This is a genomic window from Waltera sp., from assembly GCF_046969025.1.
Classification (GTDB): Bacteria; Bacillota; Clostridia; order Lachnospirales; family Lachnospiraceae; genus Acetatifactor; species Acetatifactor acetigignens.
On record NZ_JBKVQF010000004.1, the window covers coordinates 57,672 to 115,342 of the forward strand.

Consider the following 57,671-nt stretch of genomic DNA (forward strand, 5'->3'; position numbering starts at 1 on the left):
CAGAAGAGATACGTTCCCGGCGATTGCATTGGCGACGGCCTACCTGGTAGACATAATGAAAGTGTCTCCGGAGGAGTCGGTCGTAGTATGTCCCGTAGACCCTTACGTGGAAGAGGACTATTTTGAGGCCTTGAAGCAACTGTCGATTCAGGCAGATAAGGGAGAAGCTAATCTGGTATTGATGGGAATCGAACCCACGTATCCCAGTGAAAAATACGGATACATTATTCCGGTATCTTCGGATCAGACTTCAATGGTAGCTACTTTCAAAGAGAAACCGACAATGGAAGTGGCGAAGGAGTATATTGCACAGGGAGCTTTGTGGAATGGTGGAGTATTTGCATACAAATTGAAGTATGTCATGGAGATCGCCCACAAATTGATTGATTTTACGGATTATCACGACCTGTTTGCTAAATATGCGACATTACCAAAGATTTCTTTTGATTATGCGGTAGTTGAGAAAGAAGATAAGATTCAGGTACAGCGCTTCGCCGGACAATGGAAGGATCTCGGTACGTGGAATACTCTGACAGAAGCAATGAAGGATTCGGTTATCGGAAAGGGAGTATTGAATGATAACTGCTCCAACGTGCACATTGTGAATGAGATGGATGTTCCGGTGCTGGCCATGGGACTTCATGATGTAGTAATATCTGCATCCCCGGAGGGAATTTTAGTTTCAGATAAAGAACAGAGCTCATATATCAAACCGTTTGTAGATAAGTTCGAACAGCAGATCATGTTTGCTGAGAAGAGCTGGGGAAGCTTCCGGGTGTTGGACGTGGAAGCAGGATCCATGACAATTAAGGTGACGCTCAATGAGGGACACTCTATGAATTATCATAATCATAAGCACCGCAATGAAGTGTGGATAGTGATCTCCGGTGAGGGGAGAACAGTTATAGATGGCGTAGAGCAGTCCGTGAAAGTGGGTGATGTAGTGACAATGCCCGCAGGATGCTGCCATACAGTTATGGCACAGACCGAACTGAAACTGATCGAGGTACAGATCGGGAAAGATATCAGCGTACAGGATAAAGAAAAGGTTGAGAGATAAATGCAGGCCTCTACCGGGGTTCTGAGAGAAAAGAATGAAAAGAATAAATTACTATTTGGCAATGCTTATTTTTATAGTTGGATTTTTTCTAAATGACACTCTTATATGCCGGGCGGCTGCAGCAGTGCCGGAAGAAAGCAACTTTACGAACTTAATTGTGTTTGTCAGATTTGCAGGAGAAGATGAATTTATCGATAAGGAATATGAGGGGACGAGCGTCCGCAAAATTACCGACAATTCCTACAATACAGCATACTACAATGTAGCAGACTATTTTCAGACAGTATCCTCCGGCAAATTGAGAATGAACAGTGTGTATCTCTTCGATGGAGGAAATTCTTTAACGCTGTCCCACTCACGAGGGTATTATGCGGAGTATAGTGAGGCCAATCAGGAAGGATATCCGGATAAAAGTGAGAAATATAGTCGCATGTATGATCTGAAGGAAGATTGGTCGAATGCAGTTATGGCTGCCATAGACGCAGGTAATCCCATATCCGGTTATGATGGAACAACACAATATAGCTATGAAGATCTTGACAAAAATGGTGATGGAATCATTGATGCGATAACGATCATATATAAGAACACAACGCAGACGAATATTTCCGTACAGTGGGGTGATCCATTATGGGACTATCAGGACTATACCGGTTTAGTAACTATAAATACAGGTGCGAGGACGCTGAATAGTGGGGAATACGCACAGTTGACGAATGGCTATGAGAAGGCTCCCGGAGATTCCAATGGCTATCTGTATAAGGATGCCAATGGAAATGCTATTGTATCATTGGGAAAAGTGGTGCATGAGACAGCTCATATTTTTGGATTAGGGGATTTATATAATCCGAAAAGTCAGTCACCGGTATATTTTATGTCGGTTATGGGAAAACCGTTATCTCCGGTGCCACAGCTTATATCTGTGAAGGAACAGGAAGCTCTTGGCTGGTTAGGAGATGAAAATATCCCCACACTTCGAGCCGATGGAGAGTATACGCTGACGGCTTTGGGAAGCGGGGATAGCTCGGCAATTGTTGGTTATAAAATGGATATTCCGGAGAAGAACAAGACACTTTATCTGGAGTACAGAGATTTTACGGGAAATGGGAATCCATATGATTCACAGACCAAAAAACTGTATAAAGCGGATGACTCGCAAGTCGATGGTATAAATTTGCAATCAGGTCTGGTGTGCTATCTTGTAGATACTGGTACGAGATTCCCCAGCAACATGAATTATTCAGGACCAAAGTGGAATTATGAAGTGCTGGGAGGAACCTATGACACGAAATCGGATGCAGCAGTAACAGTCGATAAAGAAATATGGATTACGGGCCAGATAAGCATTTCCGTCACGGAAATTGAGAATCATGAATTAACATTTCGTATTACCGGAATATCGGGAGAACATGTACATACGGGAGGAGAAGCCACATGTTCTGCAAAAGCAATTTGCACTGTATGTCATCAGGAATATGGTGAATACAATCCGGGAAATCATAAGAATACTGAATTACGTGGTGTAAAAGAAGCGACTAGCACAGAGACCGGGTACACCGGGGATTTATATTGTAAGGACTGCGGAGAGAAATTGCAGACAGGAACTGTCATCCAGAAAATGACACCAAGTATAATCGACGGAAAAGATGCCAGAATTGATGTGACGGCGAATGAATCTGCAGTATTTCGCTCCAATGCAGCTCTTGTGGATTTTGTGCGTGTGGAATTGGATGGGAAAGAGTTAACCCAGGATACAGACTATACAGTGAAAGAAGGAAGCACGATCATCAGCCTGACGCCGCAATTCCTCAAAACATTAACGCCTGGAACACACACTATAGGAATAGTATCGGCCACCGGCACTGCAGAAACAGATTTTACTGTAATAAGCAAGACAACACCGACAGCGTCGCCCAGCCCTACGGCTACCCCGGCTGCGACAGCTACTCCGACGCTGCCCACTCCGGCTGTTGTTCCGACACCGACGCAACAGCCGGCGACAACATCATCTTCATTAGCGTCAACATCAACAAAGGAGCCGACTGGAACAACAGGTTCCTCTTCGCCGGAAAAACCGATGGAGGCAGTAGTGACTACTCCGGTTCTCACAGCTGCTCCGCAGCCAAAGACACCGGCCTTAGTCGTAATGTCGGATGCAGATGCATCACAAACTACATCTGAAACACCGGACCAGACAGTAGAACTTCAGCCGACAGAACTTCCGGAGAGTATGGCGAATGATCCGAAGGAACCCGGACAGACGGAAGAAAAGGAAGAAGCCGGAGAAGAAAATACAGGCTGGATCATCGTCGTGATTGTTCTGGGCGGTGGAGTGATTGCCGGAGCAATAGCATGGATGCTGTGGAAGAAATCTAGGTAGGGGCTGCCGACAATATAGTGTTGAACAGTATCCGGATTGGGACAATGAATGGGAGTGAATGAATATTCTTGTGCGGCTCTGCCGCACAAGAATATTTAAAGACTTTTATTCACACACGCAGCCAAGGTGTAGGATTTGACGCTTACATTCAAACGTATGAAAATATTGACATTCCTCATGCAGTAAATTTTTACTTTTTCAAGTTCTTCAAACAGTAATCTATTACAAATTGCTTTAGCATTACTGCTACCCCCATTTTTCTTTTTTAGTGAAAAATAAAACCTAAAAATAAAATAAATTTAGACAAGATGAGATATAGTGTATTCCCCTGTTCTTACCGATACATATATTACTACAAAAATACAGAAAGAGAAAACAAAATGAATAACAAAAGAATAATAAAGACAACTTCTGCAATAGCCCTGTTACTATCTCTGTCATTAACTGCCTGCGGAACGCAGGACACTCAGCTATTGACAGCAACAGAGGAATCTATGCAGGAGACTGCTACACAGGAAACAGAAGCAAATACTGAGACTGCGACAGACACTGAAAGTCCTTTGGCACAGCGGGATGCCCTGGAGTGGGAGCAGCGTCTGGACTACAGTTCTGAGAGACAGGCGCAGCTGGCAGAGATCACGGTGGATCTGACACAGGATACAGATGAAGTACAGAGTAAGGCGCAGGTACTGTTGGAAGCCATGGCTGGAGGTGACGCAGAGACAGCAGTAGACAGTATTCTGACGGAAGACTGGTATACAGTAATGCTGTCAGATCTTCTGATCGGGCAGAGAAACTATACAGGAGCAGCGGACAACGGTGAGTGGAGAATGACGATTCTGGCGGATGAACTGGGACAGCATTGCACAGCGATTGAGTATCCGCTGGCAGATGGCAGACAATTCTATGTGCAAGTAACGGATCCCGAAATTCGGTATTATGTATGCGCGGCAGAGCGGACAGGCTCTTTTGTCAGTGAAAGCATGAATCTGACGGATGGCACTTACGTAGGATACGAGGGAACTTTGTCTTCGAATAACCGTCCGGAGGGAGCATTTACGGTACATATGGGCACCGCAGACCTGAGTAGCGGAGCAGCAGATGCTTTCCGTAACCGTAGCGCTCAGGCAGTCAGCTACGACGGAGATTTTACTGCGGAAGGAAGGCCCGAGACAGCAACCCCGGAATATCTGAGTAAAGAAGGACAGATGGCATATGCTTCCAGACAGGAAGGGAAAAATATCTATTACCTGACTATGACTGCAGAAGATGGCAATGATGCATTTGCACCGGTCCGGATGGGAATCTCTAATATCTGGGAATAGGCACAGGGATATGTTTTTCAACAGGAGTTATTTATGACACATATGAAAAAAAGTTTATTGAGTATAGCATTATTTGTATGCGGCCTGCTGCTGTGGAAGCCTGTTCAGGCGGAGGCAGCAACACAGGTTGATAATCTGGTACTTATGGTGAATTTCAGCGAGGACGGTGCTAATACCTTCCAGACTAATTTTAGCAGATATCAGGAAATGTACACCGGTCCGGAATCAGAACCGAACCGGTCCTTGAGTCAATATATTTCAACCATATCGGATGGACAGGTGACGGTAAATACCTATTTCCCACAGGTGGTGAATAATGTATTCCTGCCGGTCACCATTCAAGGGTCGGCATCGGACTATCCGGATGCATCCGTTGGTGAGCAATTTGTCCAGCAGGTGATTACAGCGGCACAAAATATGAGTGAACTGTCTTTCCCGTCGAAGCTGGACAGCATGCGTGGTGACGGTTATATCGATAATCTGACGATTATTGTCCAGGTAGACGAGAACAATACCAGTGGTGCGTTTGGTTCCCGCAAAGCGGACTGGGGAGATAACCAGACACTGTTGCATGGCTGGCATGTGGGTGCTTATAATGTTCTTCCGACTAATATGCTTCGATTGGGAACTAATTATGATCAGGGATATGCCTTGGCTTCGCACGAATTTCTGCACACGCTGGGAGCACCGGATCTGTATCGTACTGCGGGAGAGGCTGGGGATCCGGTAGGTCGCTGGTGGGACCTGATGGCAGGACCCAACCTTACTGCAAGTTATCCATTGGCTTATACGCGCAGTGAGCTTAGGTGGATGGATATCGAAACGTTAAAAGAAAGTGGGACATATACCTTGTGGCCGGCGGAAGGAGTATCCGGTAACCGTGCGTATATTCTGAAGACATCCCGCAGCGATTCAGAGTTTTTTGTAGTGGAATACCGGAAAAAGCCGGAAAACAAGCAGGACTATGATTACTACATTCCGGAGAGCGGATTGATCGTCTATCGGGTGAACAATGCGGTTGATTATCATACAAATAAAGAAGGAAATAACTATATTTATGTGTTCCGTAAGGACACAACGGATCCGGCTAAGGCACAAGAGAATGCATTTAAGGCTACAGTGGGCGGACAGTATCGCAGTTCACTGGGAAGCAGTGATCTGAATGCTCATTATACATCGGATACTATTTTTTATTCTGATGGCAGCAACAGTGGAATTGTGATTGACAATGTTGTTACTAAGGAAGACGGCAGCGTATCCTTTGATGTAGAGTTTCCGGTACTTTCGGCCGACAGTTACTGGCTGCCGAAGGGGGAGAGCATCAATGGGCTCTCTTCTCCGGCTATTACCGGGGATACGACAGGAAACAGCCTGTATCTGGCTGGCATTGTGAATGAAAATGGAAAAAATCAGTTGAAAATATATTCTTTGGGGGCTTCCGACAGCAGCTGGAAAGTAATGCAGGCTGCAGCAGATGTTGGCAGGGGATCCCAGGTGGATATTCTGAGTGTGGCTGGCAAGGTCTATGTGGCTTATACGGATGCTTCGGGTTATCTGTGTGTGCTGCAGGTCTCTGCAGAAAATGTGCAGCCGATATACCGCTCTCAGACAGCGATCGATCCTCCGAGAATGGAATTGCTGTATGAGCAGGACATCCTGTGGATAAGCTATGCAGTAGGAAATACGTTAGAGCTGATAAATGTATGGCAGCCGGATGATGGTTCACTTCCGCCATTGACAGTGTCGGGGAACTACATCTCCGGAACTAAACATTTCTTTTATGACAATAAGTGGTATGCGGTTTATTGTGATTATTTTGCACAGGGAACAGATGGTAATGGTTGTATTGCAGTGTTGCAGGATGGATACTGGCAGAAGCTTTATACGATGGATCAACTCGGAAAAGCCAGCTATGTCGATGCATGTGTAGCAGGTGGCAAATTATATCTGGCAGCAGTGAACAATAGCAATGCGACGACAGCAATGCTTACATATGATGGACAGCAATGGGATGAAAACATACTGACGGATATTCAGAGCAGGGATGTTGTAAGACTTGTGGTAAAGGACCGGATACCATATGTCTTCTGGACGTCAGGAAATGAGAAGATACTGCAGGCAGCATATCTGAAGGATGACAGCTGGCAGAAGCTTGCGTCCACTATAGGGACAGATATCGATGGCTTTGACATCTTTTGCGGAGACAATACGTTGTATGCTGTCGGAGCTACAACCAATGGTATTGCTTCTGTGAAGACAATGAAGACGGTGGAAGGAATCCCGGATCCGCCTGTGACAGAGCCTGAAGTGGGAAATGGTAATGTTGTCCTGGCTCTTCCGGCAGGTTATGACAGTAGTGCTAAGATTTATATTGATGGAGTGGAGGCTTCCAGCACAGCGTGGCAGAATGACGAAGCCAGGCGGCTGGTGGCAATAAGCAGCATTGCCCAGTTGGGAACAACGGCGAAAACTGCAGCCGCGTATCAATATAATGCATCCGGTATCCCTACAGGCATGTATGTCTGGAGACTTTCCTATAACGGAAGCTATTATACTGCAACAGCAGTCCCGGAGTTCGAGAATCTGTTTTCCTATCATGGTTTTTCCGTGCGCTATACGGGAAATACCGGTTTGCGGTGTACCTTCGGTATTGATACGGCGAAAAAGTCACAATTGATCAGCGGCTCCGGCTTGGCAGGGTATCGTATCACGGAGATGGGAACGCTGATCATGCGACCGGATCTTCATGCACAATATCCGATGGTCTATGGAAGCAACAAATTGGGAGGCGGAAAAACATACGGTGTAATAAACGGCAAGTTCAGTGATAAAGTGATCCGGAGAGTGAATGGGAGAGACCAGTTCGCAAACGTTCTGACAAAACTTCCTCCGGAACGCTATAATACGTCGTACATCTTCCGGGCCTATGCGGTGATGGAAAAGGATGGCAGCAGTGTGGTGATCTATGGACCGGAGATGTCCCGTAGTATGTATACTGTCTGCAAACAGATCCTGAACCGCGGAGATTTTAAACCGGGAACATCCGGATATAAATTTTTGAAAAATATTGTAGACAGCGTGGAAAAGTAAAGATAGGAGCTATTCTGGATGAAAAGTAAAAATAAGAAAAACACAGTGTGGATAGTATTCACATGCATTTTTGCATTGACAACAGTAGTGTTGGCAATGGCATTGTATCGTTCCCACAGTACTCTGGAAGCTGTGCGGGTACAGCTTGCAGAGGGACAGACCAATACGATAACCGCAGAAACGAATCAGAGCCGGCAACAACTTGCAGGTGCACACAATATGCAGGCGGTTCGTGTTATGAACGGCATACTTCAGCAACAGGATGAAAACGAAAAGTGGGTGGATGTGGCACCTGTAGCGGATCTGCAGCAGGCAGATCCGGTATTGGCAGGAAGAAATAAGATGCAGGAACTGATCACACAGAATCGTGAGGCAGTACAGAATGGAACCGCTGGCGCAGAGCAGATTTCACCTTTGATGGCAAAGCAGGGTATATTGGCAGGGGCAACGCTGGCATCTGCGTCCCAGGTACAGAGTGCTGTCAATAAGACAGCTGCTCAGACAGCAAAACCGCAGACAACCGGCAATAATCCTCCGGCGGTAACGACTCCGGCAGCAACCCCTGCTCCAACGCAACAGCCGGTAATCAATGATAATTCAGACGACGATGATGACGATGATGATTCTTCCGATAGTGGAAGCTCGGATAGCGGAAGCTCCGATAGCGGAAGTTCGGGCGATGACTCCGGTGACTCCTCAGATAGCGGAGACGGTGAGGATATCGGATGGACAGATGAAGTGTTGTAGAAGAGTAATTACCTAATAATTTGGTTGCCGTCGTAAATATATTCCAACTCTATAAAGGTAGGATAAAGCAGGTATAATTAGTGAAAACTGATTATACCTGCTTTTTAGCAGTAAAATTGACTTTGATAAAACGAAGCATGTAGTTACGAATCAAAAGTTCAATTTTTAGGGCTATAGAATAAAAGTGATTGATGAAATCATTTTATTAGACTATTTACTGTGATGCATGGCTTGTCAAAGATTTAGAGATACTGATATAGTCACGGTTGATATAGGCTTGCACTGGATCAGAAATACTGATGAATATATAGAAAATTGAATTGTTCGTGTTAATGTTTTGGATTGCATAAGAGTCCCAATGTATTTAAAAAGATAAAAATCGTCTACTAACTCGATATATCGAAAGACATAGTTCTAAATATCGAAATCCTATTAAAAAGAAATGTGTGATATTATAAAAACATACTTACAATATATCAGTTGAATAAATAGTTAGCCAGAAAGGAGAAACATACGAATTGAGTTATATAAACGATATGCAAAATAATATTAGTAATGTAATAGTATTTGATGAAAAAATATCAACATATGTTTTTTATACAAAGGTGACAAAAACTTTTTATGATATGTATATGTCACAAAGAAATACAGCTCCAATATTAGATTTTCGAAAAACTAAATATATTACACCAGAAGCGATTCCTGTATTATTATCCTTTGGTGACTATTTAAGCCGTCTTTATAAAAGAAAAATTCAGATTGTATACACAAGAGGATCTGAATTACACAATTTTTTTATGGTTAGTAAATTTTATGAGATATCTCAAAAATTAGACATATTTGAGTGGGATGATGTTTCATATGAATGGTATTATAAAGAACTAAGAAAATTGCATAAGATTTCTTATACTAATATTATATATGCAGATGTAGAAAAAATTAAAGAACCTATGCAGAAAAGAGATTTTATTTCTGATTGTTTGCGAGATAGATCTAAGGTAATATACCAAAACGTTCTAAGTGATACAAATAAATTGCCGGAAAATATCATTGGAGCAACAATAGATGCTATTGTAGAAATTGAAACTAATGCAATAATGTACAGTCAATCGCATTCATTTACATATGTTGCATCAGATAGATATGGAACTAAGATTAGTATAGCAGATTCAGGAATAGGTTTTAAAGAATCTTTTTTAAGAAATAAAAGAGAATTAAAAATGGTTAAAAAATTTCAAGGTGTAGAAAAGAAATTCAATAACTATTTAGTAATTATGAGTGCGTTAAACTATTCATTTGAAAAACATATGGAAAGTAAGAGAGATGATTTATGGTCTTTAAGAACTGATATAATAAAGAATAATGGGACATTTAAAATTCAATATGAAAATACGCAAGTTATTTTTTCGTGCAATAGATGTAAAAATTGTACTCAAATTAATGGGAAAAAGGATATTTCAATCTGTGTGCAATGCTTGATGCGACAGTATAGCATAGACACATATTCTCCTATAAAAATATTTAATATAGGATTTCAAGGAGTAAGGGTAGAGGTTTCTATAAATAAGGAGGGATAATAATGCTATATTCATTACTTGCAGATGAAGATATATATTTTATAAATCTACATGCGGAGTGTGCATTACATACATATTCTAGTGAATTTTATCAGTATGATATAATGTTAGATGCGAGAAGGACCAAGGGAATATACTGCAAAAAGGTAAATGCTAATATATTTGAGAACATATATGAATATGATTATGAGGAAAAAGATATATGTATTGATTTTTCCGGTATTGAGGAAATATCAAAAAATAATTTGGTGGGATTTGTCAGTAAGATTAAGAAAAAAATATGTTCAAAAAATCAGATGGTATATTTCTTGAATTTAAGAAAAGAGATTTATGAAGAAACAGGTATGGAAAATTTTTTGCAAATAAACAATGACAATAATGGGAATATATTTGCAAAAATGGGAAATGCTAAGGGTACATATACATATTCACAGCTAATAATGAGAAAAGAAAAAGTTTTTAAAGAAAGACTTGAAAAAATGATACTTGAATCTACCGATGAATGTACAGAAACACAACATCAGCATACGTCAGTTCCAGTGTATTTGTCACATTATATCAACTTAAAAAAGATGGTTGAAGCAAAATCACGTTTATTGAGATTAGCTATATATTATTTAGCGCTTAGTATGATTGATGCGGGGATTATGTCAAATAACCCATTAGATAATAGCAATATTAGTTTTTTTTTCCATACTATAAATGGAGGGTATATTGCAACACAACTTGCAGAATTATTTCATATTGATTTGGTATACTTGGATCATTTGGGACCAATTGAGAGCGTTCATCGAAAACATTTCGAAAAAAGTATACGTGATAATAGAAACTATATTATCGTTTCAGATGTAATATGTTTGGGAGGAGAAGTTGGACGAGCAAGAACTATAATAGAATATTGTGGAGGAAAAATTTTAGGAGAGATTTGTCTTGTCGATATTAAAACGATTAAAAACAGAGACGTAGCTAATAGAATTTCTCTTTATACGGTATCTAATGAGTGCAATAAAATAGGTTATACGATAAAAACGGATTTATGTGATGTGTGTAGAGAAGGAGGAACGAAATGAGTAAAGCAGCAATAGTGTTTATTTCAGATATTCATTATTCTAAAGATAGAGAAAAATCACAGTTCCAAGAAAATGATGAGAATGAATATTATCAGAAGTGGGAAAACTATGTGTTAGGTATTGAAAAATTACAAGATACCAAGGTGAAGTATTTGGTTATCTCAGGAGATTTGGCAGAAAGTGCAAGGAGAAAGGAATATATAGTATTAGAAAAAATATTAAATAGATTTTGTGATAAATTTAGTATTTCAAAGAATAATGTATTACTTATCCCAGGAAATCATGATATTAATAGAAGCGAACTGGAATCGTATTGCGATAAGAATGATATAGATGAGTTAGAAGCGGAAAAGTATTATGAGGTAAAACTTGGAAACTATTTAGAGTTTTATGAAAGATTTAAAGAAAAAAAGAACGTTGACATAAGTAGATCTATTTTAGATACTATCTATATAGAAGAAGAAAACATTTTAATACTGGGGATAAATTCGTTGGCTAAAGAGAGCCATTTGAATCATGTAGGATATGTTGATTTGACTAAGCTGGATAAAGAAATACAAGAATACTTGGGGGACGATAAAAATATTTTTGTTGTAACACATCACAGTTTTACAGACACAAGAGAAAGAGAACTGGCATCTATAAAAAATGTAGATACACTTAGAGATGCACTTGGATTAAAACGAATAAATACGTTTATATATGGGCATCATCATACATCGGAAAGTAAAAAAGATGTGGTTGGTGAGCAAGAGTATGAATTAAGATATATTGAAATAGGAAGTATAGGAAAGATTCTGGAAAATGTAAATGGAGAGTCTTATAATAATAGATTTACAGTGGCTATATGTGAACAAGGGAAGCTTTGTATTCATGATTACAATTATACCGCAGGTGAATGGGAAGAAAGAAATAACCAGAAATACTTAAATGAATTATCTATCGTTCCGAAAGGGAAGACTGAAGAGGTGGATTCAAAGGATTTGCCTAGAGCAAAAGAAGAAAATAGCGATCACGAAAAGATTGATGGCCAGGGAAAATTTCCTGCCGAAAAGGAAATATATTTATGCAATAGAAGTGAATTCCTTTTTGAATATTTAAAGAAAGAGGGAAATTATAAAGAAGGTCATTTTCACTGGAAAAATAAAAACAAGACATTAGGATGGATAAATATAGCATCTTTTTTAGGAAACATCGATATTTTGGAAAAAGCAAAGGAATGTATAATTGAGATTTTTGAGAAAGAAATGGGTGATGTGCAGGTAGTTGTTGGGTATGGAATGGAAGGGAACATTATTGGAAGCAGCTTAGTAGATTACTGGATTGAAAATGATAAAGATTATTATTTTTATCCATCTGTACATAAAGATAATGAGCATATCGATTTAGAAAAGTCGTTATGGAACGAGTATAATGAATATAAAAATGTTTTAATTATATGTGATATGATGCCTTCAATGGAATATTTGGCTGAAATATTAAAGTCAAATACTAAATTAGAAGCATGTTCAAAAATATATGTATTAGCATTATTTACAAATTTTAACTTGTTGAAACAGGAGCAAGAAAATAAAACAAATAAAATAATTAGGAGATACTCATTAGCTAAGTTAAATGTGCCTATATGTGAAAAGGATGAAGAGAACTGCTTAATCTGTAAACAAAATTTGGGAAAAATATATTCATTATAGGAGAATTAAAGTATGAAAATAATTGAACCAGCATTTGAAATCATAGATGAAATAAATGGTGAAGAGTTGTTAAAAAAGATAGAAAAAGCAGGAAGGGTTTGCTATAAAAGTGAGGGAAAAATAACAAAAGATTCTGCTGGAAAATTTATACAAAATATAATTAAAAGTGGCCATGAATCAGTCATTGAACATGAAAAAGTAACGGTTAAAATTATATGTGATCGAGGGGTAAGCCATGAAATAGTCAGACACCGTATTGCAAGTTACAGTCAGGAAAGCACACGGTATTGCAATTATGCAAATGAAAGATTTGGTAAGGAATTAACGTTAATTAAACCATTTTTTTGGGAAGAAGATAGTGATGAATATCGATGTTGGTTAGAAACTATGCAAAAGATAGAAGAGTCTTACAATTATTTAATAGAAAAAGGAGTAAAACCTCAAGAGGCTCGAAGTTTGTTGCCTAATAGTTTAAAGACAGAAATTATTGTTACGATGAATTTAAGGGAATGGAGACATTTCTTTAAGTTAAGGACAACACTGAGAGCGCATCCACAAATGAGAGAAATTGCCTGCGCTTTATTGGACGAATTAAAAAAACAAATCCCCATTGTTTTTGATGATATTACGTACGAAAAATGACATTTTTGATACTGAAACAATTTAGTGAGTAATATCAAAAGTCATAAACATTAAAGCCCAACGTTTGGGGAAAATTCTATAAATATTTAGAAGCCCTATAATAATGAGTGACGGAAGGCTTGTGAATAAGCTTTCCGTCGTGCTTTATATATAATAGCAAAATAATTGTATATCAAGAATGCAGAGCTGTTTACTTGTTATTAGGAAATGAAGTTTACATTAGCAAGTATATTTAAAAGACGTCTTATGGATTTCTATGTTTGATTCATTTGCTGTTTCCCCCATTTTTGTTATTATTAACATTTTGATAAATCGAAGTATATACTATTAGAACGAACAGTAAAAAGAACAGTATAATAAAACTTAAGGGTAAACATTATGAAATACACATAATTCTTCATTTATGGAGGAATAAAGCTTTCTATGAAAAAATTATGGAAAATTATTAAAGAAAACATCACAGTTGTGTTGGCAATGACAACAGCATTTTTAAGTGTAGTTTATGCCGGAATACGGCTTATGATTTATGTATATTGGATGGGATATTTTAAAGAATTAAATATTGATGCTAATGTTATGAATATAAATTATGAAGGAAATCTTTTCCAGGTAATATTTTTAGCAGGCCTTCTTCTGCTATTATTTTATGTATTTGCAATGATGGATGAAGGCTTTAAAAAGTATAGTGAAGCGATAAAGAAAGAACAACAGTCTAAAATCAAAAGAATATTTGCGTGGAGCAAGATGCTGTGGAAGTGTTTCTGGAGAAGTCTTTTTTTATTGTCTATAGCAAACTTACCACTTACATGGGTCATAGGTGTTATGGCCCATATGGATATGATGATACCACAAATGTGTGTGCTGACCATTATGCTCTATATATTCGAAATGATTATGTACTTTATTTTTAAATTACAGAAAAAAGAGGAAAATTCAGGGCTTAAAAGTTGGGAGGATAAGGTGGGGGTTGTGATTTTGTGTGGATGTGTAATCTGTAGTTTTATACTGGCGGGGCTTTACTATAGTGGAAGCCAACAGACTAGAAATCAGCGAGAATTTCGTATGGTAAGCGGGGAGACATATGCGATTACCTATAGTGATCGGGAACACTATGTACTACATAGAAGCGAAATAAACGGAGATGAAATTTTGATTCACAGGAATGAACAAAAGATAATTGGCGTGGAAGACTGTGAGTATAGTGTAGTAAATGTCAAAAAAGTAGAAGTGGTACAATAAGAAAAGAAGATATAGACATAATTATAATATCCGGTTGAGGAAACCCTGGCTCCATGATATAATAATGCCGTTAATCAAAATAATCTTAAATATAAAAAATTATAAACGAAAGAAAGGTTAAAAGATCATGGAAGAACGGGAAATCGATTTACTGGATATGATAGCCGATATTTTATCTCACTGGAGAGGCTTGCTGGTTGCGCTTATAATAGGTGCAGTTCTGATGGGAGGATTCAGTTATGTGAAATCTTATCGGAATATTCAGAGTACACCGACAGTAGAGGAAGAACCGGAACTGGATGAATTGGCAGTAGAAGAGCAGTTGACACAGTTAGAGGATAGTTTGAGTGACAGTGAAAAGGCTGCGGTTTTAACTACGGTGGATGATGAGAGGGAATATTTATATAAGGATAAGTATTTTCAGGAATCTGTTTACATGCAGTTGGATCCATTGGATATTGTGCAGACAGAGCTGGTATACAGAATTCAGGCAGAGGATGAGGGTCTGGCACAACACCTGGGGACGCTCTACAAAAATATAGTTGGTGGGGTAGGTTTATATGACTGGGTGGAACAGCAGACAGGGATTGACGCTGCATATGCTGCAGAGTTGATTTCTGTTAGTACAAATCCGGAAATATTCGTGAGAAATGGCGCAAATATTAGCACTGGAAGTGACAATCTGAAGGTAACGGTCATCCAGAAGGATGAAGAGACTTGCGGACAGCTGGCAGCTGCAGTTAGCAGCTACATGGAACAGCAGCAGAAGAATCTTGTAAAGGAATTGGGTAATCATGAGTTGATATTATTGTCCGAGACTTCCGGTAAAATCATAAGTACCGATATGATGGCGCGGCAGATAGATTATGGCAATCAGGTTAGCAATCTTAGATCAGGGATCGCATCTGCAAAAGCAGGATTTACTGCAGACCAGCAGAAGTATTATGATCTGCTGACTTGGGAGGAAGAGACCAGAGAGGCTGAGATGGATCAAAAGGATACGACAACAGAGGAGGAGCCGGTATTAGCAAGTCCTTCTGTAAGCAAGAAGTATGTCCTTCTGGGTGCAGTATTATTTGCATTTGTCTATGCGGGAATTCTGTTCTTGATATATATTTTCAACAGTAAGATTCGTGTATCCGATGAATTGCAGAGTTTATATCACATTCCTCTGATCGGTGTGGTGGTAAAGAATTCTAAGAAGAAGTTTATTCTGGACAAGTGGGTAGATGATCTTCGATACTACGGTAAGCGGAAATTTGATGCCAAACAGTCTATGGAACTGGCATTTGCAGCAGTGAAGATTGTAGCAGTGAAAAATAAGCTGAATACTATCTGCCTGATGGGATGTAATCTGGAGGCCGGTGCCGGCAGTGTATGTGAAAACCTTAAGACAGCATTAGAGAAGGAAGGCGTCAACGTTACAGTTCTGGATAATGTCCTTTATAATGCAGAGTCCATGGAGAAAGTAGAGGCTATGACGGGAGTGGTATTGGTAGAAAAAGCCGGTTCTACTTTGTACAATGAAGTCGCAAATGAATTGGCATTACTGAAGAGACAGGATATTACAGTTTTGGGTGGAATTATTGTAGAATAAGATATGTTAAGCATTGTTAAAGACTGCAGAATTCTTGTATGACGAGACGATAGTAGCCAAAGTCCTTTTATGAAAAGGACTTTGGCTATTTTTTCCGGAATTATACTGTCTCAGAGAATATGCGTAACAATTGCGTTTTTCCATATAATATGTTATGATGATTAGGAATTTTAAGTGTTGAAAGTGAGGACATTATGTTATTAGATAATAAATCCATTTTGATTACAGGTGGTACCGGCAGTTTTGGTAAGGCATTTACCAAGTATGTGTTGGACAACTACAATCCCAGGAAGATCATCATTTATTCCCGTGATGAGTTTAAGCAGTTTATCATGCAGAATGAATTCAAACAGTATGCTGATAAGCTTCGTTTCTTCATTGGTGATGTCAGAGACAAGGAACGTCTGACCAGAGCATTTGAGGGTGTGGATTATGTTATCCATGCTGCAGCTCTGAAGCAGGTGCCTGCCTGCGAATACAATCCCGCTGAGGCGATCAAGACCAATATCCACGGTGCGCAGAATGTTATTGATGCTGCATTGGATACCGGTGTGAAAAAGGTGGTTGCCCTGTCCACGGACAAGGCTGTCAATCCGGTAAATCTGTACGGCGGAACCAAACTGGTATCTGACAAGTTATTCATTGCTGCTAACGCTTATGCCGGAAGCAAGGACATCTGCTTCTCCATCGTTCGTTACGGTAATGTGGCCGGAAGCCGTGGATCTGTTATTCCGTTCTTCCACAACATTATCAAGAACGGCGGTACCGAGCTCCCCATCACCGACTATCGCATGACCCGTTTCTGGATCAGTCTGCAGCAGGGTGTGGAACTGGTGATCAAGGCTTTGGAAGAGTCCAAGGGTGGTGAGACTTTCATCTCCAAGATTCCTTCTTTCAAGATCACAGATCTGGCTCAGGCAATGCTGCCGGGATGTGAGATGCCGGAAGTCGGAATTCGCGAAGGCGAAAAGCTTCATGAGATCATGGTAACCGTGGAAGATTCCATGAACACATACGAATATGACAAGCACTTTATTGTATATCCCCAGATGGTATGGAGTGAATCCAGACGTGCTGTTCCTACTGGCAAGAGAGTCGCTGAGGGATTCTCTTATAGTTCCGGTAATAATACCGAGTGGCTGAGTGTAGAGCAGATTCGTGAATTGTTAAAGACAATTGATTTAGAAAAATAATTTTAAAAAGATCTGCCGGTATGAGAGCAGATCTTTTGTTTTTATTCCAGGGGCTTATTTCTTAAATAGCAAATCGTAGTAGGAAAATGAGCAGACTATTAGAAAGAGGACTAGCATATGTGTGGAATTGTAGGATTTACAGGAAACAGACAGGCAGCACCGATCCTTCTGGACGGACTGTCAAAATTAGAATATAGAGGGTATGACTCTGCGGGACTTGCAGTCCGCGATGGCGATGCCCTGGCACAGGTAGTAAAGGCTAAGGGGCGTCTTTCGAATCTGGTCGAGAAAACGGACAATGGAAATGCTTTGAAGGGAACCTGCGGTATCGGACATACCCGTTGGGCAACCCATGGCGAACCCAGTCAGATCAATGCCCATCCCCATGTCTCCGGCAACTGTAGCAGATCCGGTTCCGGCGCGGTAGAATCGGAAGTGGTAGGCGTACATAATGGTATCATTGAAAATTACACGGAACTGAAAGAAAAACTGCTGAAGCATGGTTATACATTTTACAGCCAGACCGATACAGAGGTAGCGATCAAGCTGGTGGATTATTACTACAAGAAGTATAAACTCGGTCCCATTGATGCCATTGCGAAAACCATGGTGCGTATTCGCGGATCCTATGCGTTGGAGCTGATGTTCCGTGACTATCCCGGTGAGATCTGGGTAGCCCGTAAGGACAGCCCGATGATCATCGGTATTGCGGATGGGGAGACCTATGTGGCGTCCGATGTCCCGGCTATCTTGAAATATACCAGAAATGTGTATTATATAGGCAACCTTGAGTTTGCAAAGCTGACTCCGGGAGAAGCTCATTTCTATAACCTGGACGGGGATGAAATCGAGAAGCAGACTACGGAAATCAAATGGGATGCAGAAGCGGCAGAAAAGGCCGGTTTTGAACATTTCATGATGAAAGAGATCCATGAGCAGCCGAAAGCAGTTCAGGATACCCTGAATTCTGTGATCAAAGATGGCAGGATTGACTTCGAAGCAGTGGGAATTACCGAAGATGAGATCAAGGGCTTTGAACAGATTTATATTGTAGCCTGTGGTTCTGCATGGCATGTAGGCATGGCGGCACAGTATGTTCTGGAAGACATGGCAGATATTTCGGTGCGTGTGGAACTTGCATCAGAATTCAGATACCGGAAAATGTCCCTGAACCCGAAGGCACTGATGATCGTGGTCAGCCAGTCCGGTGAGACAGCGGATACTTTGGCTGCATTAAGACTAGCGAAGGAAAAGGGCATTACCACTATGGCCATTGTCAATGTGGTAGGCAGTAGTATTGCCAGAGAAGCGGATAAAGTATTTTACACACTGGCAGGCCCGGAGATTTCTGTGGCAACCACGAAGGCCTATAGTGCGCAGCTTGCAGCAATGTATTGCCTGGCAGTGCAGTTTGCCAAAGTTCGTGGTAAGATCACAGAAGAGCAGTATGGTTATTATATTGCCGAACTGCTGACGATTCCGGAGAAGATACAGAAAATTCTGGAAGACAAGGAGCGCCTGCAATGGTTTGCCGCAAAGTATGCCAATGCGTCTGATGTATTCTTCGTAGGACGTGGTATAGACTATGCCGTTTGTCTGGAAGGAAGCCTCAAACTGAAGGAAATCAGCTACATTCATTCCGAAGCATATGCGGCCGGGGAACTGAAGCACGGAACCATCAGTCTGATCGAACAGGGAACGCTGGTGATCGGTGTTCTGACCCAGAACGAGTTATACGAGAAGACCATAAGCAATATGCTGGAGTGCAAGAGCCGTGGTGCATACCTTATGGGCATGACTACCTATGGCAATTACGAAATCGAAGATCAGGTGAACTTCGCTGTCTATGTGCCGAAGGTGGACGAGCATTTCATGGCCAGCCTTGCGGTGATACCGCTGCAGCTGCTGGGATATTATGTCAGTGTCGCAAAGGGACTGGATGTAGATAAGCCCAGGAATCTGGCGAAGAGTGTTACGGTGGAATAAAAAATTGGGAACGGAAACGCCAGAGCTTCTAAAAGCTCTGGCGTTTTTGAAAAGAGTATTTAAATAGGTTTTGCAAGATCTCCCACATGAGGATTGTCAAAAGGTATCTGCTCCCGGTTATCATCCTGAACAATTTCTTCCACGGTACTGCCGGCCCACATAGTCATGGACGGTGTTGTCTTACGGATTGTCTTTTTGGCTACCGGTTTCCGATATGTGACGGATGTGATGGTGCACATCTTATCCTGGACATGGACGACCTCCCCGGTACCCTTCACAAATTCCAGATATCCTAAGGATTCCCCGGTATCCGGATCCACGATCTCGTGGTCGGAAAGAGAATATACCAGAAATTTGTCCCCTTCCTGCACCCCATTAATAGAACCAACATTAAGAGAAACATCACAATTATCATCGGATACATGTACGATCTTAATCTGTTTACTCATTGGAAACCTCCTGATTTAATATTTTATAGATATAAGGCACGATATCGCTTGTTATAGTAGGGCGCACAATAATATTATTTTTATTGTCATTAATATAAGAGACAAAATCGGAAATTTCCGAAGCGGAGACTTGGTTCTTGCTCCGCATGTCACCGGGAACGATCCGAATCTGTGCGGATTTTCCGCCGCTGTTTATAGTTTCTACTAATCCGAATCCAATTAATTTTTCGAAATTCCCATCCTTCTTATAAAATGTAACAATCGAGTTGTATGTGATAAAATCATGTGTTTTACAAATACAGACATTGTGACTGCATTCGATGATGGATATCGTGGGAACAGCCTTATCGTTTTTGGATTCTAACCATAGCTTTGCACACATCCAGATGGCAATTAACAGAAAGAATAAAACAATAGAAAATGCCCAAAAGGGGACAGCGGCATCCGGAGGAAACAGGTAAAGTAGAATGGTGGGAATCAATCCGATGGCAAATGCAATCAGATTATATTTATCCATAATAAATTTCCGCATTTAAGATCAGGCTCCTTTCGGGATGTTTTATAAAAAGTATAACATTATCTAATGAGGGAGTAAAGTTTTTGACGGCTAAAGGGATTTCGATAAATCGAGGGAACTTAAGAATCGTTGGAGCGGAGAATTGCAATTCATACCATATTATATGGAAAACGTAATTTCTGCGAATCAGAATTCCGGCACTTTATATATGAATAAATATTCCTTGCAACATATCTTGAAAGATACTATCATCAATGATATAATATGAAATAACAAAGTAATCAGGACCACAGAAGAAGGGTATGAATTATGAAAGAAAACGATATAAGAGAAGATATGAATGGCATAAAATTTGAAATTTTGCGAGATGACGAGGAGCGGAAAAAAGATCAGCTAAAAAGATTGCAGGCATATGTGGAAGCAATACAGAAAAAAGTGTCGAGTCATACGGATCAAGTTGTCAAGGAATTGGTGGCAGAGAGACATCGACAGGGTTTGACACAGAGTGATATCGCGGATCGTACAGGGATGAAAGCGTCTAATATTGCCAGACTGGAGAATGGCTCGGGAATTCCTACATTGGTGGTTTTGGAAAAATATGCCAGTGCATTAGGGAAACATATTGAAGTAAAAATACTGTGAAAGAAAGTAAACATAAGATGAAATTATATCATGGAACCAATTATAGTTCAGCAATAAATATAGTTAATCATGGAATCGATCTGAAATATAGTAAACCCTATCTGGATTTTGGCCCGGGTTTTTATACAACGCCAAGCTATGATCATGCAGCGCTGGCAGCAATAAGAACTACTCAGAAATATAATGCGAAAAATAATAAAAACGAGGAACCATACATTGTAGAAGTAGATTATAAACCGATAAGTGCAATGGATTTAGTAATAGGTTCCTATCCACGACATTCGGAAAGATGGGGAAAATTTGTCCTGAATAATCGATTGAAACCACAGATGCTGTCTGCATACAATATACTAGAGCACAATCAGGATGGAAAATACGATATTTGCTATGGAGAAATTGCGGATGGCAATATAATTAATATAGCGTATAAGGTTAACGGAGGCCAAGTCATACCGGGAGACATTAATTATAAGGAGTTTTTGAAAGATAATGGAGAGGTATATCCGCAACAGTATTCCTTTCATACTTTAAAAGCGATATCTTGCATAAAAGTATTATCTTGTGATATGATAAATAACAAGAAGAAATATTTGAACGCAAGAGGAAGAAGGTGAATGGTATGACAAATGCGGAAATCAGGGAATTTAAGAGTTATGTACGGGATACCTTGGTCAGAAAGTATCATTTGAATGAAGTGGAAGCAGCTCGTGCCGTTCGTGATTCTTATTTATCCAAGGCACTGGCAATGGACAAGGATTTTGTCGACCATGATACTGTTGAGGAATGGGCGGAATTTATTTATGATGAAATAAATCATGAAAGCCTGCTGATGATGTAAAACAGAAAATATTATAATACTCAAAAGATCTGCCGACAGGCAGGTCTTTTTGCTTCCTTTCTGTGAAACGCATACAGCGTACACCACACAAAAAATTTTTTGTAAGAATCCGTCGATTTTTGTCATGTACTTTATAGAGACCTAAATAAATGACAAAGGCGGTTAAACAATATGTACGACACCAAAGAAAAATGCAGGGAACTTGCGGCAAAATTCAAACAGCTCTGTGCCGAAAGAGGCACGACACCTTATAAGATTGCAAGGCATTCGGGACTGTCATCCTCTACGGTAAGCTGTTTTCTGACCGGCAAGACAGTTCCCAGAATCGATACCATGATGATTCTTTGCAATCAGCTGGGAATCTCGATCACAGATATCTTCGATGAGCGGGAAATGGTGGAAGTACATGCACAGGAGGAAGAATTGATATTGCATACATATCGTAATCTTCCGGAGGATAAGAAGAAAGCGGTTTTGAAATATCTCAAAATGCTGGACCGGTATACGGAAGACTAGGGACAAATGCAACATTCTGTGGTATGATGTGATAGTGATAGGCCATATGCGGCGGAAAAAATGACGCAGGAGGCCTGAAAGAGAACATCGAAAGGTATCGTACGATTATGAATACTATGACACAGGATTCTTCCACCGGTCTTTGGAACAATAAAAACAGAAAAATTTTCTTCTGGAGCATCCTCGCGCTTGCCGTGATCCTGCGTTGCATCCGTTTTGCCACAGTGCCGGACGGTATCAACCAGGACGAGGCCATGGGAGCGGTGGATGCCTGGGCATTATCAAAATACGGAACCGACAGATATGGTACTTTTCTGCCGGTTCATTTTACTGCCTGGAGATACAGTCAGATGAGCGTTCTCCTTGCCTATTGCATGGTTCCCTTTATCAAACTGTTCGGATTCAACACGGTAACGGTGCGTCTGCCGATGGTACTGATCTCCTCTGGCGCGGTGGCATTGGTATATCTTGTGGGCAGGAAATTATTCTCTGAACGGATCGCCCTGGTGGCAATGCTGCTGACCGCTGTGAATCCCTGGCAGTTTATGCAGAGCCGCTGGTCGCTGGATTGCAATCTCTTCCCGCATATTTTCCTGCTGGGATTTTATTTACTGCTTCTTGGAATGGAAAAACGACGCTATTTATACTTGTCCATGGTCTTTTTCGGACTGACATTTTACTGTTACGGTATCGCTGCCTATTCCGTAACTGCATTTCTTTTTGTATTCTTCATATGGTGCCTGTGGAAGCGCCGGCTGAAATTCCGGGAAGGATTGCTGTGCGCACTGATCTTTACGGTAGTGGCCCTGCCGGAAGTCATAGTTCTGGGAATCAACGCGGTACACTTTGGCAGAACCATAAGTACTCCGCTTTTTACCATGCCGTATTTTCCGGACAGTGTGAGAAGCGCAGATATTCTGCTTTTGAACTTTTCCTTTGCACAGCTGGGGAAAAATGCCTGGGCTCTGTTCAGCCATGTATTCCTGTAGCTGCCGGATATTTTCTTCAATTCGATTCCGGCTTTTGGCCCGTTGTATCATGTGTCGATCCCGTTTGTCTTTGCGGGGATCATTGTATTTACCATACAGCTCTTCCGGGAGAAAAGCATTGAAAAACAGACACGGATGCTGGCATTATGGGGCTTCCTGGTCACCGGGATCTGGGTCGGCCTGATCACTTACGAAGTCAACATTAACCGTGTGAATATTATTTTCTATCCGATCATCCTGTTATGTGCCTACGGAATCGGTCTGGCGGTTCGAAAATGGAAAAAACTGTGGCCGGTGATCGCAGCTGCCTATGGAATCAGCAGTATTCTGTTCTTCGGGACTTATTTTACTACCTATGCGGAAGAAAGCAGACAGTACTATAACAAAGATTTCATGGAGACGGTGGCGGAAGCGGATTCTCTGGAGGAATACGAAAGCCTGTACATCACCGGCAATCTGGGCTGGCAGTTCAACCGGGATGCCACGGAGATCCTGACCCAGTATGTCTGTAAGATAGACGCACAGTATTATCAGGGGAAGAGTAATGTCTCCAACGGAAGAGAGCTTCCGGCTTATGCGGACCGGTATCACTACATCTATCCAGAGCAACAGGCCGCAGAACTGGTGGAGATGGTGGGAGACGGCCTGCTGGTATTGTATCAGGGAGATCTGCAATACATTGATTTTTCCTATGATGTAGTGGATACGGTAGGAGATTATCTGCTGCTTACCGTACAGAATTAAGAGAGGACACTTATGAATATCATACTTTTATCGGGCGGCTCCGGACAGCGGCTTTGGCCCCTGTCCAACGAAATCCGTTCCAAGCAGTTTATCAAAATATTTCATACGGAAGACGGCGGCCTGGAGTCCATGGTGCAGCGGGTGTACCGGCAGATCCGGGAGGCGGATCCGGAGGCAAAGATCACGATTGCCACATCCAAGGCACAGATCTCTTCCATCCACAACCAGCTGGGAGAAAATGTCGGTATCAGCATGGAGCCCTGCAGAAGAGACACCTTCCCGGCGATTGCACTGGCGGTGGCATATCTGCAGGATGTGCAGGGAGTGACAGGAGAAGAGCCGGTGATCGTATGTCCGGTGGATCCGTACGTGGAAAAGGATTATTTCGAAGCTTTGCAGCGGCTGGAGAAGCGTGCGGCACAGAGTGCGGCCCATCTGGTGCTGATGGGTATGGAACCGACGTATCCCAGCGAAAAATATGGCTATATCATTCCGAAAACAGCGGAAAATATCAGCCCGGTGGAAATGTTTAAGGAGAAACCGGACAAGGAGCAGGCAGCGGAATATATCAGACAGGGAGCGCTGTGGAACGGCGGAGTGTTTGCCTTCCGCCTGAATTATGTATTGCAGAAGGCTCATGAACTTATAGAGTTTACCGATTATGAAGATTTGCTGGCAAAATATGAAACCCTACAGAAGATCAGTTTCGACTATGCGGTAGTGGAGAAGGAACCTGAGATCGAGGTCATGCGTTTTGCCGGAACCTGGAAGGATCTGGGTACCTGGAACACCCTGACGGAAGCCATGGACAGTGCATGCGTCGGGGAGGCGGTGCTCAATGAGACCTGCCGGAATGTCCATGTGGTGAATGAGCTGGATATGCCGGTGCTGTGCATGGGATTGCAGGATATTGTCGTGGCGGCCAGCCCCGAGGGGATTCTGGTATCGGACAAAGAGCAGTCCAGCTATATCAAACCATATGTGAGCAGTTTTACCCAGCAGGTCATGTTCGCAGAAAAATCCTGGGGAAGCTTCCGGATCATGGATGTGGAAAAGGAAAGTCTGACGATCAAAGTGACATTGAATCCCGGACATAAGATGAATTATCACAGCCATGAATTCCGGGATGAGGTATGGACGGTGATCTACGGAGAAGGCCGGGCAGTGATAGATGGTGAGGAACGCAGAGTAAAGGCCGGTGATGTGCTGCGGATGCCGGCGGGATGCCGGCATATGCTTCTGGCAGACACGGAGCTCCAGGTGATCGAAGTACAGCTGGGAAAAGATATCAGTGTACAGGATAAGAAAAAATATCCTCCTCTAAAGCCTTTATAATTGCTGTGCCAAACAGGAAACGTCCCTCTTCGTTGGGATGAACGGCATCCACCAGATAGCAGGCAGCATTTTGGGGATTCCATTGCAATGCCTCGTTGGTATTGAGAAAGAAAACGTTCATGGCCGCCGCGGTTTCTTCGGCACCGGTCACATAATCGTTCAGAATTTCATCCAGATCATTGTTGAAAGCGGTACCGTTGTCGAACGCTGTAATGAAATTCGAGGAAGCGATCAGAATTTCAGCATCCGGGTAAGCATCCTGAAGAGATTGCACCCCTGCTTGCAGACCGTCACGATATTGCTCCACAGTATATCCCGTAAAATAGTCATTCAATCCGTAATTGATTACGAAACAAAGTTTTTTCTCCCCGGAGATTTCGGCAGTATCTTCCGATAAAAAGCGCTGTACGGCACTGGGGAAGGATTTGTCATCGGGGGTCAATTGTGTGGCGGAGGAACCTCCGATGGCACGGTTGTGAACGGAGGCTTTCGTCAGGGCACCGATAACGCCGGGGATGGAGGCAAAATCCTGATAGTTTCCGAATACGCTGTCACCGAAAAAGACGATGTCATAATCGGACAGATCGGAATAGGAAGCAGGGGCATTAATGGCTGCCTGCACCAGGGTATCAAACTGTGTCAGACTGGAGTTATCGGCATCTATACCATGGTATTGCAAGGTGCCGCTCAATACCAGTAGCATGACGGAGCGGGCAGCGACAGCATTTAATTCCAGAGGAGTGTCATAGGCATCAGGATTGGAGATCAGCCATTCTTCTCCGCCGGGGAAGAACAGAGAGACATTTTCCCGGACAGACAGGGGAGCTGCCAGAACCTGCACCAGATTTTCGTAGGTTTCGGTGTCACTGCTGTGGGCCTGCCAGTATTTCAGAGAAGGACAGGAGAATACTATGGTAAATTCAACACCGGAATAAGAATCGACATATGCCAAAAGATCCTCATCGAAAGAGGCATAAAATCGACTGTTATTATGGAAATTGCTGTTCCACAGCAGGAAGGGGTCCAAAATGAGCAATACGTGAGTGACCTCATTTCCGGAGGAAAAAGCAGTTTCCAGATAATCGGAGATATCGGAAAAGGAAGTCAGGCGATGGGAACAGCTGACAGCATCGTAACCCATATAGGTAGAGTAAATGTCTTCCGGGAAAGCTTCCGGCGCATACATGGAGCAGAAGACCCCCTGATAGGATTCCTGCTGCAGGCGTCCAAGATCGGCGGAACGTTTTCCGGGTTCATATATTTTCACATAGAGAATTCCGGCGGCTGTTACGGCAAGCAGCAGAACTACAATAACGATACCGGAAAAGAGTTTCCATGATTTTATTTTCTTTTTCGTATTTGAACTCATAAGGCGAAGAGATCCTTTCTGTGAACAGTAAGTATGGATTTATAACGGTTTTATTATACCGCAGCAAAGCGGTGGATGCCAACACCATTGTTGTTTTTCTTCCTTCAGTATGATAAAATTAGTAAGTTGAGTTGACAAATGGAAGTATTTTTAAACATAGATGCCGAAAAGGATCAGACAGGAGGATATTTATGGAAGAATTAGCTGTTTTTGGAGGGAAACCGGTCCGTGAGAAGCCTATATTCTACGGACGACAGTATATTGATCAGGAAGATGTCGAGGCGGTGACCAAAGTATTGACTGCAGATGTGATCACCAGCGGACCGCAGGTCAGCGATCTGGAGAAGCACTTGTGTGAGATCACACATGCAAAATATGCAGTGGCAGTATGCAACGGAACGGCAGCCCTGCATCTGGCGGCTCTGGCCGCGGGTTTTGGCGAAGGGGATGAGGTTATCGTAAGCTCCATTACATTTGCAGCTTCTTCCAACTGTGTATTATATGCCGGTGCAAAGCCGGTCTTTGCGGATATTAACCCGGAGACTTATAATATTGATCCGGCATCCATTCGGAAGCTGATCACCCCCAGGACCAAGGCGGTTGTCGCAGTGGATTTCACCGGACAGGCTGTGGAACTGGATGAGATCAGAGAGATCTGCAAGGAGCATAACCTGCTCCTGATTGAGGATGCAGCCCATGCGATTGGGACAACCTATAAGGGAAAGCCGGTGGGAAGTCTGGCGGATATGACCTGCTTTAGTTTTCATCCGGTGAAAACGGTGACTGCTGGAGAAGGTGGTGCTATTACTACCAATGATGAAAAGCTGTATCGCCATTTGCTGCGTCTGCGTACGCATGGCATTACCAGAGATCCGGAAGAGATGGTACATCCTACCGATGCACGCTGGTATAACGAGCAGGTGGAATTGGGCTTTAACTATCGAATGACTGAATTTCAGGCTGCATTGCTGTTGAGTCAGCTGAAGAAGCTGCCACGGTTCTCTGAACGCAGAAAACAGATCCGCAAACGCTACAACGAAGCCTTCGCAGACATGCCGGAACTGATCCTGCAGAAGGAGATCCCGGAGTCTGACACGACCTGGCATCTGTATGTACTGCATCTGAATCTGGAGAATCTGAACTGCGACAGACGGCAGTTCTTTGACGCGCTGTATGCAGAGAATACCTGCCCACAGGTACATTATCTGCCGGTATACTGGCACTCTTATTATGAAAAACTGGGTTATGAAAAAGGGCTGTGCCCGAATGCGGAGAAATACTACAACGAAGTCATGAGTATTCCTCTGTACTACGGATTGACCGACGAAGACGTGGAAGATGTGATCCATGCGGTGAAAAAAGTGGTAGCATATTACACGAAGCTGAAATAGGATCCGACTGTGAAACCTGGACGGATAGCGGGAAAAGGCGGCATGAGACAGAAAACAGCAGAAAACAGTACGGGAAAAAGAAATAATGTCGAAAATTTCATAGAGATCGTTGTGTTTGCCGTACTGGTGGGGATTGCTTCGGCGGTTACTCTCTGGCTGTTTTACCGGCAGTGCGTGGAAAGTATGTTGGGGACGGGACTGTATCATTCCGATATGAAGGCATACATTCTGGAAATGCAGGGACTGGACAGCGGTTACAGCTTTCCCTATCCGATCCTCTTCAAGCTGGCGGCAGTGATCCATCTGATCACAGGCAGTCTGCCCACCGGAACGGAACTGGCCATGGCGCTGGCAACGATGTTGCTGAACAGCGCAGCGATGATTGCCCTGAAAATAATGCTGGACAGGCACGTGGGGGCGGAGTTGCGTAAAGCCATGCCCGGGAAAGCCTGGCTTCCCGGCGTACTCACAGGAACGGTAGCGGTATCCCTGTTTTTCGTATCCATGGTATATCCGCCAACGGGAATCTATCTGCCGGGGATCAAGTACAAGTATCTGGGAGTATTTACGGCAAATCCTTTCCATAACGCTACTTATATGGCGGCACGACCCTTTGCAATCCTGGCACTTTTCAAGTATGCAGAGCTGATGCCTCTGTATGAACAGGACAATGCCCACAAGGAGTATGGAAGAGATTATATCCTCTTTTCTGTTTATCTGTTACTGGCAACGATGGCGAAACCGAGCTTTACGATCGTACTGGTGGGGGCCGCGGGGATTCTGATGCTGTGGAGAATGTTCCACAGCAAATTCCGGAACTTCATGCCCACCATTTGGCTGGGAGTATGCTTCCTTCCTACTTTTGCGGATCTGTTGTACCAGTTCCGCGGTGTGTTCGTCCCGCAGGAGGGACAGGAAGGCGGCATCGGTTTTACGCTGGGACATGTGTGGCTGCAGTATTGCAGTAATCTTCCGCTGGCTATCGGTCTGGCTGTCGGTTTCCCGATCCTGGTGCTTCTGTTGAACTATAAGGAGTTGTGCAGAGACAGCATTTACCGCTTCTCCTGGCAGATTTACGGTATGAGTTTTCTGATGGCGTTTTGCCTGTACGAGAAGGGATTCCGGGAGATGGATTTTAACTTTTCCTGGGGATATATGTACGGTATCTTTTTTGCATTTGTGGGAGCACTGTTGGTATTGCTGCGGGCTACCGGAAAGGCGGATACGAAGAAGAAAAAGGGACTGGCTGCGATACAATGGCTGGCCTATCTGTGGCATCTGGTGTGTGGATTGTATTATTTCTGGGGATTTTTACAAGGGGCCATGTATTATTAGAAAATACTGTTTCCGTAGGATTTTCGTAAATAAGCCGTTTATAAGCATTCTCGTACAAAAAGTATGGTAAGATAGGATTTTTTGTACGAAATTTGTTCAAAATATTTTATTAACGAAAATAATAATTTTTTTAGGCTTGAAAAAACATATTTTTGTATTTTATTTGTGAATTTTGAGGTTTAAAATACAAACGAGAACTCCCGTGAACCGAATGGAATGTTATTTTATTCGATTCACGGGAGTTTTTTGCTTTTATGAATTTGAGTGACGTGTCAGCGTTCTGTTGCTGCGCCATGCTGCCAGACGCACCAGTCCATCATGGACCCCGGCGGCACAGTAAGGCATCAGCAGCAGGCTGTACACGAAAATATAGCGGGAATTGGCTTCCCAGATCGTGTGGAACAGGAAACCGCCCAGCACGGCGATCAGTCCCGTATAGGTGTAGAGGCAGAGGTTGCGGAAACGGAAATCGTCGTTGGCTGCGGCATTCGCGGAGCCATTGCCGGGACGGCGCTTTCTGACTGTAGCAATACAGAACAACAGCATGCCCAGATACAACACATTCTGCCAGGCATTGCCCCATTCGATATAAGCAGAGGCAAGAGAACCTTCATAGACTTCCTTCAAAAAGTCGCTTCGCCCACCGTAGGTGGCCAGAGTGGCCTGCCGGCTGGCATAAGTACCGTCTGCCCATTGAGACAGATGCTTGTGGAGATAGAAGTTCACGGCATAGCCGGGATGCTCCCGGAAATAGGCAATACGCTCGTTGATCGCCGCCCGGCTGATTGCATTGGCTGCGTCGGAATTCATCCCGGCAGCATCATAGGTATCGATATTGAAGCCGTTGTACCAGCCGCATCCCCGGGATGATTCCTGCATCCCCATGGCAAAATAGGACATGGCGGTGACGCCGGAACTTAAGGTATTGCCGGCTTTTTTCTCGTAGCACTTCTGCACCAGCGGCAGGACTCCCACGGAGGTAATGGTAAGACAGACTGCCATAGCCATCAGGCCGATGCACGCCCTGCCGCTGCGTCCCGGACGCAGCGTTTCGAAGAACAGCACCAGCAGCACAGCAATAATGAGGATCAGGGAGTTCTTGCGCAGCATCACACTTAAAGTAAGGAACAGGATACTGCCAAGGGCGGTAAAGACCGTAACTGCGGATAATGCGTGGGAAGTAGCCACGACGCGGGTGCCGTCCGGGGAAGTGGTCTCCACGGAATGTGCCGGAATACAGTCTGCCAACAGCTTTAACAGAAGAAATAGTCCCACAGAAAGCATTGCGAAGGAAGGGATCTCGCCATAGACGAAGGAACTGTACAGGATCATAGGCAGGTTACAGCATACCAGAATCAGATAACAGCAGGAGACCGGTTCCCAATCATCCGGCCACAGATAGCGCAGGGAACGGTACTGGAACAGAACGGCCACGCACAGCAGGCAGACATAGACCAGCTTGACAAAATGCCAGGCGGGAACGCTCAGCCCGGTGAGATTCCACAGGCGGAGCAGCAGCTCCAGAAAGGCCATCAGGCCGATCTGCTGTGGATAATAGGACAGATAAGAGAAGGTGGGGTGGATAATATCTTTATTTCCAAGGATCCATTCAGCGGCAGCATTGTATACAGATAAGGCGTCCGCAGCAGGAACTGTGCGGCCGAAGACGATGAGCATTCCCCCCAGAAGCAGGATCAGCCCCAGAGTAAAAACAAGCAGCCCGCGGCGGAATTTCACACCGGCCTTGCCGGACAGAGACAGACAACAGGCAAATAAAAGCCCGTATCCGGCAAGCTCCAGCAGATTCCACAAGGGATTGTCAAAGCGCAGAAGCACCTGCTGGGTCTCCATGTTTTCGGCATAACAGGTAGTGAGAAAGCTGCCAATAAACAGAAAAACTGCCAGCAGCAGTGTCAGGATCTTTACGATATTTACAGACAGACGATAAAACTTTTGCATGGGAAAAGTCCTTTCTTGCCAGCAAGCACCGGCGAGAGACAGGAAGTCTTCCGGAACTTTTGAGCGCTGCATTTTCACGCTTGATTATAGCATAAAAAAACAGTGGCTGTAAATCAATAAGCGTGGTACAATAGTTTTATATATGCAAAAGGAAAGCCCGATTTATCAGGCGGTTTTGCAAATTTATGTGATGCTCTGAATGATAAAATGAAATACGAGGAATGGAAAATGGATAAAATTGCGGTATTGATTCCCTGCTATAACGAGGAAAAGACCATCGCCAAGGTGGTGTCGGATGTGAAAAAGTTCCTGCCCCAGGCAGTGACCTATGTATATGATAACAATTCCACCGACCGCACTGTGGAGCTGGCTACGGAGGCAGGAGCAATCGTACGCTATGAATATGCACAGGGAAAGGGAAATGTAATACGCCGGATGTTCCGTGAGATCGATGCGGAATGTTACCTGATGATCGACGGAGATGACACATATCCGCTGGATTGCGCACAGGAGATGGTAGACAGGGTATTGCAGCACCAGGCGGATATGGTGGTGGGAGACCGGCTTTCCTCTACTTATTTTACGGAGAACAAGCGCCCGTTCCACAATTTCGGCAACAGTCTGATGCGGGCGGGGATCAACAGCCTGTTTCATGCCAACATTAAGGATATCATGACTGGCTATCGCGCTTTCAGCTATGAATTTGTAAAGACGTTCCCGGTATTTTCCAAGGGATTCGAGATCGAGACAGAGATGACGATCCACGCGGTGAACTACAACATGCAGGTGGAAAACGTAGTGGTGGAATACCGCGATCGTCCCCAGGGCAGTGAGTCCAAGCTGAATACCTACAGCGATGGCTTCCGTGTGATCCGTAAAATGATGCAGCTGTACAAAAATTACAAGCCGCTGCACTTTTTCGGTATGCTGGCCCTGTTATTGATCGCTGTTTCCGCGATTCTGTTCGTACCGGTCTTCCTGGAATATCTGAATACCGGTCTGGTGCCCAGATTCCCGACACTGATCGCCTGTGGCTTTATCCTGCTGGCGGGGATCCAGTCGTTTTTTGCCGGTATGATGCTGGAAGTCATGGCGGCCAAGGACCGGAAAGATTTTGAATATCGCCTGAATCGCGTCCATGGGGAGCATCAGGTGCGTAAAGGGTTGTAATATGCAGGAAAAGAAAATTCTTCCCAGACGCAAAGGCGTTGTATTGCTGAGTGTTCTGGGATGTCTGTTTGTATTTTTTGCAAAAACAGAAAAAGACCTGGCATCTTCGGGAAACATCCTGTGGACGGCAGGCTACATCGGAAGTACTTTGCTGTGGACGGTAGTGCTGGGGTGCCTTCTGGGATTTCTTGGAACCTGGGTGGTGCATCGACTTTGGAACCGGGCACAGACCGCCGAAGACACCGGGAAAAAGCAGGCTGCATGGTATGCCCGCCTTTCCGCCTGGCTGCAGCGCCGCTCCGGTGTGCAGATATTTTTCGGAAGTCTGTTGTTTCTGCTGTTGGCCTGGCTGCCGGTATATCTGGCATATTATCCCGGAATCTGTGCCTATGATGCACCGGTGCAGACGGGACAGATCATGGAACATTATTATTTCGATCATCACCCCATTGTGCACACTCTGTTTCTGCAGGGGATGCTGTGGCTGGGAAGTCATATCTTCGGCAGTGTGAATGCCGGAATGGCATTCTATACGGCAGTACAGATGCTGTTGCTTTCGGGAAGCATGGCTTATGGAATGCTGGTACTGCATCACCGGAAAACTGCCGCAGGGTGGCAGCTGGCCATTCAGTTACTGGGGATGTTTTTCCCGTTTCACTGGTATATGAGTGTCAGCATGACCAAGGACACGGTATTCAGTGCATTTTTGCTGTTGCAGCTGGTCAGTCTCGCAGATCTGCTGTGGGAAGACCGCAATGCCTGGCGGCCCGGGATCCGGGATCTGCTGTTTGCCCTGGGAACCGTGGGGATGATCTTATTCCGTAACAACGGAAAATATGCAATGATCGTATTGTTGGCTTTTACATTCCTGACCTTTTGTTTCGGAAAAAAAGCGAGGAAGCTCTGGGGGAGACTGCTGGTGGTATGCGGAGCAGCTTTCTGCGTAGGGCTTTTTGTGCTGTCTGCGGTATTTTCCGCCACGCATGCGGAACAGGGAGACCGCCGGGAGATGCTGAGCATGCCGATCCAGCAGTTATCCCGCTGTATGATCTATCACGGGGGAGTCAGCGTCCTTGCGGAGGATGACAATACCATGGATGCGGCGGACAAAGCACTGATCAATGATTTTATTCTGGATGAGGCGTATCGGGATTATGATCCCGGAATTGCGGATCCTGTCAAAAGACATACCAACACTTATGTGGCACGCTACCGTTCCGGTGAATTTATCCGGGTATATCTGCACCTGCTGACGCAGTATCCGGGAGATATGATCAATGCGGCACTGGCTACCAATGCCGGGTTCCTGTCTCCGTTTGATACGACCCATGCGGATGTGAACCGTGTGGAGGGCAGAGCAGGATTAAGCTATGTGCAGACCAGATGGGAAGAAGACACGCTGAATGACAGAGGGATCTACAAGGACAGCAAGTGGCCGTGGCTCTTTGAACAGCTGGAGAGCTGGGCGGAGAACAACAGTTATCTGCGGATCCCGGTATTGAAATATCTCTTCGTGCCGGGAAGCTATCTGTGGCTGTATCTGGCCCTGGCAGCAGTGCTGGTGATCGTAGACAGGAAGCGGTTCTGTCTGCCCCTTGCCATTGTGGCAGGCTATTACGGGACCATGTTGTTCGGGCCCACCGTGCAGATGCGATATGTATATCCGGTGATGCTGGCGCTGCCTTATGTACTGGCGCTTGTCACCGGCAGGAGGAAAAATGGATAAACTGATCATCGGTGCGGGACTGTATGGCTTGTACGCGGCCCTGTACTGTGGAAAAAGAGGACAACAGGTAGAGGTACTGGAGATCGAACAGGCTCCTTTTACCAGAGCCACATATATCAATCAGGCCAGAGTTCACATGGGCTACCATTATCCCAGATCTCTGTCCACCGCTATGAAATCAGCGGGGTATTTCAAGCGTTTTGTGGAGGACTATTCCTTCTGTATTCATACGAAGTTTGAGCAGATTTACGCGACTTCCAGCCATTTTTCCTGGACAGACGCAACCGAGTTCCGCAAATTTTGTCAGGATGCGGGGATCCCCTGCAAACCTCTTCCGGTGGAAGAGTATTTTCAGCCTGGCTTGTGTGATGGAGCGTTCCTGACGGAGGAATATACGTACGATGCCCATATTTTGCGGGATTACCTTATGGAGGAGATTGCAAAATATCCCGGCATAAAGCTGCATTTCGGACGGAAGATCACGGAGATCGAAAAGCAGACGGACTGTTATGAGGTGACGGCACTTCACGAAGGAAAACAGGAGGTCTACCGGGCTCCCTTTGTCCTGAATGCCACCTATGCTTCTGTGAATCAGATCCTGAGGAAAGTAAAGGGCGCAGAGACTCAGGATTTCGGACTGAAATATGAACTGTGCGAGATCATTCTCTGCAAAGCCAGCGATAAGATCCGGAATATCGGTTTTACAGTAATGGATGGCCCCTTTTTCTCCATTATGCCGTTTGGAAAGACCGGTTATCATTCCCTGACTTCGGTAACCTTTACTCCTCATAAGACCAGCTATGATGCGACACCACAGTTTCCCTGTGTGGGAGAGAATGGCAACTGCTGTCAGGGAGGTTTTCTGGGGAACTGTAACGATTGCCCCGGCAGACCGGAGAGCGCCTGGGAGTATATGTCCACACTGGCACGGAAATATATGCGGGAAGAGTATGCGTTCAGCTATGAGAAATCTTTGTTTTCCATGAAGCCCATTCTGAAGGCTTCGGAGATCGACGATTCGAGACCCACAGTAATCCGGGCTCTTTCCGAAGATCCTGTTTTTATCAGTGTATTATCGGGCAAGATCAATACCGTATATGATCTGGATCCGTTTTTAGATTAATCGCGAAGAAAAAGGAAACATTATGGAGAAAGAAGCAATACAGAATAAAGAGAAAAATTTCGTATCCTGCGTGCTGTATCTGCACAACGATGGAAAAAATATCAGAGAGTTCCTGAAGACTGTCTGCGGAACCATGGAACAGAATTTTGAAAAATATGAGATCGTCTGTGTGAATGACTGCTGCATGGATGATACCATTGAGGAGATCCACCGGTATCTGGAAGAAAGCAATACCCGCCATGTGGTGAGCCTGATCAATCTGAGCTTTTATCAGGGGGTGGAAATGGCCATGAACGCCGGAAGAGATCTGGCTGTTGGAGATTTTCTCTTTGAATTCGACCGTTGTCTGCTGGATTTTGAACCGTCCCTGATCATGGATATCTATCATAAGGCATTGGAAGGCTATGACGTGGTGGCTGCGGCACCGAAGCGGGATGTAGCATTTACCTCCAGACTTTTCTATGCGGTGTACAATTTGGGAAGCCGTAATACCCATAAGCTGCGTCAGGAACGTTTCCGCATTATTTCCAGACGGGCAGTGAACCGTGTGAATCAGATGAATGCGTATATTCCTTACCGCAAGGCCATGTATATGAACTGCGGACTGCGGGCGGAGACCATAGTCTATGGCAATAAAGAGATGGCAAAGGGAACCAGGAACAGGGAAGAGCGGAATACCCGCAGCAGTCTGGCTCTGGATACGCTGATCATTTTCACGGATGTACTGGAGAAATTTTCCATGCTGATCAGTAGTATTCTGTTTGCAGTCATGGTGATCATGTTCGGGTGGATCGTTTATTCCATCTTCAGCACGGTACGCCCGGTGGAAGGCTGGATGAGCCTGATGACTCTGATTTCTTTTGGATTTTTCATGATGTCGGTGATGCTGACATTGATCTTCAAATACCTGTCCGTCATTCTGAATATGAGCTTTAAGAGACAGCGTTATGTAATAGAAGGAGTGGAAAAACTGACAAAATGATGTTTACGATAATTTTTCCGGTATTAAATGAGCGTCTGCGGCTGGAAAGCGGTGTGACACGGACGGTGGAGTATCTGCGCAAGATCGCATTTGAAGATTATGAGATCATTATTGTGGATAACGGTTCCGAGGACAAGACCCCGCAGATCGCGGAGATGCTCTGTCAGAAATATGAAAAAGTAAGATATGAGAGAATCAATGTCCGCGGTGTCGGTGCGGCTTTCCGCAGAGGTGTGGAATTGAGCCACGGTGACGTGGTGGGATATATGGACATTGACCTGTCTACCAATATCAAACATCTGGGAGAGGCAATCCATTTTTTTGAAACACAGCCTCAGATCGAATACATTAACGGCAGCCGTTTCGCCAGAGAATCCGATACAAAGGGAAGAAAATGGTATCGCAGGATCACGTCCCAGGGACTGTTGATTCTGTTGAAACTGTTCCTGCGGATGAAGTCCACGGATGCCATCTGCGGCTTTACCTTTGTACGCAGACAGACTGCTCTTTCCCTGATTGAGGGCTGCAGTCAGGATAACGGCTGGTTCTATATGATCGAATTCCTGTTACGGGCGGAGAAGCGGGGCGTGAAGATCCTGGATTACCCGGTGGAGTGGCAGGAAGATTACAATACTACCGTTAAGGTATTTAAGACGATCTGTAATTATCTGGTACAGATTGCAAGATTGTTTAACGAGTTTTATATTAAGAAGCATATATAAGATGCCAGGGGAAGAAGATCTAAGCCCACATGAACTCGCTCATAAGCGCGTAGCACGGAACAATCCGTAGGCATCAAGGTTGAGGGCTTTTGCCCCGGAAACGGAAGAAAGAAGGATAATACCATGGCACATATTAAAAGAATCGATCTGACAAGAGATGTGGAGGCGCATGCGGAAGCCTACCGGAAAGCCATTGAGAACGTATGTAAAGAGACCGCTTTTTCCGGCGGAAAATATGCAGATGCCTTTGACAAAGAGTTTGCCGCCTATGTGGGAAGCAAATTTGCCAGTGGTGTCAACAACGGTACCTCCGCTTTGCATCTGGCAATGCTGGCATTGGGTGTAGGCCCCGGGGATGAAGTGATCGTTCCGGCCAATACTTATATAGCAACTGCATGGGGGGTAAGCTATACAGGAGCCACACCGGTGTTCGCAGACTGTACGCCGGATACCTGGGAAATCGATCCTTCCGTACTGGAGGCTAAGATCACGGAAAAGACGAAAGGCATTATCGGTGTTCACCTCTACGGTCAGCCTTTTGACTATGCGGGAGTCCGCAAGATCGCAGACCGTCACGGACTGTTTGTGGTGGAAGATTGTGCCCAGGCTCACGGAGCAAAGTTTGAGGACAGAAATGTGGGAACGCTGGGAGACCTGGCCTGCTTCAGCTTCTACCCGGGCAAGAACCTCTACGCCTTTGGTGAGGGCGGCAGTGTTACCTGTCAGGAAGAAAAATATTATAAGCATATCGACCGGCTGAAGAATCAAGGCTGTGATGTGCGGTATTATCATGATGAGATCGGTTACAACTACCGGCTGGAAGGTCTGCAGGGGGCAGTGTTGAGTGTCAGCCTGAAATATCTGCCGGAGTGGACGAAGAGACGGCAGGAGATCGGACATCGTTATCTGAAGGAGATCACAAATCCGTTGATCACCATGCAGAGACATCCGGAGAACACCACTCCGGTCTTCCATCTGTTTGTCATCACGGTGCCGGATCATGAAGACTTTATCCGGTATATGGCAGAAAATGATGTGGAATGTAACATGCATTATCCGGTACCCTGCCATTTACAGAAGGCTTATGCCAATCTGGGCTATCAGCCGGGAGACTGTCCCAATGCGGAATATCTGGCCGCACACTGCGTGACCCTGCCGCTGTTCCCGGAGATGCGGGAGGATGAGATCGCCAGAGTGATCGATCTGTGCAATGCCTACAGACAGGCATAAGGAGTGAATATTATGCAGGATACCATGCGGACAGAAATAAAAAAGCGGATAGCGCCGGAACGGATTCCCGGAGTTTACCGGGATACCGGAGCAGGAATCTATTTACGGCTGATGACCCGTGAAGATACCGACCGGATCGTGGCATGGCGCAACAGTGATGCCGTGCGGAAAAATTTTATCTATCAGGCTCTTTTTACCAGAGAGTCCCATGAGAACTGGATCCGGACCCATGTGGAGACCGGCGATGTGGTGCAGATGATCATCTGTGATCTGGCAAACGACAAGCCACTGGGATCCGTCTATATCCGGGATATTGACAGACATCATAACAAGGCGGAATACGGTATTTTCATCGGAGAGGCCGATGCCAGAGGCAGAGGTGTCGGTACGGCAGCGGCAAAGCTGATGCTCCGGTACTGCTTCGAGGAAGAACAGCTGCACAGAGTGTATCTGCGGGCTCTGTCGGAGAACGGGCAGGCGGTCCGCAGCTATGAAAAAGCGGGATTTCGCAGAGAGGGCCTGTTGCGGGACGATGTGTGTATTGAAGGCGACTACCGGGACATCGTCTGGATGGCGGCAGTGAATTCCGGAAATGATCAGGAAAACGAGGAATAGAACACAATTATGAAAAAAGTAAGTTTTGTAATCCCCTGTTATCGCTCGGAACATACCTTACCCCATGTGGTGAAGGAGATCCGGGAAAAAATGCAGGAACTCACGCAGTATGAATACGATATTTTTCTGGTGAACGATGCTTCCCCGGACAATACCATGGGAACCATAAGGGATCTGTGTGATAAATATGACAATATCAAGGGAATCGGCTTTGCCCGGAATTTCGGACAGCATGCGGCACTGATGGCGGGACTTCGTCATTCCGACGGCGATTACGTGGTGTGTCTGGATGATGACGGACAGACACCGGCGGATGAAGTGGACAAGCTGCTGGGCAAGCTGGAAGAGGGTTTCGATGCCGTTTACGCCAGCTACGAACATAAACAGCATTCCACATTCCGGAATATGGGAAGCAAGGTCAATGAGCTGATGACCCGGATGATGCTGGATAAACCGGCGGATCTGTATATTTCCAGCTATTTTGCAGTGAAGAGATTCGTGGTGGAGGATATGATCCGCTATGAGAATTCCTACCCCTATGTCATTGGACTGGTGCTCCGGGCCACCAAAAACATTACCAATGTGGCGGTGTGTCACAGGGAAAGAGAGGAAGGCAGTTCCGGATATACATTGAAAAAGCTGCTGGGCTTATGGTTCAACGGATTTACCGCATTCTCGGTGAAACCGCTGCGGATTGCCACTACACTGGGTGTGGGATGTGCCGGTATGGGCTTCCTCTATGGAATCTATACCATTATCAAGCGTCTGGTGAATCCTAATGTGCCCATGGGCTTTAGTGCCCTGATGGCAGCCGTGGTATTTTTCGGCGGCATGATCATGATCATGCTGGGACTGATCGGGGAATATGTGGGACGTATTTACATCAGCATGAATAATTCTCCCCAGTATGTGATCCGGGAAAAGATCCATCTGGGTGAGGAAGACCGGTAAATCGAAATAAAACAGAAGGGTAACAGGAAAACGGATGAAGAAAGAACGTTTTGTGGATTGGTGGAAACAGGACAAACGTTATATGACACTGCTGAAAGCGGTACTGATGGCAATGCTTCCCCTGCTCTGCTGTCTGGTACGGACGGCAGCGGAAGGAAGAAGCATCGGACAGGTGTATCTTCCCTCTTCGGAATGGAACGACGAATTATTCTATTTCAAGCAGGTGGAGGGAATCGTAAATTACGGTTTTCCCCGGGGATATTTCGGTTTTAACGAAAGTCATGCGTTGCAGTTGTCCTTTGCAGCATGGAGTCCGGTGCTGGTATTTCCCTGGATCCTGTGGGGACTGTTATTCGGCTGGAATCTGCTGTCTCCGGTGATCTGCAATATCGTGCTGCTGACAATCACCATGTTTGTATTTGTCTGGCTGGTGAAGCCCACCTGGAAACAGCTGGGGATCCTGACGGTATTGTTCAGCCTGTATTCCCTGTTTGTCAGATATATGCTGTCCGGTATGCCGGAGGTGATCTGCTTCAGCTTGCTGATCCTGTTCTACGGACTGGCCATGAGCTATCTGAAAAAGGAGAGCCGCGGGAAACTGATCGCCATGTTCGTGATCTCGGTACTGCTGACCCTGATGCGGCCTTATATGCTGCTGTTTCTGGCTCTGGCCTGCTATTTCTGGATCTGCCGTAATAAAAAGGCAGGGTGGATCGGATCGATTCTGATAGTGGCGGCAACGGGAATTACCTATGCCCTGATCAAACATTATCTGGGAGCGGAATATTTTACACCGCTGTTTTATACGGACTGGATCACTACCTTTTTCACTGATGGGATCGGCGCGGGCTTCCGCAACCTTTTCGGAACACTTTACTGGAAAGGACTGGAATTCTACAGACATTGTATCGAAGGGGGACGGAATGGTCTGGCTTCCGGAGCCTTTTTTGACGGTTATCTGTTGGTGCTGCTGATCCTGTTGGTGCAGAGTTTTCTGGACATCCGCACACTGCGCCGGGCGAAGCGGGTGGAACGGATCGCAATGGAGCCGGAGGATAAGAAGGTACGGGAGGCGTTGTTCGGACCGTACACACTGACAGAGGACAGAAAACGGGAACTGCACAACCAGCTGGTTATTGAAGTGCATTTTGCCCTGAGCCTTATCGCCATGCTGTTCGCACATTTGCTCATGTACAAAATGGTGGAAGGCAGCAAACATTTCCTGACCTTTATCGCAGCAGGCATTTTCATCGTCAGTATGCTGGAGACCAGATATTATAAGAAAGCGGTGCTTCTGGGAGCGGCTTTCCTGTATCTGTACAGCTTCAAGGCGGTGGAGCCCTATGACTATCAGATTCCCTATGTGACAGAGGAACGGCAGGCACAGGTGGAGTACTGGCGGGAAATCTTCTCGGAAAAACTGGCCATGGACACAGAACAGGTGCCGAATTATGAGAATGTAGTGATCTGGACCTTCGGAGATGAGACCCCGGAAGGCCATCAGAATCTGAAATGGCAGCTTTTGTACAGTACACCGAAGGGCTTTGGCATCAGCTGCTGTGAACGGGAATATATTACGGAGCATCTGACAGAGCTGCAGAGCCGTTATCTGGCAACGGTGAGCGGTGGAGCCATCGATGAAATGTGCCGGACGGCAGGGTATGAAGAGCTCGGCAGGGATGCGGATATGGTGCTGTACCGGAGATACTGATAAAAGATCGAAAGATATGGAAAAAGATTTTGAAATCTGATATGTGAAAAAAGACAGAACGGGAAGGAACTATAGACGTAATGGAGACACAGAGAAGAAAACAGCATAATTTCACAGAGAACAATATGTGGGCACTGCTGTGGCATGGACTGCCGATGGCGGCATTGCTTCTCTGGGGAGCCTTCTGCATTACCAACAGCCTCTGGTATGATGAGGCTTATTCGGCATCCATGGTATCCCTGCCCTGGAAGCGGCTGATCTATATTACAGCCACGGATGATCACTCACCGTTTTACTATGTGCTGTTAAAAAGCTTCTATCATCTGTGTGGGGGAGGAACCCATTTCTGGGCACTGAAGCTGATGTCCGTGCTGTTCATGCTGGGATATATGCTGCTGGGAAAATATTATGTGGCAAAATTGTTTGACCGTAAGATTTCAGTGTATTTTATGCTGTTTTCCCTGCTGATGCCGATCTTCAGTGTACAGGCGGGAAATGTGAGAATGTATGCGGTGGCCCTGTTCTTTCTGACGTTGACGGGACTGTCTGCCTATGACATTTTCAGAGAGCCGACCCGGAAAAAATGGATCGTATTCTGCATCGCCAGTATCGGCACGGTATATTGTCATACCTTTGCATTGATCCAGACGTTCTTATTCTATCTGCTGTTTTTCGCAGTGATCCTGATCTGCCATAAGAAGGAGCTGATCAAGGGGTATTTTATCTCCGGATTTACGGTGGCGCTGGTGTTTTCTCCCTGGCTGGCAGTGACGATCCGGCAATTTGTCCTGCGGATGCGCTACGATGACGGTTCCACTGCGGAACTGGCAACGCTGTATTCCGTGATGGATTATTGTAAGGAATGGTTCTCAGCGGTGGAGACTCCCATCGGCATTGTCGTACTGTTGGGAATGGCATTATGTCTGGTAATCAGTTACGGAGCCGTGGACTGGGTGAGACAGAATCATAACATTGCACCGGCCATCGCGTTTGGCACATTTGCCCTGACGGGTATCGTGGGAGGCGTGATCTCCGCTACGGTCAATAACTGTTTTATGGGCCGTTATGCATTCCCGGGCATGGGCTTTGTCATGCTGTGGTATGCCGTGGGATTTGCACAGATCACGGAGAACACAAAAGGCAAAAGCAGGAAAATATGGGCTGCCGGCCTTCTGGGAACGGCAGGTCTCTGCTTCCTGTTACAGTATACCTCCGAGATCAGGCTGGAATATGATGACGGTCTGGAAATCTACGAGAATTTCGTGGAGGAATACATGACGGAGAATGATGCGATCATCGGACCGTATACGCATACGATCTTTTTGAATGTGTATCATCCTGAACTGCATTACTATACGATCGCATATAAGCTGTACAGTCTTCCTTTTGTGAATACGGAAGCACTGAGCAGTTACAGTCAGCTGGACACTTATGATAATCTGTGGTATATCTGCTTCCAGGGGGGCTACCCCAATGAAATGGAAGATGAGTACAGCTATGAACAGGTATTGGAATTTCATTATATGTATTATGATTTTGCAATCTTCCGCCTGGAGAAGCTGGAGGAAGAGTAGCACAGTAATGGACGAATAAGAAAAAGGAATGGATGAAAAGCATGGAAAAAGTGATGCAGAAATGGAAGAGCTACGGGAAACACTTCCAGCAGAACCGCCTGTATATGGGGATCCTGTTACTGACAGCGGTGTGTGCCTACGGCTATAAGGTGACAAATGCAACCATCGGCATCGATGATACGCCATCCTTATATTATTTTGAAGAAGGACTGATCGCCATTGTGGGGCGGTGGGTTCTGTTTTTGCTGAATAAGGTGGTATCGCTGGCAGAGTTTGTTCCCTTCGTGACGGATTTTGCGGCAGTTGTGATACTGGTGCTGGCAGCGGTCGTCTGGTCTGCATTGTTTTATTCTGTATTGGGAGAGAAGGTTCCGACGGCAGGCTATGCTTTCTTCGGTGCTGTCTTTCTCTCCAGTCCCCTGATCAGTGAAGTCTTTACTTATTTCCTGCATAACGGTATCGCCATTGGCTATCTGTGCTGTGGCATCAGCCTGTGCTGTGTCAGGGAATGGCAGAGCAGTACCCGGAAAATGCAAAAAGGATCCGGTATCCGGCAGAAACTGGGATGCCTGGCAGTGGCAAAGATCCTGACGGCGGCAGTCTTTTTGTGGATCGCCATGGGATGTTACGAGTCCTTTATGATCCTGTGGCTGGCGGGGCTGATGCTCTTGCTGCTGACGGAGCGGATCGCACGGGGACGTCAGGAGAAGGACATATTTGCCACACTGGTGGCCGGTGCGGTGGCGGCGCTTGTGGCCATTGTGCTGCGTAGTGTGATGATCGTGGTAGTGACGAAAGCATTTCATCTGGAATATCTGCGGGGAGAGGCGGTACAGCGTTCCGTGACGGAAATGCTGGGCTGGATGCTGCAGCCGGGGGCTTTCGGGGAGCTTGCCATGATCCTCAAGAGGACCTTTGTGCTGTATGGTGTGTTTGCCTATGCGTATCTGCCGATCCGGATTTTTATATTATCAGCGGCTGTGATCCTTGTGGTGACGCTGGTGCGGGTGATCCGCGGCAGAGATCTGTGGGCACTTCTGTTGTTGCCTGCCGCTTATTTGGCAGCATTTTCTCTTCTGTTCATTGAAGGAAAAGCCACATTGTACCGTTCGGCACAGTTCCTGCCGGTCTTCTGTGGATACGGAGCGCTGCTTTTTGTGTATGGGATCTGGCGGCTGACGGGAACTTTGGCCCCAAAAGCGAAGAATACGGCTGGCAGAAAAATCTCTGCTGGTGTGAGGGCACTTGCAGTTCTGGTGCTGGCGGTGATCCTCTGGAACCAGTGTATGGATATGACCAGATGGTTCTATATTGACAAGAAAAAATATGATGCGGCAGTGAAGACCGTGGATCAGATTGCAATGGATCTGGAACGGGACTTTGATACTTCAAAACCGGTGATCTTCACGGGAAATTATGATATTCCCTATAGCATAGTTCAGGATGCCTATGTGAGCTACAGCAGCCCTGTTTATTATAAGATGAAACGATTGGCGGATCTGGTGGACCCGGATCTGCTGGATAAATACAATCGTGGATCCAGAGGAGTGTGGGTGGCACAGACACCGGCACTGTCTGTTATCGACTGGGGACGCTATGCCTTTGATTCCGATGCGGAGCTGGTGAAATTTTTTGAAATGCACGGGCATCAGCTGGTGGCTCTGGAGGACATCAGTCTCTATGCGGCAGCGGAAGAAGAGTCTCTGGATCTGCCGGAATATCCGCAGGAGGGTTATATTGTAGATAAGGGGGACTATATTATTGTTCACTTCTGATGAAAAACCTGCAATAGGCAAACAGATCAACCGGTTCCTCTTGTGGCTGGACAGGATTCCTCTCTGGTGGACCGGAATTTTGATCGTGGTTGTATTTTTTTCCCCCTATTTTATTCTGGGGGATGGCTGCATCTTTGAGATCAACGACCAGCTGGATGAAAGCATTATGAACTATATGCTTCCCGCCAGACATTTATGGGACGGCAGTACGGTATATCCGGAGATGCTGGGCGGAGTCAATGCCAGCGGTATGCAGCCATCGGCCATTTTATTCCTGCCGCTGTATTGTCTGTTTTCTGCCAGGGTGGCGTTTCTTATACAATATATGATCTGCTTTGTGCTGGCGTTTCTGGGAATGTATCTGTTGGTAAAGGAGAGCACGGAGAGCAGTATTCTGGCGGTGATAGCCGGGGCATGTTTCTGTGTGCTGCCCTTATATCCGGTCTACGGTCTTTCTGAATTCGGCATTCCTTTGGTGACATATGCCTTTCTGTGTCTGTGGAAACGGAAAAGAATCCTTCCCGCATTGATGTGTACGTTACTGTTCGGCCTGACCAGCCATCTGGTGTATACCGGTTATGTGGTGCTGGGATTGTGGCTTTTGGCACTCCTTGTTGCCTTCTTTCAGAAAAGAAAGAATAAATGGCCGGTTCTGGGATTTGCAGAGTTGCTGGTGACTTATGTCATTGTCAACTGGTCACTGATCCTGGAGATTCTGGTGGGAGACAGCAGTTATGTCAGCCACCGGGAAGAAATGGTGTCTTCCGCGACTCCCTTTTTTGAGACTTTTTGGAGCCTCTTCCGGAACAGCGCACAACACGCACCGTCCTTACATAAATATCTGATCCTGCCGATTGTCATATTCCTGCTTCTGGGAGCATTTTGCAAAAAGGAAGAAACGGACAGAATGATATACAAGGCGGCTGTTATCAACTTTTTATTCCTGATCGGCATCGCATTGTTTTATGCATTTTGTCATATGACGGTGGTCGTTGATTTCAAAAACAGCGTCACGGGATTTTTACACTATTTTCAAATCCACCGGTTCTATTGGCTGTATCCTGCGGACTGGTATCTGGAGTTCGCACTGGCGGCAGCGGTATTGTGGAGAACGAAAGTGCCGCATACCGACAGCAGGATGCTGTCGGGAAAACTGGTGATCCTGGCAGTGTGTCTGTTGCCGACGCTTCAGCTGTTGAAAGTGAATTCCGGAATGTATCTCAATGTGAACCAGATCAATAACGGATCCGGAATCACGGGATATATCTCCTGGAAAAGCTGGTTTTCAGAGGATCTGATGCAGGAGATCGATGATGCGATTGGCCGGGACAAGAGCACCTATCGTGTGGCACATCTGGGAGTCAGTCCCGCACCGGCACTGATGCATGGTTTTTATACGGTGGACGGATATTCCAACAATTATCCTCTGGAGTACAAGCACAGATTCCGGGAAGTTATTGCACCGGAGATTGAGAAAAACGAAGAAGTGCGGGTATACTTTGATACGTGGGGGAACCGCTGTTATCTGTTCAACAGCATTACCGGCAATTACATGCGCCTGCAAAAGGGAAACACACTGGTCTATGAAGGCCTGGAATTTGACATGGAGGCATTGCGGGAACTGGGATGTGAGTACCTGTTCTCCGGAGCTGAGATCGGCGATGCCGACAGGATGGGCATGGAACTTGTGGGATACTTTGAAACAGAAGACTCTTACTGGGGGATCTGGGTGTATAGATTGTAAAGGTGCAGCCGTTGCAACAGTTCAACGCAAGGCCAATTCATAAAAGCGTCTGCTTCGCAGCCGGCGCCGCATCGCGGCTCATCTTTTATTTCATTGACCTTGCGTTCTGCTCATAGAATGACAGAATCGTTGCCTTGTGTGCAAGCACCCAGGCACCAATTCTGTCATTCTATGGCTGAACTGTTACCCCAACTTTCTTAAAATTTCATAAGATTTTTTACTGGAAGAGAAAAGTGTGCTATAGTGTAACTATTCATAGAATTCGCATTGCAGCGATTCTGCGGATGGGGAGTGAATAGTTACTAAATTATACGGCAATAAGCAATAATAGAGATTATATATGAAAGACAGAATCTATATCTGTCACACATACTATCATGTATATGTGACTTTTTTAAAAGAACTGAAATTAAGGGCGGAGGCAGATCCTGCGAAGAAAGCAGGGGCTGCTACTTTAGTGCTGTCCAAAATGTCCAATAATTTCGAGAACCTGAAATCCCGGGTGGAGAGCACGGGACTGTTCGAAGAGGTACTGGAATTCGATGAGAAGCGTGAAGATTTCTTCCCGGAACTGGAAAAATACCGGGAGGACACCGGAAGCTTTCTGGGGAATCTGAAGAACCGGATCCGCTTTACGAAGGAGTACGCCAGACTCGAGGCTTCTTATGTGCCGGTAGATCTTCGGACTTACAAGGACATTTATGTCTACTGCGATTCCGATCCCATCGGCTACTACCTGAATCAGAACCATATCCGCTATCATGCCGTGGAAGACGGCCTGAACTGTCTCAAGAATTTTGACGCGGCGCGATATGACAACCGTGGACATTTTAAGATCAAGGCATTCCTGTCCATGTATCTGAACCTGATCTTTGTTCAGAACGGCTACGGAAAATACTGCATGGATATGGAAGTAAATGACATTTCCGCCATCCGCTATCCCTGTCCCCGATATATTGAACTTCCCAGAAAGCCGATGGAAGACCGGCTGACAGCGGAGGATAAGCAGCTGCTCCTGCAGGCATTCGTGAGAAATAAAGACGAACTGGAACACCAGATCGAAGAGAGCAATAAGGTGGGAGATAAAATATTGATCCTCACGGATCCGGTATGCGCACTGGATGTGAGAGAACAGATCTTCCGGGATATTATCAAAATGTATGAAAAAGAGGGCACCATATTTTTAAAGCCCCATCCCAGAGACCTGCTGGATTACCAGAAGCTTTTTGCGGAATATCCCCAGTTCGATGCATCCATGCCCATGGAGATGCTGAACTTTTTCCCGAATCTGCGTTTTAAAAAGGTGGTAACCATATTTACGGAGGTAAAGGGACTTCCTTTTGCGGATGAAGCGGTACGCCTCGGACCTGATTTTATGGATGCCTATGAGGATCCACTGATCCACAGACAGAATGAACAGATATAAGTTTGGAGACCGTCAATGATACAGATCATCAAGAAATTACGTGTCCTGCTGGACAAAAAACAGAAAAGAACCATGGTGGGACTCATTATCCTCATGGTGATCAGTGCCTTTTTGCAGACGGCCGGTGTGGGAATGCTGGTGGAGGTCATGCAGATCGTCATTGATCCCGAAGCGGTACAACACAGCCGGGTGGCGGAAGCCTGCTATGAGATCATGGGTGTGGAGAACTATCGTACGTTCTCCATTATTGTCATGGTGCTGCTGATTCTGGTATTTGTGGTGAAGAACCTGTTTACTTATGTACAGCAGAAGCTGACTTTATCCTTTGTCTATACGAACCAGTTCCGCACTTCCGAGCGCATGATGCGTAATTACCTGCGCAGAGGTTATGAATTTTATCTGAATGCGGATACCGCTGTGGTACAGCGCAGTATCACTTCCGATGTCAACAATATGTATGCACTGATCCTGGCACTGTTACAGCTGTTATCCGACAGCGTGGTTTCCCTGTTTGTCATCAGTTACTGCTTTATTTCCAGCGGTACCATGACGATCCTGATGGCGGTGGTATTGCTTCTGTTGATGTGGCTGATCAAGAGAGTGCTGAAGCCCATCATGTACAAGGCCGGTAAGGACAATCAGGACTATTACAGCAGTCTGTTCAAATGGATCTCCCAGACGGTACAGGGTATCAAGGAAGTAAAGATTTCCGGCAAGGAGCAGTATTTCGTATCCGAGTACCGCAAATGTGGAAAAGGCTACGTGGATGCCGTACAGCGTTACAGCCTGTACAATCAGGTGCCGAAGCTGCTGATCGAGACAGCCTGCGTTGCCACTATGGTAGGATACATGATCTTTCTGGTGGCCACCGGTGTGCCTACAGAAAATATGCTGACAGTGTTCGGAACTCTGGCGGCAGCGGCACTGGTACTGTTGCCCTGCGTGAACCGTATCAACAACCAGATCAATTCCATCGCCTATTTTGAACCTTTCTTCATGGGTGTCAGCGATAATTTACAGGATGAGATCAACGGACAGAATATCGACATGTCCTTTGCTACCGATGAAGATGAAAAGCTGGATGTAAAAGAAAGCATCGAGATGAAAGATATTACTTATGCCTATCCCAATACGGAGCGTCTGATCTTCGACCATGCGGATCTGAAGATCCCGGTGGGTGCATCGGTAGGTATCGTGGGTACTTCCGGCGCGGGCAAGAGTACCGTGGTGGATATTCTGCTGGGACTGCTGGAGCCCAGTACGGGACATATCTATGCAGACAGCGTGGATGTAAAGGAACCGGGCAATTACCGGAAATGGCTGAAGAATATCGGCTACATCCCCCAGATGATCTTCATGCTGGATGACACCATCCGTAAAAATGTAGCCTTCGGTGTGCCGGAGGACAAGATTGATGAGGACAGACTGTGGGAAGTATTGAAAGAGGCACAGCTGGATGAATTTATCAAGACTCTGCCGGAAGGTCTGGAGACTGGCATCGGCGAGCGGGGTATCCGCCTCTCCGGAGGACAGAGACAGCGTATCGGTATTGCCAGAGCGCTGTATAATGATCCGGAGGTACTGATCCTGGATGAGGCCACTTCCGCACTGGATAATGATACGGAAGCAGCCATCATGGAGTCTATCAACCGACTGCACGGCCGCAAGACCTTGATCATTATCGCCCACAGATTGCAGACCATTGAAAAATGTGACATTGTCTATCGGGTAGAAGACGGCAGAGCAAAAATAGAACGGGGAAATCTGTAACGCCTATGAGTAAAAAACTGAGCATCATCGTGCCCGTCTATAATATGGCGACGGAGGGAAAACTGAATTATTGTCTGGACAGCCTGGTGGGACAGACCATCCGGGGACTGTACGATTATGAGATCCTCTGCGTGGATGATGCTTCTACAGACGATTCTCTGGAGATCCTGCTGGATTATCAGAAGCGTTATCCGGAGCTGGTCTGTGTCATTCCGAACCCTGTGAACTTAAGACAGGGCGGTGCCAAAAATGCCGGACTGCGGGTGGCGCAGGGGGAATGGATCGGTTTCATCGACAGTGATGACTGGGTGTCACCGGACTATTACGAGAAGCTTCTGAAAAAAGCGGAAGCAACCGGAGCGGATCTGGTGGGCTGCGATTACAGTCTGGTGGATCATCATACCTTTGAGGTCGGGAAGGTCATCGTCAACAATACACCGGATCAGACCGGGGATCTGACGAAGGAAAAGCATGAGAGACTGTTCATGCGTCCCGGCAGTATGGTGCTGAAAATTTACAAACATAGTGTGATCCGGGAGAATCATCTGGATTTTCCGGAGCATATTTTCTACGAAGACAACTGTGCAGGCCCCTTGTGGAGCCTGTACTTTCGACGTTTTGAGAGAGTGGAGGAACCGCTGTATTATTATTACCAGCATGCGGTGTCCACGGTACATCACATCACGGAGGAAAAATGCCGTGATCGTATGAAAGCAGCAGAACTTTTGTACACGGAATGCGAGAACAGAGGGTTTCTTGCGGAATACCGGGAGCAGATCGAATACCGTTTTACGGAGCTGTATTATGTGATCACTTTATTCTCCTATCTGTCGGGAGTGGAGAAGCCGAAGCTGTCTTTTGTAAAAGAACTACGGGAGGGGACAGAACGACATTTTCCGGAGTTCGACAGGAATAAATATTATCTGGAATATACCGGGCCGGAGGAACGCAAATTCATCGCCATGCAGAAAAAGAGCGATCTGCGGTTCTATCTCTATTACAGGATCCGGCAGTTTGTATGGAAGCTACGGGCCTGAAGGGCGGCCATGGGGCATGAGAAAGATGAGGTTAGGAAAATGAGCAGATTAGCGATTATCACCGCCAGAGGTGGGAGCAAGCGGATCCCGAAGAAAAATATCAGAGATTTTTGTGGAAAACCGATTCTGGCATATTCCATCGAGGCGGCATTGTCCAGCAGACTTTTTGACCATGTGATGGTATCCACGGACGATACGGAGATTGCGGAGATTGCGAAAAAGTACGGTGCAGAGGTGCCGTTTTTCCGCAGTGAGGCAACTTCCGGAGACTTTGCCACCACCAATGATGTGCTGGCGGAAGTGTTGGCGGAATATGAGAAGCGTGACATGCATTTTGATGTGGCATGCTGCATCTATCCCACAGCGCCTTTTGTGACAGCGGAAAAACTGAAAGCAGCGGTAGAACAGCTGGAAGCAAGCGATGCGGACACCCTGATTCCGGTGGTCAGCTTTTCCTACCCGCCTCAGCGGGCCATGGTAGTGGAGCAGGAACGGTTGGTATTTAAATATCCCGAATATCTGGACAGCAGATCCCAGGACCTGCAGCCCCATTATCATGATGTGGGACAGTTCTATGTCTTCCGTACGGACCGCTTTGCAGTGAATAAGAAGCTGATGGTGGGAAATATTCTGCCCCTGATCGTATCGGAACTGGAAGTGCAGGATATCGATAATCTGACGGACTGGAAGATCGCAGAGATGAAATACCGTCTGATGACGGAGGAAAAATAATCCCGGAGGAATCTGAGACTATGGCAACAGGCAGACTGGCAGTATTGTCCAATGTAAATATGAATATGGTGATCCGTATGTTACAGAAACAGGCGGAAGTCTACGATGCGGAAGGCTATGGAAATGAACTGGGAGCTTTGCTGAACCCGGCTTCCTCCTATCATGCGTTTCAGCCGGACATTACCTTTCTGATCATGGATCTGGCAGAACTGCTGGAACATGACTATGATCCGCAGACAGCAAAAGAGCGGATCGGAAACTGGTTTCAGACGCTGGAAGGCTGTCTGCCGGAGCATGGTGTGTTCTATGTCTCCGATGCATATCTGTGGGCGGTGGAACTGGCTGTGCTGGCGGATCCGGAACGCAAACAGCAGCTGGAGAGTTTGTGGAGTGCTGCACTGCAGCAGCTGACGGAGAAACATTCCAATGTGCGGATATTTCCTTATCGCCGGATCATAGAGCATCAGGGCGAGGAGAAGGCGTTTTCCCTGAAAATGTGGTATATGGGAAAAGTATTGCTGGGGATGGAGACCCAGTCTCTTCTGGCGGAAAAAATATTACAGCAGGCGGAACTGGAGGATCGCACCCCAAAAAAGGTGCTGGTTCTGGATCTGGACAATACCCTGTGGGGCGGCCTGGCCGGAGAGGCGGATCACACACCGGTGCTTTTGTCGGAAGACCACAGCGGTCTGGCTTATAAAAATCTGCAACGGGTCATAAAGCTGATGCAGGAACAGGGTGTGCTGTTAGCCATAGCATCCAAAAATAATGAAGAGGATGCCATGGAGATCTTGGAACATCATCCCCATATGCTGCTTAGGCCGGAAGATTTCGCAGCCCGCAGGATCAACTGGGACCCGAAGCCGGACAATATCCGTAAGATGGCGGAAGAACTGAATCTGGGAACGGATTCCTTTGTCTTTTTTGATGACAGCGAAGCGGAACGGGAAATGGTACGGCAGATGCTGCCGGAGGTGACTGTGCCCGATTTCCCGGCAAGACCGGAGGAACTGGCACCCTGCATGGCAAAGATTTATGAAGAATATTTTGCCCGGGCAGTGATCACGAAAGAGGACCGGGAGAAGACCGCACAGTACCGGGCCAATGCCGGCAGAAATGCCATGGCAGAGCAGGCGGTGAGCTTTGAAGACTATGTGAAAAAGCTGGAGATCTGTCTGATCCCGGTGGATCCGAAGGAACATCTGGACCGGCTGACACAGCTTTTGAATAAAACGAACCAGTTCAACCTGACCACCAGACGCTACACCAGAGAGCAGATGCAGCAGATCGTGGAAGATGCCGGAAAGAGAGTATTTCTGTATCAGGTGACGGATGCGTTTGGAGACAACGGAATCGTGGCAGCAGCCATCGTGGATACTGCCGGAGAACTGCCGGAGATCACGGATCTGGTCATGAGCTGCCGTGTCATGGGACGGAATATCGAGAATGCGGTGATCGACCGTATCGAGGAGCAGATGCAGGAGGAAGGATATACCGGACTCTGCGGCAGATATATCCCGACAGCCAAGAATAAGCCGGTGGAAGCTCTGTATGAAAAGCTGGGTTACCACAGGACGGAAAGTACACAGGAGGGCGGCACCTGCTATGAGATCACACTGGCAGAGAGACCGGAGAGGGCCTACTGGCTGAAGGAGACTTTATACGATTGACCTGGGGCTGGGTGACGGCTGCCGGACGGAAGACCGGACAGTGGTAAATGTTAGAAAAATGAGGATAAGCAGAGGATAACCATATGAAAGAGAAGATCATAAAGCTGATTGAAGATGTATTAAAGGTTCCGGCGGGAACCATCACCGAGGATACCATGATCGAAGATGTGGAGCAGTGGGATTCCCTGGCGCATGTCATGATCATCGGACAGTTGGAGGAAGAGCTTGGTGTCAGCATTCCCTTAGACGAAGCCATTGAGTTAAAAGGAATGCGTGAACTGTTGGAAAAGGCGGGCTGCGAATGAGTGTTACATTAAGAAAAGTGACAGAGGGAGATCTGGAACAGATCATGCGCTGGCGTATGGATCCGGAGATTACCCGCTATATGAATACGGATCCGAAGCTGACTCTGGAAGGGCAGAAGAAATGGTTTGCCAAAGTGCAGCAGGATCCGGATGTGAGCTACTGGATCATTGAGATCGACGGCACAGCAGCCGGCGTCATCAATTACACAGGGCTGACGAATCCCACAGGAGATCTGGGATGGGCCTATTACGTGGGCGAGAAAAAACTGCGCAGCATCCAGACGGCACTGGCGCTGGAGATGAGTATGTATGACCATGCGTTTCTGGATCTTGGGAAAAATGCGGTATACAGTGATGTATTCACCCTGAATCAGGGAGTCATCCAGCTCCATAAGATCTGCGGCTGTGAAGTCGTGGAAGAGAAAAAAGCCCATGTGGTGAAAAACGGAACTGCTTATGACGTGACATATATGCGCATGACAGCGGAACACTGGAAAGAGATCCGGGACAGCAAGAAGTACGAACATATTGTATTTCCTTAAGGAGGCACTATTATGAACAAAGAGATCATGATCGGGAATCATAAAATCAGTGAAGATTCTCCCACTTTTGTAATTGCAGAGATGTCTGCGAATCATCTGATGGATTTTGACAGAGCAGTGGCTATCATGCAGGCGGCAAAGGATGCCGGTGCGGATGCCATTAAAATACAGACTTACACCCCGGATACCATCACACTGGACTGTGATGATCCCTGCTTCCAGATCACACAGGGAACCATCTGGGACGGAACCACACTGCACAAGTTGTATGAGACCGCCTATACTCCCTGGGAGTGGCAGCCAAAGCTGAAAAAGATCGCAGAGGAGATGGGACTGGTATTCTTTTCTTCTCCCTTTGATCTGACCAGCATTGATTTTCTGGAAGAGATGGAGGTACCGGTATACAAGGTGGCATCCTTCGAGATTAACGACATTCCTTTCATCCGCAAGATCGCCCGTACCGGCAAGCCGATTATCATGTCTACCGGAATTGCCTATCTGGCGGATATCGAGCTGGCACTGCGTACCTGTAAGGAAGAGGGCAACGAGAATGTGATCCTGTTGAAATGTACCTCCGCTTATCCGGCACCCTATGAGGATATTAATCTGAAGACGATTCCTTCCATGAAGGAAGTCTTTGACTGTGTGGTAGGTCTTTCTGATCATACCATGGGCTGTGCCGTGGCCGGTGCCGGTGTGGCGCTGGGAGCCAAGGTGGTGGAGAAACATCTGACACTGCGCAGAGCAGACGGCGGTGCGGATGCGGCATTCTCCATGGAACCGGAAGAATTCAAAGAGATGGTGGATCACATCCGCATGATCGAGAAAGCAGTAGGAAAGGTGACCTACGATCTGACACCGAAGCAGAAAAAGAGCAGAGAACATTCCCGTTCCCTGTTCGTGGCACAGGATATGAAGGCCGGGGATGTGTTTACTCCGGAGAATCTGCGGTCTGTGAGACCTTCCTGCGGACTGCATACCAGATATTATGAGGAACTGTTGGGCAAACGGATCACCAGAGATGCCAGGCTGGGAACCCCTATGGACTGGTCTCTTGTGGATTTCACAGAGAAGGAACAGCAGTAAGGAGCGGAAATGTATTATTTTCGTGCGGACGGCAGTGCTGTTACGGGGGCAGGGCATCTGATGCGTTGCCTCACGGTGGCACAGGAATTACAAAAAAGAATAGAGCATCCGGAAGAACTCTGCTTTTTGTGTGCGGATCAGGCATCTGCGGAACTGTTGCAGAGCTGGAACATGCCGGTGAAGGTCCTTGGGACGGATCCTGCCGACCTGGAAGGAGAGCTTTCGGCGCTGGAAGGACTGATCCGGGGAAGCGGGCATGTTTTTCTGGTGGACAGCTATGCGGTGACGGATGCTTATTTGCAGGCATTGCACCGGTTTGGCAGGGTGTATCTGCTGGATGATATGCAGCAGCATGCATTTCCGGTGGACGGTGTGATCAATTACAATCTGTTTGCTTCCCGGGAAAAGTATCGGGAACTGTATGGCAGCAGTACCGGACAGTATCTCGGAGCGGCTTATGTGCCGGTGCGGCAGCAGTTCTGTGAGGCGGCAGCACAGTATATTTTGCAGGATGATGTAACGGATATCCTGATCACCACCGGTGGCGGAGACAAAGATAACATCGCCGGACAGATCCTGCGGGAACTGTGTGAACACAGTCTGGCGGAAGCACCGGTAAGATATCATCTGGTGATCGGAAAATTTAATCCGAACCGGAATAGACTGGAGCAATATGCTTCGGAGCACAACAACGTGACTCTGCACAGCGATGTGAAAGATATGGCGGGGCTGATGAGGACCTGCCAGCTGGCGGTGACCGCCGGTGGAACGACGATCTATGAGCTGTCGGTGCTGGGAGTTCCCTTTGTCTGTTTTTCCTATGCAGAGAATCAGGAAGGGCTGACAGAATGGCTGGGAGAGCAGAAAAAAGCCGGATATGCCGGCAAATGGCATCACGCCCCGGAAGAGACAAGAAAAGCTATCGGCAGTTGGTGCCGGAATGCCTGTGAGAACAGGGAATTGCGGCAGAGAACCTATGAAGCGGAGAGAACCCTGATCGACGGGCAGGGGGCTGCCCGGATCGCAGAGATCCTGCGGACGGCGGGAGTGGAAGAATAGAAGGATAATATCTGAGGTTTATGAAGAAAAACAGTAGCCGGAAGAGGAAAATTTTATATAGTGTGACAGCGGCTGCTTTGTTCGTGCTGCTTTTGGTACTGTTTTTCCCGGGAGACCGTGAATATCAGAGGATTCCTTATGATGTGGTGTTTCTGGGAGACAGTGTATATGGTCTGTGCCGGGATGAGACATCCATCGCGGCAAAGCTTCAGGAGAAGACGGGCTTAAAATGCTACAACGGTGGACTGGGAGGAACGGTCCTTGGCAGAGCGGATGCGGAGAGAAGGCTGGGATATACCAAGGATTCCATTTCTGCGGCCGGACTGGTACGTTCCTTTGTGGTGAAGGATTTCGGTGTCCAGAGGACCGTGCACATCCGAGAAGCGGCCACGGATTATTTTGAGGATACTTTGGGAGATCTGGGACAGATCGATTTTGACCAGGTGAAGATCCTGTTTATCGGTTCCGGACTGAATGATTATCACTCCGGCACTCCCATCGAATCCACAGCAGATCCGTATGATGAATATACCTACTGTGGAGCTATCCGCAGTATTGTGAAGGAGTTGCGGGAAGCCTATCCGGAGCTGCGCATTATCTTCATCACCCCGCCCTATACCTGGTATACGGATCCGGAACTGACCTGTGAGGAATATGATCTGGGCGGTGGTGTGCTGGAGGATTATGTCAATGCGGAGATCGGGCTGTGTGAGGCATTGAATGTAGAAGTCATAGACATCTATCATGACTATTATCCACATGACACCTGGGATGATCTGTATCTCTATACCGATGACGGTCTGCATCCCAATGAGGCCGGCAGAGAGAAGATCGCACAGACGATCGCAGAATACCTGAGAAAGGTTGAAAATGACTGAATGAAGGAGTGACAGACGGATGAAGACCCCGTGGGATTTTTTTCAATCTAGCAGAACAAAAATAAAAAATACATGGAAGATTGCCTTTCCCTCAGCGTTTGTACTGGGGATTCTGATCCATCTGCCGGTGATGCTTTCGGATATTCCGAATCATGACGGCCT

Annotated in this window: 49 protein-coding genes (2 of these 49 cut by a window edge); 45 read left to right on the plus strand and 4 right to left on the minus strand. The window is 45.9% G+C overall.

The features are described from left to right. From ACLTOH_RS02985 to glmS, 13 genes are all read left to right on the plus strand, one after another. On the plus strand, positions 1-1,060 hold the 3' portion of the coding sequence (locus tag ACLTOH_RS02985; protein ID WP_412223322.1) for a sugar phosphate nucleotidyltransferase. The gene continues 251 nt to the left of window position 1, outside the view; the window shows 1,060 of its 1,311 coding nt (coding positions 252-1,311); the start codon falls outside the window, past its left edge; its stop codon occupies positions 1,058-1,060. A 124-nt stretch (positions 1,061-1,184) separates the two neighbouring features. Further along, positions 1,185-3,440 carry a hypothetical protein gene (locus tag ACLTOH_RS02990; RefSeq protein ID WP_412223323.1) on the plus strand — a complete coding sequence of 752 codons (2,256 nt, stop codon included), beginning with the start codon at positions 1,185-1,187 and terminating at the stop codon, positions 3,438-3,440. 380 nt (positions 3,441-3,820) lie between these two features. Then, on the plus strand, positions 3,821-4,765 hold the full coding sequence (locus ACLTOH_RS02995; RefSeq protein ID WP_412223324.1) for a hypothetical protein: 945 nt from the start codon (positions 3,821-3,823) through the stop codon (positions 4,763-4,765). 42 nt (positions 4,766-4,807) lie between these two features. After that, positions 4,808-7,855: a hypothetical protein gene (locus ACLTOH_RS03000; RefSeq protein WP_412223325.1), complete on the plus strand. Its 3,048-nt coding sequence runs from the start codon at positions 4,808-4,810 to the stop codon at positions 7,853-7,855. A gap of 18 nt (positions 7,856-7,873) precedes the next feature. Next, on the plus strand, positions 7,874-8,602 hold the full coding sequence (locus ACLTOH_RS03005; RefSeq protein WP_412223327.1) for a hypothetical protein: 729 nt from the start codon (positions 7,874-7,876) through the stop codon (positions 8,600-8,602). A 518-nt stretch (positions 8,603-9,120) separates the two neighbouring features. Then, positions 9,121-10,179 (plus strand): hypothetical protein, encoded by a 1,059-nt coding sequence (locus tag ACLTOH_RS03010; protein ID WP_147353745.1) that lies wholly within the window; start codon positions 9,121-9,123, stop codon positions 10,177-10,179. A 2-nt stretch (positions 10,180-10,181) separates the two neighbouring features. Next, positions 10,182-11,249: a hypothetical protein gene (locus ACLTOH_RS03015; protein ID WP_118731488.1), complete on the plus strand. Its 1,068-nt coding sequence runs from the start codon at positions 10,182-10,184 to the stop codon at positions 11,247-11,249. Then, the gene (locus tag ACLTOH_RS03020; protein WP_412223328.1) at positions 11,246-12,940 is read left to right on the plus strand and encodes a metallophosphoesterase family protein; all 1,695 of its coding nucleotides are present in this window, start codon (positions 11,246-11,248) and stop codon (positions 12,938-12,940) included. Before ACLTOH_RS03015 ends, ACLTOH_RS03020 begins: the two co-directional genes overlap by 4 nt. A gap of 12 nt (positions 12,941-12,952) precedes the next feature. Further along, positions 12,953-13,582, plus strand: a complete 630-nt coding sequence (gene thyX / locus ACLTOH_RS03025) for an FAD-dependent thymidylate synthase (protein WP_118731490.1) — start codon at positions 12,953-12,955, stop codon at positions 13,580-13,582. Positions 13,583-14,005: 423 nt separating this feature from the next. Next, positions 14,006-14,821, plus strand: a complete 816-nt coding sequence (locus ACLTOH_RS03030; protein ID WP_412223329.1) for a hypothetical protein — start codon at positions 14,006-14,008, stop codon at positions 14,819-14,821. 127 nt (positions 14,822-14,948) lie between these two features. Then, positions 14,949-16,418 (plus strand): hypothetical protein, encoded by a 1,470-nt coding sequence (locus tag ACLTOH_RS03035; protein ID WP_412223330.1) that lies wholly within the window; start codon positions 14,949-14,951, stop codon positions 16,416-16,418. A 194-nt stretch (positions 16,419-16,612) separates the two neighbouring features. Then, entirely contained in the window at positions 16,613-17,611 is a 999-nt protein-coding gene (gene pseB, locus ACLTOH_RS03040; protein WP_118731087.1) for a UDP-N-acetylglucosamine 4,6-dehydratase (inverting), read from the plus strand. 117 nt (positions 17,612-17,728) lie between these two features. Beyond that, on the plus strand, positions 17,729-19,597 hold the full coding sequence (gene glmS / locus ACLTOH_RS03045) for a glutamine--fructose-6-phosphate transaminase (isomerizing) (protein ID WP_022312330.1): 1,869 nt from the start codon (positions 17,729-17,731) through the stop codon (positions 19,595-19,597). Positions 19,598-19,656: 59 nt separating this feature from the next. On the opposite strand, the gene ACLTOH_RS03050 is transcribed toward glmS, so the two are convergent. Beyond that, positions 19,657-20,046 carry a hypothetical protein gene (locus ACLTOH_RS03050; RefSeq protein WP_022312329.1) on the minus strand — a complete coding sequence of 130 codons (390 nt, stop codon included), beginning with the start codon at positions 20,044-20,046 and terminating at the stop codon, positions 19,657-19,659. Beyond that, positions 20,039-20,563: a hypothetical protein gene (locus ACLTOH_RS03055; RefSeq protein WP_145985622.1), complete on the minus strand. Its 525-nt coding sequence runs from the start codon at positions 20,561-20,563 to the stop codon at positions 20,039-20,041. The genes ACLTOH_RS03050 and ACLTOH_RS03055 overlap by 8 nt, the downstream gene beginning before the upstream one ends. A 309-nt stretch (positions 20,564-20,872) precedes the next feature. Here ACLTOH_RS03055 and ACLTOH_RS03060 point away from each other — a divergent pair, with 309 nt between their 5' ends. The 7 genes from ACLTOH_RS03060 (at position 20,873) to ACLTOH_RS03090 (ending at position 25,627) form a co-directional block, all read left to right on the plus strand. Next, complete coding sequence (locus tag ACLTOH_RS03060; protein WP_227061604.1) at positions 20,873-21,205, plus strand: helix-turn-helix domain-containing protein; 333 nt, start codon at positions 20,873-20,875, stop codon at positions 21,203-21,205. Continuing rightward, complete coding sequence (locus ACLTOH_RS03065) at positions 21,202-21,819, plus strand: DUF3990 domain-containing protein (protein ID WP_412223331.1); 618 nt, start codon at positions 21,202-21,204, stop codon at positions 21,817-21,819. Before ACLTOH_RS03060 ends, ACLTOH_RS03065 begins: the two co-directional genes overlap by 4 nt. Before the next feature lie 5 nt (positions 21,820-21,824). Continuing rightward, on the plus strand, positions 21,825-22,043 hold the full coding sequence (locus tag ACLTOH_RS03070; protein ID WP_022312325.1) for a hypothetical protein: 219 nt from the start codon (positions 21,825-21,827) through the stop codon (positions 22,041-22,043). 171 nt (positions 22,044-22,214) lie between these two features. Further along, positions 22,215-22,559 (plus strand): helix-turn-helix domain-containing protein, encoded by a 345-nt coding sequence (locus tag ACLTOH_RS03075; protein ID WP_022312324.1) that lies wholly within the window; start codon positions 22,215-22,217, stop codon positions 22,557-22,559. A 107-nt stretch (positions 22,560-22,666) separates the two neighbouring features. Beyond that, the gene (locus ACLTOH_RS03080; protein ID WP_412223332.1) at positions 22,667-23,548 is read left to right on the plus strand and encodes an ArnT family glycosyltransferase; all 882 of its coding nucleotides are present in this window, start codon (positions 22,667-22,669) and stop codon (positions 23,546-23,548) included. Between the two features lie 135 nt (positions 23,549-23,683). Further along, a complete protein-coding gene (locus ACLTOH_RS03085; RefSeq protein ID WP_412223333.1) occupies positions 23,684-24,292 on the plus strand; it encodes a hypothetical protein in 609 nt (202 codons plus the stop codon). A gap of 12 nt (positions 24,293-24,304) precedes the next feature. Next, positions 24,305-25,627: a sugar phosphate nucleotidyltransferase gene (locus ACLTOH_RS03090; protein ID WP_119624074.1), complete on the plus strand. Its 1,323-nt coding sequence runs from the start codon at positions 24,305-24,307 to the stop codon at positions 25,625-25,627. Here ACLTOH_RS03090 and ACLTOH_RS03095 read toward each other — a convergent pair. Beyond that, positions 25,581-26,996, minus strand: coding sequence for an SGNH/GDSL hydrolase family protein (locus tag ACLTOH_RS03095; protein ID WP_412223334.1), 1,416 nt, complete (start codon positions 26,994-26,996; stop codon positions 25,581-25,583). The two genes, ACLTOH_RS03090 and ACLTOH_RS03095, sit on opposite strands and share 47 nt — an antisense overlap. 191 nt (positions 26,997-27,187) lie before the next feature. On the opposite strand from ACLTOH_RS03095, the gene pseC reads away from it, so the two are divergent. Together pseC and ACLTOH_RS03105 are read left to right on the plus strand one after the other, a co-directional pair. After that, on the plus strand, positions 27,188-28,387 hold the full coding sequence (gene pseC / locus ACLTOH_RS03100; RefSeq protein WP_412223335.1) for a UDP-4-amino-4,6-dideoxy-N-acetyl-beta-L-altrosamine transaminase: 1,200 nt from the start codon (positions 27,188-27,190) through the stop codon (positions 28,385-28,387). Between the two features lie 42 nt (positions 28,388-28,429). Then, positions 28,430-29,722: a hypothetical protein gene (locus ACLTOH_RS03105; protein WP_412223337.1), complete on the plus strand. Its 1,293-nt coding sequence runs from the start codon at positions 28,430-28,432 to the stop codon at positions 29,720-29,722. 252 nt (positions 29,723-29,974) lie between these two features. Here ACLTOH_RS03105 and ACLTOH_RS03110 read toward each other — a convergent pair whose 3' ends face one another. Then, positions 29,975-31,681, minus strand: a complete 1,707-nt coding sequence (locus tag ACLTOH_RS03110; protein ID WP_227731904.1) for a hypothetical protein — start codon at positions 31,679-31,681, stop codon at positions 29,975-29,977. Positions 31,682-31,909: 228 nt separating this feature from the next. Between ACLTOH_RS03110 and ACLTOH_RS03115 the strand changes: the two genes are divergently transcribed. From ACLTOH_RS03115 to ACLTOH_RS03225, 23 genes are all read left to right on the plus strand, one after another. Continuing rightward, the gene (locus ACLTOH_RS03115; protein ID WP_227731906.1) at positions 31,910-32,851 is read left to right on the plus strand and encodes a glycosyltransferase family 2 protein; all 942 of its coding nucleotides are present in this window, start codon (positions 31,910-31,912) and stop codon (positions 32,849-32,851) included. A 1-nt stretch (position 32,852) separates the two neighbouring features. After that, positions 32,853-34,577, plus strand: a complete 1,725-nt coding sequence (locus ACLTOH_RS03120; protein WP_412223339.1) for a DUF6020 family protein — start codon at positions 32,853-32,855, stop codon at positions 34,575-34,577. Continuing rightward, a complete protein-coding gene (locus ACLTOH_RS03125; RefSeq protein WP_337545225.1) occupies positions 34,570-35,700 on the plus strand; it encodes an FAD-dependent oxidoreductase in 1,131 nt (376 codons plus the stop codon). The genes ACLTOH_RS03120 and ACLTOH_RS03125 overlap by 8 nt, the downstream gene beginning before the upstream one ends. Positions 35,701-35,722: 22 nt before the next feature. Then, positions 35,723-36,682, plus strand: a complete 960-nt coding sequence (locus ACLTOH_RS03130) for a glycosyltransferase (RefSeq protein WP_412223341.1) — start codon at positions 35,723-35,725, stop codon at positions 36,680-36,682. Continuing rightward, a complete protein-coding gene (locus ACLTOH_RS03135; RefSeq protein WP_412223343.1) occupies positions 36,679-37,404 on the plus strand; it encodes a glycosyltransferase in 726 nt (241 codons plus the stop codon). The genes ACLTOH_RS03130 and ACLTOH_RS03135 overlap by 4 nt, the downstream gene beginning before the upstream one ends. A gap of 123 nt (positions 37,405-37,527) precedes the next feature. Continuing rightward, positions 37,528-38,634 (plus strand): DegT/DnrJ/EryC1/StrS family aminotransferase, encoded by a 1,107-nt coding sequence (locus ACLTOH_RS03140; RefSeq protein ID WP_337769977.1) that lies wholly within the window; start codon positions 37,528-37,530, stop codon positions 38,632-38,634. A gap of 12 nt (positions 38,635-38,646) precedes the next feature. Beyond that, complete coding sequence (locus tag ACLTOH_RS03145) at positions 38,647-39,249, plus strand: GNAT family N-acetyltransferase (RefSeq protein ID WP_117466133.1); 603 nt, start codon at positions 38,647-38,649, stop codon at positions 39,247-39,249. Positions 39,250-39,258: 9 nt separating this feature from the next. Next, the gene (locus ACLTOH_RS03150) at positions 39,259-40,200 is read left to right on the plus strand and encodes a glycosyltransferase family 2 protein (RefSeq protein WP_119624064.1); all 942 of its coding nucleotides are present in this window, start codon (positions 39,259-39,261) and stop codon (positions 40,198-40,200) included. A 34-nt stretch (positions 40,201-40,234) separates the two neighbouring features. Continuing rightward, positions 40,235-41,911 (plus strand): hypothetical protein, encoded by a 1,677-nt coding sequence (locus ACLTOH_RS03155; RefSeq protein ID WP_412223346.1) that lies wholly within the window; start codon positions 40,235-40,237, stop codon positions 41,909-41,911. A gap of 80 nt (positions 41,912-41,991) precedes the next feature. Continuing rightward, on the plus strand, positions 41,992-43,485 hold the full coding sequence (locus tag ACLTOH_RS03160) for a hypothetical protein (RefSeq protein WP_412223348.1): 1,494 nt from the start codon (positions 41,992-41,994) through the stop codon (positions 43,483-43,485). Positions 43,486-43,517: 32 nt separating this feature from the next. Beyond that, complete coding sequence (locus ACLTOH_RS03165; RefSeq protein WP_412223350.1) at positions 43,518-45,260, plus strand: glucosyltransferase domain-containing protein; 1,743 nt, start codon at positions 43,518-43,520, stop codon at positions 45,258-45,260. Further along, the gene (locus ACLTOH_RS03170) at positions 45,247-47,004 is read left to right on the plus strand and encodes a DUF6044 family protein (RefSeq protein WP_412223353.1); all 1,758 of its coding nucleotides are present in this window, start codon (positions 45,247-45,249) and stop codon (positions 47,002-47,004) included. The genes ACLTOH_RS03165 and ACLTOH_RS03170 overlap by 14 nt, the downstream gene beginning before the upstream one ends. A gap of 340 nt (positions 47,005-47,344) precedes the next feature. Next, on the plus strand, positions 47,345-48,430 hold the full coding sequence (locus ACLTOH_RS03175) for a glycosyltransferase family 52 (RefSeq protein ID WP_412223355.1): 1,086 nt from the start codon (positions 47,345-47,347) through the stop codon (positions 48,428-48,430). 15 nt (positions 48,431-48,445) lie between these two features. After that, on the plus strand, positions 48,446-50,200 hold the full coding sequence (locus tag ACLTOH_RS03180) for an ABC transporter ATP-binding protein (protein ID WP_412123238.1): 1,755 nt from the start codon (positions 48,446-48,448) through the stop codon (positions 50,198-50,200). 5 nt (positions 50,201-50,205) lie between these two features. Continuing rightward, entirely contained in the window at positions 50,206-51,237 is a 1,032-nt protein-coding gene (locus tag ACLTOH_RS03185) for a glycosyltransferase family 2 protein (protein WP_022312226.1), read from the plus strand. A 39-nt stretch (positions 51,238-51,276) separates the two neighbouring features. Then, positions 51,277-51,969: a pseudaminic acid cytidylyltransferase gene (gene pseF, locus ACLTOH_RS03190; protein ID WP_022312225.1), complete on the plus strand. Its 693-nt coding sequence runs from the start codon at positions 51,277-51,279 to the stop codon at positions 51,967-51,969. A gap of 20 nt (positions 51,970-51,989) precedes the next feature. Continuing rightward, complete coding sequence (locus tag ACLTOH_RS03195) at positions 51,990-53,639, plus strand: HAD-IIIC family phosphatase (protein ID WP_412223357.1); 1,650 nt, start codon at positions 51,990-51,992, stop codon at positions 53,637-53,639. A gap of 83 nt (positions 53,640-53,722) precedes the next feature. Next, on the plus strand, positions 53,723-53,944 hold the full coding sequence (locus tag ACLTOH_RS03200; RefSeq protein ID WP_118502361.1) for an acyl carrier protein: 222 nt from the start codon (positions 53,723-53,725) through the stop codon (positions 53,942-53,944). Further along, entirely contained in the window at positions 53,941-54,486 is a 546-nt protein-coding gene (locus ACLTOH_RS03205) for a GNAT family N-acetyltransferase (protein ID WP_412223358.1), read from the plus strand. Before ACLTOH_RS03200 ends, ACLTOH_RS03205 begins: the two co-directional genes overlap by 4 nt. 12 nt (positions 54,487-54,498) lie before the next feature. Then, entirely contained in the window at positions 54,499-55,572 is a 1,074-nt protein-coding gene (gene pseI, locus ACLTOH_RS03210) for a pseudaminic acid synthase (RefSeq protein WP_022312221.1), read from the plus strand. Positions 55,573-55,581: 9 nt separating this feature from the next. Continuing rightward, positions 55,582-56,631, plus strand: a complete 1,050-nt coding sequence (pseG, locus tag ACLTOH_RS03215; RefSeq protein ID WP_412223360.1) for a UDP-2,4-diacetamido-2,4,6-trideoxy-beta-L-altropyranose hydrolase — start codon at positions 55,582-55,584, stop codon at positions 56,629-56,631. A gap of 20 nt (positions 56,632-56,651) precedes the next feature. Further along, positions 56,652-57,509 carry an SGNH/GDSL hydrolase family protein gene (locus ACLTOH_RS03220; RefSeq protein WP_412223361.1) on the plus strand — a complete coding sequence of 286 codons (858 nt, stop codon included), beginning with the start codon at positions 56,652-56,654 and terminating at the stop codon, positions 57,507-57,509. Positions 57,510-57,528: 19 nt separating this feature from the next. Then, positions 57,529-57,671, plus strand: the beginning of a protein-coding gene (locus tag ACLTOH_RS03225) for a glucosyltransferase domain-containing protein (protein WP_412223362.1). 1,414 nt of this gene lie beyond the right edge of the window; 143 of the gene's 1,557 nt are visible here — the first part of the coding sequence; the start codon lies at positions 57,529-57,531; its stop codon lies beyond the right edge, outside the window.

Coding starts and splice junctions, on each gene's coding strand:
- ACLTOH_RS02995 (WP_412223324.1), top strand. CDS start 3,821: ATGAATAACAAAAGAATAATAAAGACAACTTCTGCAATAGCCCTGTTA.
- ACLTOH_RS03000 (WP_412223325.1), top strand. CDS start 4,808: ATGAAAAAAAGTTTATTGAGTATAGCATTATTTGTATGCGGCCTGCTG.
- ACLTOH_RS03005 (WP_412223327.1), top strand. CDS start 7,874: ATGAAAAGTAAAAATAAGAAAAACACAGTGTGGATAGTATTCACATGC.
- ACLTOH_RS03015 (WP_118731488.1), top strand. CDS start 10,182: ATGCTATATTCATTACTTGCAGATGAAGATATATATTTTATAAATCTA.
- ACLTOH_RS03020 (WP_412223328.1), top strand. CDS start 11,246: ATGAGTAAAGCAGCAATAGTGTTTATTTCAGATATTCATTATTCTAAA.
- thyX (WP_118731490.1), top strand. CDS start 12,953: ATGAAAATAATTGAACCAGCATTTGAAATCATAGATGAAATAAATGGT.
- ACLTOH_RS03030 (WP_412223329.1), top strand. CDS start 14,006: ATGAAAAAATTATGGAAAATTATTAAAGAAAACATCACAGTTGTGTTG.
- ACLTOH_RS03035 (WP_412223330.1), top strand. CDS start 14,949: ATGGAAGAACGGGAAATCGATTTACTGGATATGATAGCCGATATTTTA.
- pseB (WP_118731087.1), top strand. CDS start 16,613: ATGTTATTAGATAATAAATCCATTTTGATTACAGGTGGTACCGGCAGT.
- glmS (WP_022312330.1), top strand. CDS start 17,729: ATGTGTGGAATTGTAGGATTTACAGGAAACAGACAGGCAGCACCGATC.
- ACLTOH_RS03050 (WP_022312329.1), bottom strand. CDS start 20,046: ATGAGTAAACAGATTAAGATCGTACATGTATCCGATGATAATTGTGAT.
- ACLTOH_RS03055 (WP_145985622.1), bottom strand. CDS start 20,563: ATGGATAAATATAATCTGATTGCATTTGCCATCGGATTGATTCCCACC.
- ACLTOH_RS03060 (WP_227061604.1), top strand. CDS start 20,873: ATGAAAGAAAACGATATAAGAGAAGATATGAATGGCATAAAATTTGAA.
- ACLTOH_RS03070 (WP_022312325.1), top strand. CDS start 21,825: ATGACAAATGCGGAAATCAGGGAATTTAAGAGTTATGTACGGGATACC.
- ACLTOH_RS03075 (WP_022312324.1), top strand. CDS start 22,215: ATGTACGACACCAAAGAAAAATGCAGGGAACTTGCGGCAAAATTCAAA.
- ACLTOH_RS03080 (WP_412223332.1), top strand. CDS start 22,667: ATGAATACTATGACACAGGATTCTTCCACCGGTCTTTGGAACAATAAA.
- ACLTOH_RS03085 (WP_412223333.1), top strand. CDS start 23,684: ATGCTGGCATTATGGGGCTTCCTGGTCACCGGGATCTGGGTCGGCCTG.
- ACLTOH_RS03090 (WP_119624074.1), top strand. CDS start 24,305: ATGAATATCATACTTTTATCGGGCGGCTCCGGACAGCGGCTTTGGCCC.
- ACLTOH_RS03095 (WP_412223334.1), bottom strand. CDS start 26,996: ATGAGTTCAAATACGAAAAAGAAAATAAAATCATGGAAACTCTTTTCC.
- pseC (WP_412223335.1), top strand. CDS start 27,188: ATGGAAGAATTAGCTGTTTTTGGAGGGAAACCGGTCCGTGAGAAGCCT.
- ACLTOH_RS03105 (WP_412223337.1), top strand. CDS start 28,430: ATGAGACAGAAAACAGCAGAAAACAGTACGGGAAAAAGAAATAATGTC.
- ACLTOH_RS03110 (WP_227731904.1), bottom strand. CDS start 31,681: ATGCAAAAGTTTTATCGTCTGTCTGTAAATATCGTAAAGATCCTGACA.
- ACLTOH_RS03115 (WP_227731906.1), top strand. CDS start 31,910: ATGGATAAAATTGCGGTATTGATTCCCTGCTATAACGAGGAAAAGACC.
- ACLTOH_RS03120 (WP_412223339.1), top strand. CDS start 32,853: ATGCAGGAAAAGAAAATTCTTCCCAGACGCAAAGGCGTTGTATTGCTG.
- ACLTOH_RS03125 (WP_337545225.1), top strand. CDS start 34,570: ATGGATAAACTGATCATCGGTGCGGGACTGTATGGCTTGTACGCGGCC.
- ACLTOH_RS03130 (WP_412223341.1), top strand. CDS start 35,723: ATGGAGAAAGAAGCAATACAGAATAAAGAGAAAAATTTCGTATCCTGC.
- ACLTOH_RS03135 (WP_412223343.1), top strand. CDS start 36,679: ATGATGTTTACGATAATTTTTCCGGTATTAAATGAGCGTCTGCGGCTG.
- ACLTOH_RS03140 (WP_337769977.1), top strand. CDS start 37,528: ATGGCACATATTAAAAGAATCGATCTGACAAGAGATGTGGAGGCGCAT.
- ACLTOH_RS03145 (WP_117466133.1), top strand. CDS start 38,647: ATGCAGGATACCATGCGGACAGAAATAAAAAAGCGGATAGCGCCGGAA.
- ACLTOH_RS03150 (WP_119624064.1), top strand. CDS start 39,259: ATGAAAAAAGTAAGTTTTGTAATCCCCTGTTATCGCTCGGAACATACC.
- ACLTOH_RS03155 (WP_412223346.1), top strand. CDS start 40,235: ATGAAGAAAGAACGTTTTGTGGATTGGTGGAAACAGGACAAACGTTAT.
- ACLTOH_RS03160 (WP_412223348.1), top strand. CDS start 41,992: ATGGAGACACAGAGAAGAAAACAGCATAATTTCACAGAGAACAATATG.
- ACLTOH_RS03165 (WP_412223350.1), top strand. CDS start 43,518: ATGAAAAGCATGGAAAAAGTGATGCAGAAATGGAAGAGCTACGGGAAA.
- ACLTOH_RS03175 (WP_412223355.1), top strand. CDS start 47,345: ATGAAAGACAGAATCTATATCTGTCACACATACTATCATGTATATGTG.
- ACLTOH_RS03180 (WP_412123238.1), top strand. CDS start 48,446: ATGATACAGATCATCAAGAAATTACGTGTCCTGCTGGACAAAAAACAG.
- ACLTOH_RS03185 (WP_022312226.1), top strand. CDS start 50,206: ATGAGTAAAAAACTGAGCATCATCGTGCCCGTCTATAATATGGCGACG.
- pseF (WP_022312225.1), top strand. CDS start 51,277: ATGAGCAGATTAGCGATTATCACCGCCAGAGGTGGGAGCAAGCGGATC.
- ACLTOH_RS03195 (WP_412223357.1), top strand. CDS start 51,990: ATGGCAACAGGCAGACTGGCAGTATTGTCCAATGTAAATATGAATATG.
- ACLTOH_RS03200 (WP_118502361.1), top strand. CDS start 53,723: ATGAAAGAGAAGATCATAAAGCTGATTGAAGATGTATTAAAGGTTCCG.
- ACLTOH_RS03205 (WP_412223358.1), top strand. CDS start 53,941: ATGAGTGTTACATTAAGAAAAGTGACAGAGGGAGATCTGGAACAGATC.
- pseI (WP_022312221.1), top strand. CDS start 54,499: ATGAACAAAGAGATCATGATCGGGAATCATAAAATCAGTGAAGATTCT.
- pseG (WP_412223360.1), top strand. CDS start 55,582: ATGTATTATTTTCGTGCGGACGGCAGTGCTGTTACGGGGGCAGGGCAT.
- ACLTOH_RS03220 (WP_412223361.1), top strand. CDS start 56,652: ATGAAGAAAAACAGTAGCCGGAAGAGGAAAATTTTATATAGTGTGACA.